Origin of the sequence: Bacillus sp. L75 (assembly GCF_003676355.1) — a bacterium.
GTDB lineage: Bacteria > Bacillota > Bacilli > Bacillales > Bacillaceae > Bacillus > Bacillus velezensis.
In genome coordinates this window covers 1-54,993 of the sequence record NZ_ML064914.1, presented here as the reverse complement: position 1 = coordinate 54,993, position 54,993 = coordinate 1, and the positions used below count along the sequence as shown (strand labels likewise).

The 54,993-nt window shown below is 44.6% G+C and carries 70 protein-coding genes and 2 other annotated features; of the genes, 1 reads left to right on the top strand and 69 read right to left on the bottom strand.

The window, feature by feature from the left end:
• The first annotated feature begins 102 nt into the window (after window positions 1-102).
• Window positions 103-576: a DinB family protein gene (locus D5S11_RS17080; RefSeq protein WP_007410415.1), complete on the top strand. Its 474-nt coding sequence runs from the start codon at window positions 103-105 to the stop codon at window positions 574-576.
• A gap of 13 nt (window positions 577-589) precedes the next feature.
• Here the strand turns inward: D5S11_RS17080 and D5S11_RS17075 are convergent, their stop codons facing one another.
• From D5S11_RS17075 to ctsR, 69 genes are all read right to left on the bottom strand, one after another.
• Complete coding sequence (locus D5S11_RS17075; protein ID WP_033575232.1) at window positions 590-1,357, bottom strand: class I SAM-dependent methyltransferase; 768 nt, start codon at window positions 1,355-1,357, stop codon at window positions 590-592.
• 137 nt (window positions 1,358-1,494) lie between these two features.
• On the bottom strand, window positions 1,495-1,887 hold the full coding sequence (gene rpsI, locus D5S11_RS17070; protein WP_003225846.1) for a 30S ribosomal protein S9: 393 nt from the start codon (window positions 1,885-1,887) through the stop codon (window positions 1,495-1,497).
• Between the two features lie 20 nt (window positions 1,888-1,907).
• Window positions 1,908-2,345, bottom strand: a complete 438-nt coding sequence (rplM, locus tag D5S11_RS17065; protein ID WP_003225844.1) for a 50S ribosomal protein L13 — start codon at window positions 2,343-2,345, stop codon at window positions 1,908-1,910.
• Window positions 2,346-2,504: 159 nt separating this feature from the next.
• Complete coding sequence (truA, locus tag D5S11_RS17060; protein WP_033575233.1) at window positions 2,505-3,248, bottom strand: tRNA pseudouridine(38-40) synthase TruA; 744 nt, start codon at window positions 3,246-3,248, stop codon at window positions 2,505-2,507.
• A gap of 12 nt (window positions 3,249-3,260) precedes the next feature.
• The gene (locus D5S11_RS17055) at window positions 3,261-4,058 is read right to left on the bottom strand and encodes an energy-coupling factor transporter transmembrane component T family protein (RefSeq protein ID WP_007410412.1); all 798 of its coding nucleotides are present in this window, start codon (window positions 4,056-4,058) and stop codon (window positions 3,261-3,263) included.
• Window positions 4,055-4,924 (bottom strand): energy-coupling factor ABC transporter ATP-binding protein, encoded by an 870-nt coding sequence (locus tag D5S11_RS17050; protein WP_014416754.1) that lies wholly within the window; start codon window positions 4,922-4,924, stop codon window positions 4,055-4,057. Before D5S11_RS17050 ends, D5S11_RS17055 begins: the two co-directional genes overlap by 4 nt.
• On the bottom strand, window positions 4,900-5,745 hold the full coding sequence (locus D5S11_RS17045) for an energy-coupling factor ABC transporter ATP-binding protein (protein ID WP_020955223.1): 846 nt from the start codon (window positions 5,743-5,745) through the stop codon (window positions 4,900-4,902). The genes D5S11_RS17050 and D5S11_RS17045 overlap by 25 nt, the downstream gene beginning before the upstream one ends.
• Window positions 5,746-5,876: 131 nt before the next feature.
• Window positions 5,877-6,239, bottom strand: coding sequence for a 50S ribosomal protein L17 (gene rplQ / locus D5S11_RS17040; RefSeq protein WP_003156550.1), 363 nt, complete (start codon window positions 6,237-6,239; stop codon window positions 5,877-5,879).
• Between the two features lie 77 nt (window positions 6,240-6,316).
• The gene (locus D5S11_RS17035) at window positions 6,317-7,261 is read right to left on the bottom strand and encodes a DNA-directed RNA polymerase subunit alpha (protein WP_003156549.1); all 945 of its coding nucleotides are present in this window, start codon (window positions 7,259-7,261) and stop codon (window positions 6,317-6,319) included.
• Window positions 7,262-7,437: 176 nt separating this feature from the next.
• Window positions 7,438-7,833 (bottom strand): 30S ribosomal protein S11, encoded by a 396-nt coding sequence (gene rpsK / locus D5S11_RS17030; protein WP_007410409.1) that lies wholly within the window; start codon window positions 7,831-7,833, stop codon window positions 7,438-7,440.
• A 20-nt stretch (window positions 7,834-7,853) separates the two neighbouring features.
• A complete protein-coding gene (gene rpsM, locus D5S11_RS17025; protein ID WP_003156545.1) occupies window positions 7,854-8,219 on the bottom strand; it encodes a 30S ribosomal protein S13 in 366 nt (121 codons plus the stop codon).
• A 22-nt stretch (window positions 8,220-8,241) separates the two neighbouring features.
• Entirely contained in the window at window positions 8,242-8,355 is a 114-nt protein-coding gene (rpmJ, locus tag D5S11_RS17020) for a 50S ribosomal protein L36 (protein ID WP_003156543.1), read from the bottom strand.
• 33 nt (window positions 8,356-8,388) lie between these two features.
• Window positions 8,389-8,607: a translation initiation factor IF-1 gene (infA, locus tag D5S11_RS17015; RefSeq protein WP_003156508.1), complete on the bottom strand. Its 219-nt coding sequence runs from the start codon at window positions 8,605-8,607 to the stop codon at window positions 8,389-8,391.
• A gap of 324 nt (window positions 8,608-8,931) precedes the next feature.
• Complete coding sequence (gene map / locus D5S11_RS17005; RefSeq protein ID WP_007410408.1) at window positions 8,932-9,678, bottom strand: type I methionyl aminopeptidase; 747 nt, start codon at window positions 9,676-9,678, stop codon at window positions 8,932-8,934.
• Window positions 9,675-10,328, bottom strand: coding sequence for an adenylate kinase (locus D5S11_RS17000; RefSeq protein WP_007410407.1), 654 nt, complete (start codon window positions 10,326-10,328; stop codon window positions 9,675-9,677). Before D5S11_RS17000 ends, map begins: the two co-directional genes overlap by 4 nt.
• 51 nt (window positions 10,329-10,379) lie before the next feature.
• Window positions 10,380-11,675: a preprotein translocase subunit SecY gene (gene secY / locus D5S11_RS16995; protein ID WP_007615246.1), complete on the bottom strand. Its 1,296-nt coding sequence runs from the start codon at window positions 11,673-11,675 to the stop codon at window positions 10,380-10,382.
• Between the two features lies 1 nt (window position 11,676).
• On the bottom strand, window positions 11,677-12,117 hold the full coding sequence (gene rplO, locus D5S11_RS16990) for a 50S ribosomal protein L15 (RefSeq protein ID WP_003156499.1): 441 nt from the start codon (window positions 12,115-12,117) through the stop codon (window positions 11,677-11,679).
• 30 nt (window positions 12,118-12,147) lie between these two features.
• Window positions 12,148-12,327, bottom strand: coding sequence for a 50S ribosomal protein L30 (gene rpmD, locus D5S11_RS16985; RefSeq protein WP_003156497.1), 180 nt, complete (start codon window positions 12,325-12,327; stop codon window positions 12,148-12,150).
• A gap of 13 nt (window positions 12,328-12,340) precedes the next feature.
• Window positions 12,341-12,841, bottom strand: a complete 501-nt coding sequence (gene rpsE / locus D5S11_RS16980; protein ID WP_003328273.1) for a 30S ribosomal protein S5 — start codon at window positions 12,839-12,841, stop codon at window positions 12,341-12,343.
• A gap of 24 nt (window positions 12,842-12,865) precedes the next feature.
• Window positions 12,866-13,228 carry a 50S ribosomal protein L18 gene (rplR, locus tag D5S11_RS16975; RefSeq protein WP_003156492.1) on the bottom strand — a complete coding sequence of 121 codons (363 nt, stop codon included), beginning with the start codon at window positions 13,226-13,228 and terminating at the stop codon, window positions 12,866-12,868.
• A gap of 34 nt (window positions 13,229-13,262) precedes the next feature.
• Complete coding sequence (gene rplF / locus D5S11_RS16970; protein ID WP_003156490.1) at window positions 13,263-13,802, bottom strand: 50S ribosomal protein L6; 540 nt, start codon at window positions 13,800-13,802, stop codon at window positions 13,263-13,265.
• A 30-nt stretch (window positions 13,803-13,832) separates the two neighbouring features.
• Window positions 13,833-14,231 carry a 30S ribosomal protein S8 gene (rpsH, locus tag D5S11_RS16965; protein WP_003156489.1) on the bottom strand — a complete coding sequence of 133 codons (399 nt, stop codon included), beginning with the start codon at window positions 14,229-14,231 and terminating at the stop codon, window positions 13,833-13,835.
• Between the two features lie 31 nt (window positions 14,232-14,262).
• On the bottom strand, window positions 14,263-14,448 hold the full coding sequence (gene rpsN, locus D5S11_RS16960) for a 30S ribosomal protein S14 (protein WP_003156488.1): 186 nt from the start codon (window positions 14,446-14,448) through the stop codon (window positions 14,263-14,265).
• Between the two features lie 22 nt (window positions 14,449-14,470).
• Entirely contained in the window at window positions 14,471-15,010 is a 540-nt protein-coding gene (gene rplE, locus D5S11_RS16955) for a 50S ribosomal protein L5 (RefSeq protein ID WP_003156487.1), read from the bottom strand.
• 26 nt (window positions 15,011-15,036) lie between these two features.
• Window positions 15,037-15,348, bottom strand: a complete 312-nt coding sequence (rplX, locus tag D5S11_RS16950) for a 50S ribosomal protein L24 (protein WP_003156486.1) — start codon at window positions 15,346-15,348, stop codon at window positions 15,037-15,039.
• A 36-nt stretch (window positions 15,349-15,384) separates the two neighbouring features.
• Window positions 15,385-15,753 (bottom strand): 50S ribosomal protein L14, encoded by a 369-nt coding sequence (rplN, locus tag D5S11_RS16945; RefSeq protein WP_007410404.1) that lies wholly within the window; start codon window positions 15,751-15,753, stop codon window positions 15,385-15,387.
• A 40-nt stretch (window positions 15,754-15,793) separates the two neighbouring features.
• Window positions 15,794-16,057: a 30S ribosomal protein S17 gene (rpsQ, locus tag D5S11_RS16940; protein ID WP_003156484.1), complete on the bottom strand. Its 264-nt coding sequence runs from the start codon at window positions 16,055-16,057 to the stop codon at window positions 15,794-15,796.
• A 22-nt stretch (window positions 16,058-16,079) separates the two neighbouring features.
• Window positions 16,080-16,280 carry a 50S ribosomal protein L29 gene (gene rpmC / locus D5S11_RS16935; protein WP_003156482.1) on the bottom strand — a complete coding sequence of 67 codons (201 nt, stop codon included), beginning with the start codon at window positions 16,278-16,280 and terminating at the stop codon, window positions 16,080-16,082.
• Window positions 16,270-16,704 (bottom strand): 50S ribosomal protein L16, encoded by a 435-nt coding sequence (gene rplP, locus D5S11_RS16930; protein ID WP_003156478.1) that lies wholly within the window; start codon window positions 16,702-16,704, stop codon window positions 16,270-16,272. Before rplP ends, rpmC begins: the two co-directional genes overlap by 11 nt.
• A 1-nt stretch (window position 16,705) precedes the next feature.
• Window positions 16,706-17,362, bottom strand: a complete 657-nt coding sequence (gene rpsC, locus D5S11_RS16925) for a 30S ribosomal protein S3 (RefSeq protein WP_003156476.1) — start codon at window positions 17,360-17,362, stop codon at window positions 16,706-16,708.
• A gap of 3 nt (window positions 17,363-17,365) precedes the next feature.
• The gene (gene rplV, locus D5S11_RS16920) at window positions 17,366-17,707 is read right to left on the bottom strand and encodes a 50S ribosomal protein L22 (protein ID WP_003156475.1); all 342 of its coding nucleotides are present in this window, start codon (window positions 17,705-17,707) and stop codon (window positions 17,366-17,368) included.
• Window positions 17,708-17,723: 16 nt separating this feature from the next.
• Window positions 17,724-18,002: a 30S ribosomal protein S19 gene (gene rpsS, locus D5S11_RS16915; protein WP_003156472.1), complete on the bottom strand. Its 279-nt coding sequence runs from the start codon at window positions 18,000-18,002 to the stop codon at window positions 17,724-17,726.
• A 57-nt stretch (window positions 18,003-18,059) separates the two neighbouring features.
• On the bottom strand, window positions 18,060-18,893 hold the full coding sequence (gene rplB / locus D5S11_RS16910) for a 50S ribosomal protein L2 (protein ID WP_003156470.1): 834 nt from the start codon (window positions 18,891-18,893) through the stop codon (window positions 18,060-18,062).
• A gap of 31 nt (window positions 18,894-18,924) precedes the next feature.
• Complete coding sequence (gene rplW, locus D5S11_RS16905) at window positions 18,925-19,212, bottom strand: 50S ribosomal protein L23 (RefSeq protein ID WP_003156467.1); 288 nt, start codon at window positions 19,210-19,212, stop codon at window positions 18,925-18,927.
• The gene (gene rplD / locus D5S11_RS16900; protein ID WP_007615239.1) at window positions 19,212-19,835 is read right to left on the bottom strand and encodes a 50S ribosomal protein L4; all 624 of its coding nucleotides are present in this window, start codon (window positions 19,833-19,835) and stop codon (window positions 19,212-19,214) included. The genes rplW and rplD overlap by 1 nt, the downstream gene beginning before the upstream one ends.
• A gap of 27 nt (window positions 19,836-19,862) precedes the next feature.
• Window positions 19,863-20,492 (bottom strand): 50S ribosomal protein L3, encoded by a 630-nt coding sequence (rplC, locus tag D5S11_RS16895; protein WP_007410402.1) that lies wholly within the window; start codon window positions 20,490-20,492, stop codon window positions 19,863-19,865.
• Window positions 20,493-20,531: 39 nt separating this feature from the next.
• Complete coding sequence (gene rpsJ / locus D5S11_RS16890; RefSeq protein ID WP_003156464.1) at window positions 20,532-20,840, bottom strand: 30S ribosomal protein S10; 309 nt, start codon at window positions 20,838-20,840, stop codon at window positions 20,532-20,534.
• Window positions 20,841-21,088: 248 nt separating this feature from the next.
• Window positions 21,089-22,054, bottom strand: coding sequence for an alpha/beta fold hydrolase (locus D5S11_RS16885; RefSeq protein ID WP_108725191.1), 966 nt, complete (start codon window positions 22,052-22,054; stop codon window positions 21,089-21,091).
• 103 nt (window positions 22,055-22,157) lie between these two features.
• Complete coding sequence (tuf, locus tag D5S11_RS16880; protein WP_007410400.1) at window positions 22,158-23,348, bottom strand: elongation factor Tu; 1,191 nt, start codon at window positions 23,346-23,348, stop codon at window positions 22,158-22,160.
• A 119-nt stretch (window positions 23,349-23,467) separates the two neighbouring features.
• On the bottom strand, window positions 23,468-25,546 hold the full coding sequence (gene fusA / locus D5S11_RS16875; protein ID WP_007410399.1) for an elongation factor G: 2,079 nt from the start codon (window positions 25,544-25,546) through the stop codon (window positions 23,468-23,470).
• Window positions 25,547-25,598: 52 nt separating this feature from the next.
• On the bottom strand, window positions 25,599-26,069 hold the full coding sequence (gene rpsG, locus D5S11_RS16870) for a 30S ribosomal protein S7 (RefSeq protein ID WP_003156447.1): 471 nt from the start codon (window positions 26,067-26,069) through the stop codon (window positions 25,599-25,601).
• Between the two features lie 39 nt (window positions 26,070-26,108).
• On the bottom strand, window positions 26,109-26,525 hold the full coding sequence (gene rpsL, locus D5S11_RS16865) for a 30S ribosomal protein S12 (protein WP_003156445.1): 417 nt from the start codon (window positions 26,523-26,525) through the stop codon (window positions 26,109-26,111).
• A gap of 115 nt (window positions 26,526-26,640) precedes the next feature.
• Window positions 26,641-26,889: a 50S ribosomal protein L7ae-like protein gene (locus D5S11_RS16860; RefSeq protein WP_003156443.1), complete on the bottom strand. Its 249-nt coding sequence runs from the start codon at window positions 26,887-26,889 to the stop codon at window positions 26,641-26,643.
• 168 nt (window positions 26,890-27,057) lie between these two features.
• A complete protein-coding gene (gene rpoC / locus D5S11_RS16855) occupies window positions 27,058-30,657 on the bottom strand; it encodes a DNA-directed RNA polymerase subunit beta' (RefSeq protein ID WP_007410398.1) in 3,600 nt (1,199 codons plus the stop codon).
• A 62-nt stretch (window positions 30,658-30,719) separates the two neighbouring features.
• The gene (gene rpoB / locus D5S11_RS16850) at window positions 30,720-34,301 is read right to left on the bottom strand and encodes a DNA-directed RNA polymerase subunit beta (protein ID WP_003156440.1); all 3,582 of its coding nucleotides are present in this window, start codon (window positions 34,299-34,301) and stop codon (window positions 30,720-30,722) included.
• A gap of 244 nt (window positions 34,302-34,545) precedes the next feature.
• Entirely contained in the window at window positions 34,546-35,151 is a 606-nt protein-coding gene (locus tag D5S11_RS16845; protein WP_007410397.1) for a class I SAM-dependent methyltransferase, read from the bottom strand.
• Between the two features lie 91 nt (window positions 35,152-35,242).
• Window positions 35,243-35,614: a 50S ribosomal protein L7/L12 gene (gene rplL, locus D5S11_RS16840; RefSeq protein ID WP_003156436.1), complete on the bottom strand. Its 372-nt coding sequence runs from the start codon at window positions 35,612-35,614 to the stop codon at window positions 35,243-35,245.
• A 41-nt stretch (window positions 35,615-35,655) separates the two neighbouring features.
• On the bottom strand, window positions 35,656-36,156 hold the full coding sequence (gene rplJ / locus D5S11_RS16835; protein ID WP_007410396.1) for a 50S ribosomal protein L10: 501 nt from the start codon (window positions 36,154-36,156) through the stop codon (window positions 35,656-35,658).
• Between the two features lie 63 nt (window positions 36,157-36,219).
• Window positions 36,220-36,362, bottom strand: a sequence feature (ribosomal protein L10 leader region).
• A gap of 48 nt (window positions 36,363-36,410) precedes the next feature.
• Window positions 36,411-37,109, bottom strand: coding sequence for a 50S ribosomal protein L1 (rplA, locus tag D5S11_RS16830; RefSeq protein ID WP_003156431.1), 699 nt, complete (start codon window positions 37,107-37,109; stop codon window positions 36,411-36,413).
• 94 nt (window positions 37,110-37,203) lie between these two features.
• Window positions 37,204-37,629 carry a 50S ribosomal protein L11 gene (gene rplK / locus D5S11_RS16825; protein ID WP_003156430.1) on the bottom strand — a complete coding sequence of 142 codons (426 nt, stop codon included), beginning with the start codon at window positions 37,627-37,629 and terminating at the stop codon, window positions 37,204-37,206.
• Window positions 37,630-37,796: 167 nt separating this feature from the next.
• The gene (gene nusG, locus D5S11_RS16820; protein WP_003156423.1) at window positions 37,797-38,330 is read right to left on the bottom strand and encodes a transcription termination/antitermination protein NusG; all 534 of its coding nucleotides are present in this window, start codon (window positions 38,328-38,330) and stop codon (window positions 37,797-37,799) included.
• A 167-nt stretch (window positions 38,331-38,497) separates the two neighbouring features.
• Window positions 38,498-38,677 carry a preprotein translocase subunit SecE gene (gene secE, locus D5S11_RS16815; RefSeq protein ID WP_003156422.1) on the bottom strand — a complete coding sequence of 60 codons (180 nt, stop codon included), beginning with the start codon at window positions 38,675-38,677 and terminating at the stop codon, window positions 38,498-38,500.
• A 32-nt stretch (window positions 38,678-38,709) separates the two neighbouring features.
• The gene (rpmG, locus tag D5S11_RS16810) at window positions 38,710-38,859 is read right to left on the bottom strand and encodes a 50S ribosomal protein L33 (RefSeq protein ID WP_003156421.1); all 150 of its coding nucleotides are present in this window, start codon (window positions 38,857-38,859) and stop codon (window positions 38,710-38,712) included.
• An 85-nt stretch (window positions 38,860-38,944) separates the two neighbouring features.
• A complete protein-coding gene (gene sigH / locus D5S11_RS16805; protein WP_003156415.1) occupies window positions 38,945-39,601 on the bottom strand; it encodes an RNA polymerase sporulation sigma factor SigH in 657 nt (218 codons plus the stop codon).
• Window positions 39,602-39,663: 62 nt separating this feature from the next.
• Window positions 39,664-40,176: a ribosome-dependent mRNA decay endonuclease Rae1/YacP gene (gene rae1 / locus D5S11_RS16800; RefSeq protein ID WP_003156414.1), complete on the bottom strand. Its 513-nt coding sequence runs from the start codon at window positions 40,174-40,176 to the stop codon at window positions 39,664-39,666.
• A gap of 6 nt (window positions 40,177-40,182) precedes the next feature.
• A complete protein-coding gene (gene rlmB / locus D5S11_RS16795; RefSeq protein WP_003156413.1) occupies window positions 40,183-40,932 on the bottom strand; it encodes a 23S rRNA (guanosine(2251)-2'-O)-methyltransferase RlmB in 750 nt (249 codons plus the stop codon).
• On the bottom strand, window positions 40,916-41,347 hold the full coding sequence (locus D5S11_RS16790; RefSeq protein WP_003156412.1) for a Mini-ribonuclease 3: 432 nt from the start codon (window positions 41,345-41,347) through the stop codon (window positions 40,916-40,918). Before D5S11_RS16790 ends, rlmB begins: the two co-directional genes overlap by 17 nt.
• 4 nt (window positions 41,348-41,351) lie before the next feature.
• Complete coding sequence (gene cysS, locus D5S11_RS16785) at window positions 41,352-42,752, bottom strand: cysteine--tRNA ligase (RefSeq protein WP_007410394.1); 1,401 nt, start codon at window positions 42,750-42,752, stop codon at window positions 41,352-41,354.
• Window positions 42,749-43,402 carry a serine O-acetyltransferase gene (gene cysE, locus D5S11_RS16780; protein ID WP_007410393.1) on the bottom strand — a complete coding sequence of 218 codons (654 nt, stop codon included), beginning with the start codon at window positions 43,400-43,402 and terminating at the stop codon, window positions 42,749-42,751. Before cysE ends, cysS begins: the two co-directional genes overlap by 4 nt.
• A 74-nt stretch (window positions 43,403-43,476) precedes the next feature.
• Window positions 43,477-43,710: a binding site (T-box leader), on the bottom strand.
• A 2-nt stretch (window positions 43,711-43,712) separates the two neighbouring features.
• A complete protein-coding gene (gene gltX, locus D5S11_RS16775; RefSeq protein ID WP_007410392.1) occupies window positions 43,713-45,164 on the bottom strand; it encodes a glutamate--tRNA ligase in 1,452 nt (483 codons plus the stop codon).
• Window positions 45,165-45,255: 91 nt separating this feature from the next.
• The gene (gene ispF / locus D5S11_RS16770) at window positions 45,256-45,732 is read right to left on the bottom strand and encodes a 2-C-methyl-D-erythritol 2,4-cyclodiphosphate synthase (protein ID WP_003156407.1); all 477 of its coding nucleotides are present in this window, start codon (window positions 45,730-45,732) and stop codon (window positions 45,256-45,258) included.
• The gene (gene ispD, locus D5S11_RS16765; RefSeq protein WP_106080454.1) at window positions 45,725-46,423 is read right to left on the bottom strand and encodes a 2-C-methyl-D-erythritol 4-phosphate cytidylyltransferase; all 699 of its coding nucleotides are present in this window, start codon (window positions 46,421-46,423) and stop codon (window positions 45,725-45,727) included. The genes ispF and ispD overlap by 8 nt, the downstream gene beginning before the upstream one ends.
• 12 nt (window positions 46,424-46,435) lie before the next feature.
• Complete coding sequence (locus D5S11_RS16760; protein ID WP_003156403.1) at window positions 46,436-47,536, bottom strand: PIN/TRAM domain-containing protein; 1,101 nt, start codon at window positions 47,534-47,536, stop codon at window positions 46,436-46,438.
• Between the two features lie 115 nt (window positions 47,537-47,651).
• On the bottom strand, window positions 47,652-48,734 hold the full coding sequence (gene disA / locus D5S11_RS16755) for a DNA integrity scanning diadenylate cyclase DisA (protein ID WP_007410390.1): 1,083 nt from the start codon (window positions 48,732-48,734) through the stop codon (window positions 47,652-47,654).
• A gap of 3 nt (window positions 48,735-48,737) precedes the next feature.
• Window positions 48,738-50,117, bottom strand: a complete 1,380-nt coding sequence (gene radA / locus D5S11_RS16750) for a DNA repair protein RadA (protein ID WP_014304212.1) — start codon at window positions 50,115-50,117, stop codon at window positions 48,738-48,740.
• A 93-nt stretch (window positions 50,118-50,210) separates the two neighbouring features.
• Window positions 50,211-52,643, bottom strand: coding sequence for an ATP-dependent protease ATP-binding subunit ClpC (gene clpC, locus D5S11_RS16745; RefSeq protein WP_007410388.1), 2,433 nt, complete (start codon window positions 52,641-52,643; stop codon window positions 50,211-50,213).
• Window positions 52,640-53,731, bottom strand: a complete 1,092-nt coding sequence (gene mcsB / locus D5S11_RS16740) for a protein-arginine kinase McsB (protein ID WP_003156398.1) — start codon at window positions 53,729-53,731, stop codon at window positions 52,640-52,642. Before mcsB ends, clpC begins: the two co-directional genes overlap by 4 nt.
• The gene (gene mcsA / locus D5S11_RS16735) at window positions 53,731-54,288 is read right to left on the bottom strand and encodes a protein-arginine kinase activator protein McsA (RefSeq protein ID WP_007410387.1); all 558 of its coding nucleotides are present in this window, start codon (window positions 54,286-54,288) and stop codon (window positions 53,731-53,733) included. Before mcsA ends, mcsB begins: the two co-directional genes overlap by 1 nt.
• Window positions 54,289-54,301: 13 nt before the next feature.
• Window positions 54,302-54,766 (bottom strand): transcriptional regulator CtsR, encoded by a 465-nt coding sequence (gene ctsR, locus D5S11_RS16730; RefSeq protein ID WP_003156396.1) that lies wholly within the window; start codon window positions 54,764-54,766, stop codon window positions 54,302-54,304.
• Window positions 54,767-54,993: the final 227 nt, after the last annotated feature.

Here is a 54,993-nt window from a genome sequence, read left to right as displayed (position 1 = left end):
TTTGAAAGGAAAAGGGAAAAAGCATGCTTTGTTGATAGTGGAAATCCTCCCAAATGAAGGAGTTTTATGTTAACTGGAAGAAGAAAGAGCTGAGGTGACGTGATGAAAAAGCTGTTTCAATACAATTGGACGGTGCGTGACGAGTGGTTTATGATATGTGAAAAGCTGAGCCGGGAGGAACTGACGAAAACCCGGACGGGCGGAATGGAGAGCATCTTGCGGACTTTATTTCATATCATTGATGTCGAGATCAGCTGGGCTCGTGCCATTTTAGGTAAAGATGATGTTTTACCTGCTGAGTCTGACTATACAAGCATTCAGGATCTCAGAAAGCTGTCTGAACAGTATCGGGAGGATGTCATTCATGCGGTCTCCCTCAAAGGACCGGATCTTGTTAAGCCGGACTGGATGGACCAAACCTTTCCTAAAGAAGATATTCTCCGCCACATCCTTGCGCATGAGATTCACCATATGGGACAACTGTCGGTTTGGGCCAGAGACATTGGAATAGAACCGGTTTCGGCTAATGTGATCAGCCGTCCGCAGGAAAAAGCCGCAAAAAAACAGCACCTCTGACGGGATGCCGTTTTTATATTTTAATGCTTCTTGTTACGGAGTATGTATTAATGTATTCATCCAGCACGAGGCCGCCTTTGTCCTCGTAAAAACCGGCAACCATGAAGCCTGCGTCAATCTGACCTTTAATTTGATCCTCCAGCGTATGGCCGAATTCAAGCGCTTCATGATTATCAATAAGTTCCTTTACCTTTTTCTTACTCAGATCTTTTTCATCCGAAAACGGAATGGAATACTTTACTTTTAGTACGCCTTCCTGCTCTAAATCCATATCAAATAAGAACACGACGGGATTTACAAAACCGGAGACTAAAGACCCGCCTTTTTTCAATACGCGATGAGCTTCTTTCCATACCGGAAGAACCGTATCAACAAAGCAATTCGATACCGGGTGCACGATAAAATCAAATGACTCATCATCAAAACAGCTCAGATCATTCATGCTGCCTTTGACAGTCCGAAGCGTAAGATCGTCCCGCCCGGCAACCATTCTGTCTTGCGCAAGCTGTTTTTCCGAATTGTCAAAGATGGTCACATCCGCTCCTGCAGCAGCAAGGACCGGCCCTTGCTGTCCTCCTCCTGAAGCGAGACAAAGAACCTTCAGACCGTCTATGGGCGGAAACCAATCAGCCGGCACATCTTTTCCGGGGGTCATTCTGATGCTCCAATTGCCTTTTTTCGCTTCACCAATCGTATGAGAATCAACCGCAACCGTCCATTCATTGCCTGTTTCGACTTTTTTATCCCATGCCTTGCTGTTATGTATGACTAACTTATTCATTATAACTGCGCTCCTTATTGGTAATGAATAGAGTATAACAAACAATTCTAGAAAAACATCGGATAACCTCTTGAATATGAGAAAAAAATACAAAAAAACCACAACCAAGAAGTTGTGGTTTTTGCCATCCAAAACGATTAACGTTTTGAGAACTGAGGTGCACGACGAGCGCCTTTAAGACCGTATTTTTTACGTTCTTTCATACGAGCGTCACGAGTCAGAAGACCAGCACGTTTAAGTGTTGCACGGTATTCTGGATCTGCTTCAAGCAAAGCACGAGCGATACCATGACGGATTGCTCCAGCTTGACCAGATAAGCCGCCTCCATGTACGTTTACTAAAACATCATAAGTACCAGCTGTTTCAGTTAAAGTTAATGGTTGTTTGATATCTTCGATTAGAGCTGGAGATGGAATGTGCTCGCTGATTTCACGATTATTAACGACGATACGACCTTCACCTGGAACTAAGCGCACACGCGCTACAGAACTTTTACGACGGCCAGTACCGTAATATTGAACCTGTGCCAAATTGGTAACCTCCTTTTTAATTAACCGCGAAGTTCGTAAACTTCAGGTTTTTGTGCTTCATGTGGATGCTCAGAACCACGGTATACGTTCAATTTCTTGAACATTTGACGACCTAGAGAACCTTTTGGAAGCATGCCTTTGATAGCAAGCTCAAGCATTTTCTCAGGGTAGTTTGTACGCATTTCAAGAGCAGTTCTTGATTTTAATCCGCCTGGATGTTGAGTGTGACGGTAGTAGATTTTGTCAGTTAACTTTTTACCAGTTAACTCGATTTTTTCAGCGTTGATGATGATCACATGATCTCCAGTATCAACGTGCGGTGTGTAAGTCGGTTTGTGTTTCCCGCGAAGGATAGATGCAACTTCTGTAGAAAGACGTCCTAAAGTCTTGCCAGCAGCATCAACAACTAACCACTTGCGTTCAATAGTACTTGCGTTAGCCATAGGTGTTGTACGCATTGAATTTCCCTCCTAAATGATCTGTCATTTTCAATAATCTTCGATTACGTTCTATTTCACAACACAATAAGTTCCGGGGCTTATCGTGGGGTTGAAATACATACCATATGATATCTTATAACTTTATGCAGACTCTGTCAAGAAAATGTTACACCTGGTTTAGTTGTCATAGCAAACGCTCCATAAATACAGCCCGTGCCCCGGTGCGGTGCGCCCCGCGGCTTCACGATCCTTCGCTTCGAGCATTGCTTTTACATCATCGGGAGAAAATTTTCCAGCTCCTGTATCCAATAACGTTCCGGCAATGATTCTGACCATATTATAGAGAAAACCGTTTCCGGTGATCCGCATCTGCAGGCCGTCTCCGGTCTCAGTCCAATCCAGCTCGTAAATTGTTCTGACTTTATCCTGAACCGCGGTATCAGCCGCGCAAAAGCTTGTGAAATCATGTGTCCCGACGAGGTGCCTTGAAGCTTCCCTCATTTTCTGCACATTAAGCGGATATGCAAAATGGTAAGCGTAATGTCGTTTAAATACGTCCGGGTGTTTCTCCGTATATACAAAGTAGCGATATTCCTTTTGGACCGCGCTAAATCGTGCATGGAACCCATCATCCGCAATCTCTGCTGTTTTGACGGCAATATCATCAGGCAGCAGGGCATTGAGCGCAAACGGCCATTTCTCAGCCGGGATGGACAGCGGCGTATCAAAATGAATGACCTGCCCGGCAGCATGAACATCGCTGTCCGTGCGGCCGGATGAGATGACAGGCACTCTGCCGTCCGTTTTATGGATGACGGCCAGCGCTTTTTCCAATTCACTTTGAACGGTCCGCTTTCCAGGCTGAACCTGATATCCGTTAAATAAATGCCCGTCATAAGCAATGGTACATTTCACTCTCATTCAGCAGCACCTCTAACTTCTTAAGAAAAACAATAACACGGCTAATACCATGATGAGCAGAATAGCTCCGGTATCCTTTCCGGTCCAGACGAGCTTTCTGTATTTCGTTCTCCCCTCACCGCCCTGGTAGCCTCTCGCCTCCATGGCGACCGCGAGCTCTTCCGCGCGTTTAAAGGCGCTGACAAACAGCGGGACAAGCAGCGGAACAACCGCTTTGATTCTGTCTTTCACCGGGCCGCTTGTAAAGTCCGCACCCCTCGCCATTTGCGCCTTCATGATTTTATCTGTCTCTTCCATCAATGTCGGGATAAATCGCAATGATATCGACATCATCAATGCGAGTTCGTGTACGGGCAGCTTCACCTTTTTAAAAGGATTCAGGAGCTGCTCCATTCCATCCGTTATTTCAATCGGCGTTGTTGTCAGCGTCAGCAGCGTCGTCATAAAGATAAGGTAAACGAAACGGAGGGAGATAAAAATACCCTGTATAAGTCCGCCCTCATACACTTTAAACCAGCCAAGCTGAAAAATGACAGATCCTTCATGCGTCATGAAAATGTGTAATAAAAAGGTAAACGCCACAATCCAGATAATCGGCTTAAGCCCCTTCAGCAAAAAGCTGAACGGCACGCGAGTCAAGGCGATCACCCCGAATGTAAACAAACCGAGCAAAGCATACGTCTGTACGTTGTTTGCCAAAAAGACGATACATACAAAAAGAAAAATGCTGACAAGTTTTGTTCGCGGGTCCAATCGGTGAATAAGCGATGATCCGGGAACATACTTTCCGATAATCATGCTGTCCATCATTGGTCCTTTTCCTCCTGAAAGAAAGCCTTAATTTCACTGGCGGCATCCTGCAGGGTCAGCATGGGTTTTTCATACTTGACTCCGAGAGCCTTCTCAAGCCGTCTCTGAAACTTCACCGATTCAGGAAGATCCAGTCCCATTTCGGCCATCTCTTCACCTTTTACAAACAAGTCACGCGGACTCCCCGTCGCTTTAATGGTTCCTTTGTGCATGACAATCATTTCGTCAGCATAGCGGGCGGCGTCCTCCATGCTGTGGGTGACGAGAACGGTAGTCAGGTTTCCCCGCTGATGAAGCGCATAGAACATGTCCATAATGTCCTGGCGCCCTCTCGGATCAAGACCGGCCGTCGGTTCATCCAAAACCAGCACTTCCGGCTCCATCGCGAGAACGCCGGCAATCGCCACTCTGCGCATCTGGCCGCCGCTGAGCTCAAATGGTGAACGATCCAAAATGTCTTCCGGAAGGCCCACAAGCCCCAGCATTTCTTTTGCTTTCCGTTCAGCGTCTTCTTTTTTTACACCAAAATTCATCGGTCCGAATGCGATGTCCTTCAGCACAGTCTCTTCAAACAGCTGATGTTCGGGAAATTGGAAAACGATTCCGACTTTTTTTCGCAAAGTCTTAAGGTCTTTATTCTTTTTACCGGCTGCCAGAATCGTGCTCCCGAGTTCAAGCTGTCCTTTAGTCGGTTTCAGCAAACCGTTTAAATGCTGCAGGAGCGTCGATTTGCCCGACCCTGTATGCCCGATGACGGCAACGTAGCTGCCCTCTTTTATCACGGCATTGATATCATACAGAGCCAGCCGTTCAAACGGTGTCTTCATTTGATAGCGGTGTTCTACATCTTTGATTTTAATGTCCACAGCTCATTCACCAGCCCTTCCTGAGTCAGATGGTTTTTCGTTAACGCCAGTCCGCTTTCTTTCAAAAGCAGGCTGAGCTGGAATGAGAAAGGCAAATCAAGACCGATGCGAACCAAGTCTTCGTTTAATTTAAAAATCTCTTCAGGCGTGCCCTCTGCATATTTCCTGCCGCCGTTCATCACAATGATCCTGTCCGCCCTTGCGGCTTCTTCCAGGTCATGTGTTATCGAAATGACGGTGGCCATGCCCTGATCTTTTAAGCGTCTGACAGTATCAAGGACTTCTTCTCTCCCAATCGGGTCAAGCATGGATGTCGCTTCATCCAAAATCATAATATCAGGACGCGCGGCAATAATCCCCGCGATCGCCACTCTTTGTTTTTGACCTCCGGAGAGATGGTGCGGCTCTTGATCAAGAAAATCCTGCATATTGACTTGTGTGACAGCCCAATCTACTCTCTCAATCATTTCTTCGCGCGGAACACCATTGTTTTCTAAACCAAAAGCCACATCATCGCGAACAGTCGTTCCGACAAATTGGTTATCGGGATTCTGAAAGACCATCCCTATTTTTTTTCGCACATCCCACACGGTATCCTCAGTCAGTTTGATGCCGCCGACTTCAATTTCTCCGGCCTCGGGCAAAATCAGCCCGTTCAGCGCTCTGGCCAAAGTCGACTTCCCTGAACCGTTGTGGCCTACGATAGCAAGCCATTCTCCTTCGTATACCTCCAGACTCACACCGTCCAGCGCCGGTCTTTCTGCATCTTTGCGGTAACGGAATAGAGTGTCTTTTACGGATATAAGCTGTTTTTGATCCACGGGCGCCTGACCTCCTCTCAGCTATAGCTCTGCTTTTCTGTCTCATGATAAAAAGTTCTGATATCTAAAAAAAGGGCATAGATCCAGTTAGAAACTGTCCCGCCCTTCTTTAGATACACAAAAATATGTGATTAAACCAATTCGATGATTGCCATTGGTGCACCGTCACCACGGCGAGGACCAAGCTTCATAATACGTGTGTATCCGCCTTGGCGCTCCTCGTAACGAGTTGCAATGTCAGAGAATAATTTTTGAAGTGCATCTTGGTTATTTTCTTCATTAGCAACCTCGTTGCGAATGTATGCAGCTGCTTGACGACGAGCATGCAAGTCACCGCGCTTACCAAGAGTGATCATCTTTTCAACAACAGAGCGAAGTTCTTTCGCACGTGTTTCAGTTGTTTCAATTCTTTCGTTGATGATCAAATCTGTTGTAAGATCACGAAGCATAGCTTTACGCTGTGAACTCGTACGTCCTAGTTTTCTGTATGACATGTGATGTCCCCTCCTTTAATGGAATGCTGTTTCTAAATAAAAAACACACGAAAATCCTAGTTCACATGGAAACTAGATCAATCGTCTTTGCGAAGGCCGAGTCCAAGTTCTTCTAGTTTCGCTTTCACTTCTTCAAGTGATTTGCGTCCCAGGTTGCGAACTTTCATCATATCTTCTTCCGTCTTGTTCGCAAGTTCTTGAACCGTGTTAATGCCCGCACGCTTCAAGCAGTTGTAAGAACGGACAGAAAGGTCAAGTTCCTCAATCGTCATTTCAAGAACTTTTTCTTTTTGATCCTCTTCTTTTTCAACCATGATTTCAGCATGCTGAGCTTCGTCAGTTAAACCAACGAATATATTAAGGTGTTCAGTTAAAATCTTTGAACCGAGAGCAATTGCTTCCTTCGGTCCAGTGCTTCCGTCAGTCCAAACATCAAGTGTAAGTTTGTCATAGTTTGCAACCTGGCCTACACGAGTGTTTTCTACCTGATAAGATAAACGAGAAACTGGCGTAAAGATTGAATCGATCGGAATCACGCCGATTGGCTGATCGTCTCTTTTGTTCGAATCAGCAGGTGTATACCCACGTCCTCTTTGTGCAGTAAGGCGAACTCGGAAACTCGCATTCTCACCAAGAGTCGCAATATGAAGATCCGGATTAAGGATTTCAACATCGCTGTCGTGTGTAATATCAGCTGCTGTGACAGTTCCTTCGCCCTGTACATCAATTTCAAGCGTCTTCTCTTCATCAGAGTAGATTTTCAATGCAAGCTTTTTAATGTGCAAGATTATCGTTGTAACATCTTCCACAACGCCTTCGATTGTCGAGAATTCGTGCAGTACACCATCTATCTGGATCGATGTTACAGCGGCACCAGGGAGTGAGGATAAGAGGATACGACGTAAGGAGTTACCCAGAGTTGTACCATATCCACGCTCAAGCGGCTCTACGACAAACTTACCAAATTTGGCATCGTCGCTGATTTCAACCGTTTCGATTTTTGGTTTTTCAATCTCGATCATTACTTAAAACCCTCCTTCAAAACGTCGAAACCTCGAATAGAATCATATGAGATTCCATCCGAAATTCCCCATTGTTTAGTCCCGTATGTGCTCAGGCAACGAGTCGGTGCATTCGTTTCATAAATAACTGTATCATAACCCATTATTGACAGGGACACAAAATCTATACAAACAAATTACACGCGGCGACGTTTTGGTGGACGGCATCCATTATGAGGAACAGGAGTTACGTCTCTGATAGCTGTAACTTCAAGTCCGGCAGCTTGTAAAGCACGGATTGCAGCTTCACGGCCAGAACCTGGTCCTTTAACAGTTACTTCAAGAGTTTTAAGTCCGTGTTCGATTGAACCTTTAGCAGCTGTTTCAGCAGCCATTTGCGCAGCAAAAGGAGTAGATTTACGAGAACCTCTGAATCCTAGAGCTCCGGCACTTGACCAAGAAAGAGCATTACCATGAGTATCAGTGATCGTAACGATCGTGTTGTTGAAAGTTGAACGAATATGAGCGATTCCTGACTCAATATTCTTTTTCACGCGACGTTTACGCGTGTTTTGTTTACGAGCAGCAGCCATTGTTTAGGTACCTCCCTTACTTATTTTTTCTTGTTAGCTACAGTACGACGCGGACCTTTACGAGTACGCGCATTGTTTTTAGAGTTTTGTCCGCGAACAGGCAAACCTCTGCGATGACGGATTCCGCGGTAGCTTCCGATTTCGATCAGACGCTTGATGTTAAGAGAAACTTCACGGCGAAGGTCACCTTCTACTTTCAGTTTGTCAATAACATCACGGATTTTACCAAGTTCTTCTTCAGTAAGATCACGCACACGAGTATCTTCAGAAACACCAGCCTCTTTCAAGACTTGCTGAGCCGTTGTGCGGCCAATTCCGAAGACATATGTTAAAGAAATAACAACACGTTTGTCACGTGGGATATCTACACCAGCAATACGAGCCATTCTCTGGGCACCTCCTTATTAATTATCCTTGTTTTTGTTTATGCTTTGGATTTTCACAGATCACCATTACTTTTCCTTTTCTGCGAATAACTTTACATTTCTCGCAGATTGGTTTAACTGATGGTCTCACTTTCATGTGTTTCCAACCTCCTTCAGTTTCCGGAGTGCTTTATTTGTAACGGTACGTAATCCTGCCACGAGTTAAGTCATATGGAGATAATTCTACCGTAACTTTGTCTCCAGGTAAAATGCGAATGAAGTGCATGCGGATTTTACCAGATACGTGAGCCAAAACCGTATGGCCATTTTCGAGTTCAACTTTGAACATCGCGTTTGGCAGTGTTTCGACAATCGTACCTTCCACTTCAATTACATCGTCTTTCGCCATTCAAGTGTTCTCCCTTCTTCAAATCAGTAACTTGCTCTCTGACAAATTTCAAAAGAGAAAATCTCAGTTATCCGTTTGTCACACGCCCTGTTTCGTTTATACTGTTCTGAACTTCCGGAGATACGCAATCATAAAGGGTGAATGATTGATATTCTATTTCTAAGGAGAATGAAATGTACGCTTTTCTCCGTCTGCTTTAGTACACGATGATGAATCTTCATTCCGGTGACAGCAGCTAGCCGGTTTTTCTTCCGACCAATTGTAAACCTACAATCTGCCCAGGTGCGGAATGAAAAACATGTGTCATGGAATTCATTTCATCATCTAGACTTTTGTCAGTATATCAAAACCCGTTTCCGTAATCGCAATCGTATGTTCAAAATGAGCACACTTTTTCCCATCTACCGTTACAACCGTCCAGTTATCAGCCAATGTTTTCACATATCGGCTGCCAGCGTTAACCATCGGTTCTATAGCGAGAACCATACCAGGCTTCAGCCTAGGTCCTTTGTTTGGCGGACCGTAATGAGGAATTTGCGGATCCTCATGCAAGTCTTGACCAACACCATGTCCGACATACTCCCTAACAACTGAAAACTGCTCATTTTCGACATACGTTTGTATTGCGTGGGAAATATTCGACAAACGTTCACCTGGTTTTGCTTCCTTCAAGCCTTTATATAAAGACTCCTCTGTCACTTCCAGCAGTCGTTTATCATCATCACTGATGTTTCCTACCGGATATGTCCAAGCAGAGTCACCATGATAACCATTTAATTTAGCACCGATATCAATGCTGATAATGTCACCGTCACGCAAAACCCTTTTACCGGGAATTCCGTGAACGAGTTCTTCATTAACTGATACACAGATGCTCCCGCGAAACCCATTATACCCCTTAAAAGATGGGATTGCACCCTGCTTCTCAATAAAACGTTCGGCAATTTGATCCAATTCTTTTGTCGAGATTCCTGGTTTAATGTGCTTTTTCATCTCTTCATGAGTCAAAGCCACGATTCGCCCTGCTTCCCGCATGATGCCAAGCTCACGAGGGGTCTTACAGATAATCATTTGCTCAATCCTCCAAGAAGCTCTTTCACATCTTTGTACACGTCGTTAATGTCCTGCTGGCCATTGACGTTGACAAGATACCCTTTCTCAGAATAAAAATCGAGTAAAGGCTGAGTCTGCTTCATGTTGACCTCAAGCCGTTTTGAGACGGTTTCCTCATTATCATCTGCCCGTTGATAAAGGTCTCCTCCGTCTTTATCACAAACACCCGGCGTTTTCGGCGGATTGAAAACCAAATGATAGGTTGTGCCGCAAACACTGCAAATTCTGCGTCCAGTCAAACGTTCCATTAAAGAGTCTTTGTCTACTTTAATGTTAATGACATAATCAATCGGCTTGCCGTATTCCTCAAGAATGTTTTCAAGAGCTTCAGCCTGAGCGACTGTTCGCGGAAATCCGTCCAGAAGAAAACCTCTTTCACAATCATCTTTGCCGAGTCTTTCTTTGACAATGCCGATTGTGACTTCGTCCGGTACGAGCTCGCCTTTATCAATATAAGACTTTGCTTCGAGTCCGAGTGGTGTTTCTTCTTTCATAGCAGCACGGAACATATCTCCCGTTGAGATATGAGGTATCCCATAATCCTCAACAATTCGTTCTCCCTGTGTGCCTTTACCGGCTCCAGGAAGTCCCATTAAGACTAAGTTCATTCGGATTTCCCCCGTCCTCTCTTATTTAGAGGAATGGTTAAAACCAGTCCTCTAATTTTTCATAAATCCTCGGTAATTACGTTTCACTAACTGGCTCTCCAGCTGCTTCATTGTCTCCAAGGCTACCCCGACGACAATTAACAATGATGTTCCGCCAATCTGTGCACTTTGAGGCAATCCAGCGAATTGAATGAAAAAGATAGGAAGAATGGAAATCACGGCTAAGAATATAGAACCCACAAACGTAAGTCGATACAAAATGCTCGTAATTCTATCTTGAGTCATTTTCCCTGGACGAACCCCCGGGATATAGCCACCCTGTTTTTTTAGGTTATCAGCCATTTGTTCAGGGTTTACCTGCACAAAAGCATAGAAGTACGTAAAGGCGATAATTAATGCGACATAAACCGCCATGCCCACCGGATGTGTATTGTCAAAGTTGGCTTGAATCCACTTTGTCACATTGTTTTCTCCGAAAAATGACGCGATAGTACGCGGCGTAATAAGAAACGCAACCGCAAAGATTACCGGAATAACCCCTGCCGGATTCACTTTAAGCGGAAGGTGAGTTGACTGGCCTCCGCCAACAGGTGAACGACCTTGCCCTTTTGCATATTGAATTGCGATTTTGCGTACGGCCTGCTGAATGAAAATAACACCAACAATAACGGCCAAAATCGCAATCACCAGTAAGGCGATTTTCACAATATGAATAAACAGCTGATCGCTGCTGCCGACAAATTGAGTCTCATAAATCTGCCCAACAGTTTTCGGAATACTAGCCACAATCCCCGCGAAGATGATGATCGAAATTCCGTTACCTACTCCATTGGAAGTAATTTGTTCTCCCAGCCACATTAAAAAAGCAGTTCCTCCAGTGAGTACTAAAGCAATAATCAGATATGTCGATATGCCGGATTTTTCAATCAGCATACCGTTTGCCAGGTTGTTAAACCCGTAAGACATACCTAATGCCTGGATAAAACCAAGCACAATCGTAAAATATCTCGTGAACTGAGCTAATTTACGGCGGCCGACTTCACCTTGCTTAGACCACTCGGTAAACTTCGGCACAACATCCATCTGAAGCAGCTGAATGATGATCGAAGCAGTGATGTAAGGCGTGATTCCCATCGCAAAAATGGAGAACTGATAAAGCGCACCGCCGCCAAATGTATTAAGGAGATCAAAAACCCCCATCGAACTTTGTGTCTGCAACGCCTGAGCATTTACATATGGCACAGGGATAAACGCACCTATGCGAAAGACGATAAGCATGAGTAATGTAAAAATGATTTTATTCCGAATATCACTCACACGCATAAAGTTGGAGATTGTCTTAAACAAGTTAGATCACCTCAGCTGTACCGCCAGCAGCTTCAACAGCTTCTTTCGCAGAAGCAGAGAATTTATTGGCTTTTACAGTTAATTTTTTCTCTAATTTACCGTTGCCAAGAATCTTTACTCCTGCATTAAGTTTGCTAATAACACCAGTCTCAAGAAGAAGTTCAGGAGTGACTTCCGTTCCTTCCGCAAAACCGTTCAATTTGTCTACGTTCACAATAGCGTATTCCTTACGGTTGATGTTTGTAAAACCACGCTTAGGAAGACGTTGGAATAAAGGCATTTGTCCCCCCTCGAATCCAGGGCGTACACCTCCGCCAGAACGAGCGTTTTGACCTTTGTGACCTTTACCAGCTGTTTTACCGTTACCAGAACCAATACCACGACCTACGCGATTGCGTACTTTACGTGAACCTTCTGAAGGCTTTAATTCATGAAGTTTCATTAGGACACCTCCTTAGCCTATAATTTATTTTTATTGTTCTTTAACAGAAACTAGATGAGATACTTTATTAATCATACCGCGGATCGCTGCGTTATCTTCATGAACGACAGTTTGGTTTGTTTTCTTTAAACCAAGTGTTCTTACAGTAACGCGCTGATCTTCCGGGCGACCGATTACACTGCGTTTGAGGGTAATTTCTAATTTAGCCATTAATGTTCCCTCCTTATCCTAACAGTTCTTCTACAGATTTTCCACGAAGCTTCGCAACGTCTTCGGCACGTTTAAGCTCACTTAAACCTTGAAGTGTTGCACGGATCATGTTGATCGGTGTGTTAGAACCTAAAGACTTAGAAAGGATATCAGCAACGCCAGCAAGCTCAAGTACCGCACGTACAGGGCCTCCAGCGATAACTCCAGTACCTTCAGAAGCAGGTTTCAACAAGATATTGCCTGCACCGAAACGTCCGATGATTTCGTGTGGAATCGTAGTTCCAACCATTGGTACTTCAATCAAATTCTTTTTCGCATCTTCAACAGCTTTGCGGATTGCTTCAGGTACTTCTTGTGCTTTACCAGTACCGAAACCTACATGACCGTTTTTGTCACCGACAACGACTAGAGCTGCGAAACGGAAACGACGACCACCTTTAACAACTTTCGCTACGCGGTTAACCGTAACTAAGCGTTCTTCTAACTCTAATTTGCTTGGGTCAATACGACGCATAATCATGTGTCCCTCCTTTTTTTATTAAAATTTCAGTCCGGCTTCACGAGCTGCATCGGCCAGAGCTTTTACACGTCCATGGTATAAGTATCCGCCGCGGTCAAATACTACGTCAGAAACACCTTTCTCAGAAGCGCGTTTCGCAACGAGTTCACCGACTTTAGCAGCAGCAGCGCTGTCACCAGTGCTTTCCACGTTCAAATCTTTATCGAGAGTAGAAGCACTAGCAAGTGTAACGCCATTTACATCATCGATGATTTGAGCATAAATGTGTTTGTTTGAACGGAACACATTCAGACGAGGTCTTTCAGCTGTGCCTGAAAGTTTAGCACGAACACGGGCATGTCTTTTTTGACGAGCAGCATTTTTGCTAGTTTTCGTAATCATCCTTAGGTCACTCCTTTCTTCACTTTAAGCGGTCTTACTTAGCAGATTTACCTTCTTTACGGCGAACAACTTCACCTTCGTAGCGGATTCCTTTACCTTTGTAAGGCTCTGGAGAACGTACAGCGCGAATGTTAGCAGCGATAGCTCCTACACGCTCTTTGTCTGTACCTTTTACAACTACTTTAGTTTGAGAAGGAACTTCGATTTCGATGCCCTCTTCAGGAACGATCTCAACAGGATGAGAGTATCCAACGTTTAAAACAAGTTTGTTTCCGGATTTAGCCGCACGATAACCGACACCGACTAATTCCAAACCTCTTTCAAATCCTTTAGATACGCCTTCAACCATGTTTCCAAGCAGACTGCGAGTCGTACCATGCAGCGCACGGTGCTCTTTGTGATCAGAAGGACGAGTAACTGTAAGCACGTTGTCCTCAATTTTGATTTCCATATCAGGATGGAAAGTACGAGTTAATTCTCCTTTTGGTCCTTTTACAGCTACAGTGTTGCCTTCGTTCAGCGTTACTGTAACTCCAGAAGGGATCTCAAGCAGTTTTTTACCTACACGAGACATACTAAAACACCTCCATTCTTGTTAAACTTCTTACCAAACGTATGCTAGAACTTCTCCACCAGCTTGTTTTGCACGGGCTTCTTTGTCCGTTAAAACACCTTGTGATGTAGAAATAATCGCGATTCCAAGACCGTTAAGTACGCGAGGTACTTCATTTGATTTAGCGTATACACGCAAACCTGGTTTGCTGATTCTTTTAAGACCAGTGATAACGCGCTCGTTGTTTTGTCCGTATTTCAAGAAAACGCGGATGATACCTTGTTTGCTGTCTTCTACGAACTCAACGTCACGAATGAAACCTTCACGCTTTAAAATGTCAGCAATTTCTCTTTTCAATTTAGAAGCAGGAATTTCAAGCTTCTCATGACGTACCATGTTTGCATTGCGAATACGAGTCAGCATATCTGCAATTGGATCTGTCATAACCATTATATAATTACCTCCTTCCCATTCTTGGGGATTACCAGCTGGCTTTTTTCACGCCAGGAATTTGTCCTTTATATGCAAGCTCACGGAAACAAATACGGCAAAGTTTAAATTTACGAATGACTGAGTGCGGACGTCCGCAGCGTTCACAGCGAGTGTACTCTTGCACTTTAAACTTTGGTGTACGTTGTTGTTTCGCAATCATTGACTTTTTAGCCACGATTTCGCCTCCCTTTCATTGATTATTTCTGGAACGGCATACCTACTTGAGTTAATAGCTCACGAGCCTCTTCGTCAGAGTTAGCAGTCGTTACGATAACGATGTCCATTCCGCGAACCTTTGTTACTTTATCGTAGTCAATTTCAGGGAAGATTAACTGTTCTTTGATACCAAGAGTGTAGTTTCCGCGACCGTCGAAAGATTTCTTAGAAATCCCGCGGAAGTCACGTACACGCGGTAAAGATACAGAAATAAGTTTATCAAGGAAATCATACATGCGCTCTCCGCGAAGAGTTACTTTCGCACCGATAGGCATTCCCTCACGAAGACGGAATCCAGCAATTGATTTCTTCGCACGAGTAACGACAGGTTTTTGACCTGCGATAAACGTTAATTCTTCAACAGCACTGTCGATTGCTTTTGCGTTTTGAACAGCATCACCGACACCCATGTTGATTACGATTTTTTCGATTTTTGGCACCTGCATAACAGAGTCGTAGTTGAACTTCGTCATTAAAGCAGGTGAAATTTCTTTATTGTACTTTTCTTTAAGGCGGTTCATGAGATAGACCTCCCTTCCTTTAAATACTATTTATCTAAGACTTGCCCAGATTTTTTTGCAACACGAACTTTTTTGCCATCTTCCACTTTGTATCCTACGCGAGTCACTTCACCTGTTTTAGGATCGAGCGGCATAACGTTTGATACATGAATTGGCGCCTCTTGATTAGAAATACCGCCTTGAGGGTTTGCTTGAGTTGGTTTAGAGTGCTTCTTCACCATGTTTACGCCCTCAACTAGAACGCGGTCCTTTTTAGGGAAAGCAGCAAGGATCGTACCTTGTTTGCCTTTATCTTTACCAGAGATAACCATTACTTTATCGCCTTTTTTCACATGCATCCTGATCGCACCTCCTTGAGTAAGGCATTTATTTCATTAGATAACTTCTGGAGCCAGAGAAACAATTTTCATGAAGTTGTTTTCACGTAATTCACGGGCAACCGGTCCGAAGATACGAGTTCCACGCGGGCTCTTGTCGTCACGGATGATAACACATGCATTCTCATCGAAGCTGATGTATGATCCGTCAGTTCTGCGTGCTCCGCTTTTTGTGCGAACGATAACAGCTCTTACGACTTCACCTTTTTTGACAACGCCTCCTGGTGTTGCTTGTTTAACCGTGCAAACAATTACATCACCAATGTTAGCCGTTTTACGTCCAGAACCGCCAAGAACTTTAATAGTAAGTACCTCACGCGCACCGGAGTTGTCAGCAACTTTTAAACGAGTCTCTTGTTGAATCATTATTTGTTACCTCCCTTCGGAAAAAGAATTCCGAACTTTATTAGATAATAACAGCTTCTTCGACAACTTCTACTAGACGAAAACGCTTAGTTGCAGATAATGGACGAGTTTCCATGATCTTTACGATGTCTCCGATTTTAGCTTGGTTATTTTCATCATGTGCTTTGAATTTCTTTGAGTATTTTACGCGTTTACCGTAAATAGGATCCTTTTTGTATGTTTCAACAACAACAGTGATGGTTTTATCCATTTTGTCAGAAACAACACGGCCTTGGTAAACTTTGCGTTGGTTACGTTCGCTCATGCTCACGACCTCCCCTCAGTGATTATTTGTTGGCAGCAATTTCTCTTTCACGAATCACAGTTTTCATGCGCGCGATAGCTTTGCGCACTTCACGAATGCGAGCAGTATTTTCAAGTTGTCCTGTCGCTAATTGAAAGCGAAGATTGAAAAGTTCTTCTTTAAGAGACTTTACTTTTTGTTCAATTTCAGCAGTGGTAAGGTCACGAATTTCATTAGCTTTCATTTGATTCACCACCAATTTCTTCACGTTTTACGAACTTCGTTTTAATTGGCAATTTGTGAGATGCAAGACGAAGAGCTTCACGAGCTACCTCTTCAGACACACCAGAAATTTCAAATAAAACTTTGCCCGGTTTTACAACAGCTACCCAGCCTTCAGGAGCCCCTTTACCGGAACCCATCCGTACCTCAAGCGGTTTAGCAGTGTAAGGTTTTGAAGGGAAAATTTTAATCCAAACTTTACCGCCACGTTTCATGTAACGAGTCATCGCAATACGTGCAGCTTCGATTTGGCGGTTTGTGATCCAAGAAGCTTCAAGAGCCTGGATACCGTACTCACCAAAATGTACTTCAGTACCGCCTTTAGCGCGACCGCGCATTTTTCCGCGATGCTCTCTGCGATATTTAACGCGTTTTGGTAATAACATATTATTTTCCTCCTTCCTCAGTTTTCTTCTTAGTAGGAAGAACCTCTCCACGATAGATCCAGACTTTTACACCAAGCTTACCGTAAGTTGTGTCAGCTTCAGATGTTGCATAGTCGATGTCAGCACGTAAAGTGTGCAATGGAACAGTTCCTTCACTGTAGTATTCAGAACGAGCAATGTCAGCTCCGCCAAGACGGCCGGAAACCATTGTTTTCACACCTTGTGCTCCAGCACGCATAGTGCGTTGGATTTGTTGTTTCTGCGCACGGCGGAAAGAAATACGGTTTTCTAGTTGACGAGCGATGTTGTCAGCTACAAGCTGAGCATCAAGATCTGCTCTTTTGATTTCAAGAATGTTAATGTGTACACGCTTGCCAGTAAGGCTGTTAAGGGCTTTACGAAGTGCTTCAACTTCAGATCCGCCTTTACCGATTACCATACCAGGCTTAGCAGTGTGGATCGTAATGTTAACGCGGTTTGCTGCGCGCTCGATTTCTACTTTAGAAACAGAAGCGTCAGAAAGGCGTTTGCTAATGAATTCACGAATTTTTAAATCTTCGTGCAGGAAGTCAGCGTAATCTTTACCAGCGTACCACTTAGATTCCCAATCACGAATGACTCCGATACGAAGACCGACTGGATTTACCTTTTGACCCACTACTTATCCCTCCTTCTTTTCTGATACAACGATTGTAATGTGGCTCGTACGTTTGTTGATTTGGCTCGCACGTCCCATAGCACGCGGGCGGAATCTTTTTAACGTTGGGCCTTCGTCAACAAATGCCTGAGAAATAACCAGATTGTTAGCGTCCATCTCGTAGTTGTGCTCAGCATTTGCGATAGCAGATTTTAAAACTTTTTCGATGATCGGAGAAGCAGCTCTCGGAGTTAAGTTCAGGATAGATACTGCTTCGCCTACTTGCTTACCTCGAATCAGGTCCATTACTAGACGTGCTTTACGAGGAGCAATACGGACTGTTCTTGCAACAGCTTTAGCTTGCATTTAAAAGCCTCCTCTCTTAGCGTCTTGTTTTTTTATCGTCACTGGCGTGGCCTTTGTAAGTACGAGTCGGTGCGAATTCGCCCAACTTGTGGCCTACCATGTCTTCAGAAATGAATACAGGCACGTGTTTACGTCCGTCATATACTGCGATAGTGTGACCGATAAATTGTGGGAAAATAGTTGAACGGCGAGACCAAGTTTTTACAACTTGTTTCTTGTCCGTTTCATTTAATTTCTCGATTTTTGTCATCAAGTGTCCATCGACAAATGGTCCTTTTTTCAAGCTGCGAGCCATTTTGGAACCTCCCTTCGTGATTGCACTACGGTCCGAAATGAACCGTAGACAACCCCGTTATTTATTTTTACGACGACGTACGATAAATTTATCAGATTTGTTCTTTTTCTTACGTGTCTTGAATCCAAGAGTCGGTTTGCCCCAAGGAGACATTGGTGATTTGCGTCCGATTGGCGCGCGACCTTCACCACCACCGTGCGGGTGATCGTTAGGGTTCATTACAGAACCGCGGACTGTAGGGCGGATGCCTTTCCAGCGAGAGCGTCCTGCTTTACCAACGTTGATAAGTTCGTGCTGCTCGTTACCTACTTGACCGATAGAAGCGCGGCAAGCAGAAAGGATCATGCGAACTTCACCAGAGTTAAGACGTACAAGAACGTATTTGCCTTCTTTACCAAGAACCTGAGCAGATGTACCAGCTGAACGTACAAGCTGTCCGCCTTTACCAGGTTTTAATTCAATGTTATGCACAACTGTACCAACAGGGATGTTGATAAGCGGAAGTGCGTTACCTACTTTGATGTCAGCTTCAGGGCCGGACATGATTTCAGTACCTACTTGAATTCCTTTTGGTGCAAGAATGTAACGTTTTTCTCCGTCTACATAGTTGATTAGTGCAATGTTAGCTGAACGGTTTGGATCGTACTCAACTGTAGCAACGCGTCCAGGTATACCATCTTTATCGCGTTTGAAGTCGATAACACGGTATTGGCGTTTGTGTCCGCCACCTTGGTGACGTACAGTCAATTTACCTTGGTTGTTACGTCCGCCTTTTTTGTGAAGGGGCGCAAGCAAGGATTTTTCCGGCTGGTCAGTCGTGATTTCAGCAAAATCTGAAGTTGTCATGCCACGACGTCCGTTAGAGGTCGGTTTATACTTTTTAATCGCCATTTTGAATTTCCCTCCTTCTTTTTACAGATAATTAAGCTTCAAAAATTTCGATTTCTTTGCTGTCTGCAGTAAGTTTTACGATCGCTTTTCTGCGACGGCTAGTCATACCAGTGTAGCGGCCGACACGTTTTGATTTCCCTTTGTAGTTCATGATGTTGACTTTGTCAACTTTCACTCCAAAGATACTTTCAACTGCATCTTTCACTTCTGTTTTATTAGCTCTTACATCAACTTCAAAAGTATATTTCTTTTCAGTCATTAAATCAGCAGAACGTTCAGTAATGACGGGGCGCTTAAGAACATCACGAGGATCTTTCATTATGCAAGCACCTCCTCTACTTTTTCAACCGCAGCTTTTGTAATCAGAAGCTTCTCGTGGTTGACAACGTCTAACACGTTGATTCCGTTAGCTTGAACAACTGTAACTCCAGGGATGTTGCGTGCAGAAAGAGATACTGCTTCGTTTGCATCCGCAGTTACGATTAAAGCTTTTTTCTCAACAGATAATCCTTTAAGGATAGCTGCCATTTCTTTTGTTTTAACCGTATCAAGAGTAAGATCTTCAAGAACAATAATGTTGTTGTCGTTCACTTTAGAAGACAATACTGATTTGATTGCCAAGCGGCGAACTTTTTTAGGTAATTTGTAAGAATAGCTGCGTGGTGTTGGGCCGAATACGACACCACCTCCGCGCCATTGCGGTGAACGGATTGAACCTTGACGGGCACGACCTGTACCTTTTTGACGCCATGGTTTGCGACCTCCGCCGCGTACTTCAGAACGATTTTTTACTTTGTGAGATCCTTGACGTAAGGAAGCTCTTTGCATAAGAATAGCGTCGAATACTACGCTCTCATTTGGCTCAATTCCAAATACAGACGCGTTTAATTCGATATCACCAGCAGTAGAACCGTTTTGGTTGTATAATGCTACTTTTGGCATGATCAATTTCCTCCTTTCCTAAGAGACTTATTTAGATTTAACAGCACTTTTAACAGTGATTAAAGTTTTTCTCGCACCAGGTACGTTACCTTTAATCAAAAGAAGATTGCGCTCAGCATCTACTTTTACGATTTCAAGGTTTTGGACAGTGATTTGATCTCCGCCCATGCGTCCAGGTAATAGTTTACCTTTGAATACACGGTTAGGATCTACAGGTCCCATTGAACCAGGACGACGGTGGTAGCGTGAACCGTGAGACATAGGTCCGCGAGATTGTCCGTGGCGCTTGATTGCACCTTGGAAACCTTTACCTTTAGATACTCCTGTTACATCTACGATTTCTCCTGCAGAGAAAATTTCAACCTTGACTTCCTGACCAATTTCATACGCATCCATATCCACGCCGCGTAATTCTTTAACGAAGCGCTTAGGAGCAGTTTCCGCTTTTGCAACGTGTCCTTTTTCCGGTTTGTTTGAAAGCTTTTCACGCTTATCGTCAAAACCAAGCTGGATCGCTTCATAGCCATCATTTTCAGCTGTTTTCTTTTGAAGAACAACGTTTGGAGCTGCTTCAATAACAGTTACCGGGATAAGATCACCGTTCTCTGCGAATACTTGCGTCATACCAATTTTTCTTCCTAAGATTCCTTTGGTCATTCGTCACACCTCCTATTAAGATCATTCTATATTTTAGAATTAAAGTTTGATTTCGATATCGACACCAGATGGTAAGTCTAATCGCATGAGAGCATCAACAGTTTGTGGTGTTGGGTTCACAATGTCGATTAAACGTTTATGTGTACGCATTTCAAATTGCTCACGAGAATCTTTGTATTTGTGCACCGCACGAAGGATTGTGTAAACTGATTTTTCAGTTGGCAACGGAATCGGACCAGATACGCTGGCACCAGAACGTTTTGCCGTTTCAACAATCTTCTCTGCAGATTGATCAAGGATTCTATGATCATATGCTTTTAAACGAATACGAATTTTTTGTTTTGCCATTATTTTCCCTCCTTTTCGCCTACATCACGTTAGACAGTTCTCCGTGAGAAAAACCTGATCACCTTGCCATGGCAAAGCGGCCGGGTGTGTCAGCAACCTCTCACTTCATCGCAGTCAAAGACCAACATACACTATTATACAGAAAATAGACGCATGTTGCAAGGTTTATTTAAAGAACCTTGTGGTTTTCACACTTTGATTATTATACAGGTGATACCATGATTAATCAAGGATATGCCTGTTTTCTTTCAGAGATGGAACGATGCGAACCGGCTGACAACTTCGGCAAAGCGATCCGGTTCCTCCAAGTGAGGCGAATGGGCTGAGTTCTCAAACCAATGCCATTCTTTATACGGCGCATCAACCTTCTGATAATATTCATAAGACGTCGTCCCCGGGACCGTCAAATCGTATCTCCCTGACATAAAACAGCACGGTATTATAATAGAAGAAACTGATTCTCCGGCATCAAAGAAAATGAGATCCTCCCACAGGTGTTTCAGGCTGAACATTTGCCCCCGCGCGGCTAAGAAGCTCCCCCTCACACCGTACGGTTCACCAAACAGCATTCGCCCCCCTGCTTTAAGAGCGCCGATCGGATGATGGGTAAAGCCCCCTCCCCTCATCTCGATACAAAGCAGAAATAACGATCGCTGCAGCTGTTTCTCCCATGGAGGCGCTCCGATAAAGCGCAGCGTCTTTTCCAGCAGGAAATGTTTGCGTTGCCTGCTCCATTCCATCATCAGCCGGTAAGCTTCCGTTTCTTCCTTTTGAATATTAACCACCTGACTGATACCGATATACGCATAATACAAATCAGGTCTCTCTTGAAGAACATGAAGCGCCAGAACTGAACCCCACGAATAACCGGCGATATATATTTTTTGCCTGCTGAATTGCTTGCATAAGCGTTCGGTCAAATGAATGGTATCGGCTGTCAGCTGATCCAAGGTCATAGATGAACCCGGAATTTCCTTTGAATAAGAGAGACCCGCCCCCCTCTGATCCCAGTTCACAACGGTGAAATGCTTTTCCAGCTTATTCTGGTATTTTCTCGCATAGCCGATTTGAGGAGTGCCGGGACCGCCGTGCAAAAACAAAAGCAGCGGATTACTCCTGTCATCACCATTAATCATAATGGTTTGTTCACTGCCATTAATCAGCAATTGCTGAAGCATTGAAATACGATTGGTTTTCTTGAAGTTATCGTTCATCGGTCTGCTCCTAAAATTTGTATACGTTCTATTATACATGGAATCAGCGGGGAAACAAAAAAACGAGGCCCCATAAGGGACCCCGCATTAATGAACGAGTCGATTACTCAGTGATTGTAGAAACAACGCCTGAACCAACTGTACGTCCGCCTTCACGAATAGAGAAACGAGTTCCTTCTTCGATAGCGATTGTAGAGATAAGTTCAACGATCATTTCAGTGTTATCTCCAGGCATAACCATTTCTACGCCTTCTGGAAGATTGATGATACCAGTTACGTCAGTTGTACGGAAGTAGAACTGAGGACGGTAGTTAGAGAAGAATGGAGTATGACGTCCACCCTCTTCTTTAGAAAGAACGTAAACTTCAGCTTTGAATTTGCTATGTGGAGTGATTGTACCTGGTTTAGCAAGTACTTGTCCACGTTGGATGTCTTCACGAGCTACACCGCGAAGAAGCGCACCGATGTTGTCTCCAGCTTCAGCATAGTCAAGAAGCTTACGGAACATTTCAACACCTGTAACAGTTGTTTTGCTGTTTTCTTCTTGAAGACCGATGATTTCAACTTCGTCACCGACTTTAACTTGTCCGCGTTCTACACGGCCAGTAGCAACTGTACCACGACCAGTGATTGAGAATACGTCCTCAACTGGCATCATGAATGGTTTGTCAGTGTCGCGTTCTGGAGTTGGGATGTACTCGTCAACTGCAGCCATAAGTTCAAGAATTTTTTCTTCGTACTCAGCGTCACCTTCAAGAGCTTTAAGAGCAGAACCTTTAACAACTGGTACATCATCACCAGGGAAGTCGTATTCGCTAAGAAGATCGCGAACTTCCATTTCAACAAGCTCAAGAAGCTCTTCGTCGTCTACCATGTCGCATTTGTTAAGGAATACTACGATGTATGGTACACCAACGTTTTTAGAAAGAAGGATGTGCTCACGAGTTTGTGGCATTGGGCCATCAGCAGCAGATACTACAAGGATAGCTCCGTCCATTTGCGCAGCACCAGTGATCATGTTTTTAACATAGTCAGCGTGTCCTGGGCAGTCAACGTGTGCATAGTGACGAGTGTCAGTTTCGTACTCAACGTGTGCAGTAGAGATTGTGATACCGCGCTCACGTTCTTCTGGAGCACCATCAATTTGATCGTACGCCATAGCTGTACCTTTACCAGATTTCTTATGAAGTACTGTTGAGATAGCAGCAGTTAATGTTGTTTTACCATGGTCAACGTGTCCAATTGTACCGATATTGGCATGTGATTTGGAACGGTCGAATTTTTCTTTAGCCATTCTAAAATCCTCCTTAAGAGCTTTTAATTAGTAATGTATAGAGTGATAGAAAGTGAAAGCAAGCTTTCACTTCCTCATCTTACAATAGTAGTTATACTTGAGTTAAGTGGCAAAATCAATTATTCGCCTTTATTTTTTTTGATAATTTCTTCAGCGATGCTCTTCGGCACTTCTTCGTAGTGATCCATGAACATTGTGAACGTACCGCGTCCTTGCGTGTTAGAACGAAGGGCAGTAGCGTAACCGAACATTTCAGCAAGAGGTACCATCGCACGCACAACTTGAGCGTTACCGCGAGCTTCCATACCTTCTACGCGTCCGCGACGAGAAGTAACATCACCCATGATGTCTCCCATGTATTCTTCAGGAATAACAACTTCAACTTTCATGATTGGTTCAAGAAGAACTGGGTTACATTTGCTGACTGCATTTTTCAATGCCATAGAAGCAGCGACTTTAAACGCCATTTCGTTTGAGTCAACATCATGGTAAGATCCATCAAAAAGTTTCGCCTTGATGTCGATTAGCGGGAATCCGGCTAGGACACCATTTTCAAGAGAGTCTTCAAGACCTGCTTGTACGGCTGGGATGTATTCACGAGGAACAACACCACCGACGATTGCGTTTTCGAATTCAAAGCCAGCGCCTTCTTCGTTCGGTTCAAATTCGATCCAAACATGACCGAACTGACCGCGTCCGCCTGATTGACGTACGAATTTACCTTCAACTTTTGCACCGGTACGGAATGTCTCACGGTACGCAACTTGAGGAGCACCAACGTTAGCTTCAACTTTGAACTCACGCTTCATACGATCAACAATGATATCAAGGTGAAGCTCACCCATACCAGAGATGATTGTTTGACCTGTTTCAGGGTTTGTTTGTGTACGGAATGTAGGATCTTCTTCAGCAAGTTTCGCTAAAGCGATACCCATTTTATCTTGGTCAGCTTTTGATTTAGGCTCAATCGCTACGTCGATAACAGGCTCTGGGAATTCCATTGATTCAAGGATTACAAGATCCTTCTCATCACATAGAGTATCTCCAGTAGAAGTATCTTTTAGACCTACAGCAGCTGCGATGTCTCCAGCGTAAACAGTAGAGATCTCTTCACGGCTGTTAGCGTGCATTTGAAGGATACGTCCTACGCGCTCACGCTTGCCTTTTGTAGAGTTCTTTACATATGAACCGGAATCAAGTGTACCGGAATATACGCGGAAGAATGTCAGCTTACCGACATAAGGGTCAGTCATAACTTTAAATGCAAGTGCAGAGAATGGCTCTTCATCAGAAGAATGACGAACGATCTCTTCATCTGTGTCAGGACGTACACCTTTGATTGCAGCAACATCAGTTGGCGCAGGAAGGTAGTCAAGAACAGCATCAAGTACAAGCTGAACACCTTTGTTTTTGAAAGCAGATCCAACAAGTACAGGGTAGAATTCAACATTCAGTGTACCTTTACGGATAGCAGCTTTCAGTTCAGGGATAGTGATTTCTTCACCTTCAAGGTACTTTTCCATAAGCTCTTCATCAAGCTCAGCTACAGCTTCAATCAGGCTGCTGCGAAGCTCTTCAGCTTGCTCTTTGTACTCTTCAGGGATTTCTTTCGCATCTGAACGAGTTCCAAGGTCATCTTCATAGAAATACGCAACGTTTTCTACTAAGTCGATGATACCTTCGAAGTTGTCTTCAGCGCCGATCGGCAATTGAATTGCGTGAGCGTTAGCTTGAAGACGGTCTCTTAAAGTGCCTACAGAGTAAAGGAAGTCTGCGCCGATTTTGTCCATTTTGTTGACAAATACAACGCGCGGCACTCCGTAAGTTGTTGCTTGGCGCCATACTGTTTCTGTCTGAGGCTCAACACCTGATTGAGCATCAAGTACGGCAACCGCACCATCAAGTACACGGAGTGAACGTTCAACTTCAACTGTGAAGTCTACGTGTCCCGGTGTATCGATGATGTTTACACGGTAACCTTTCCACTGTGCAGTCGTTGCTGCAGAAGTGATTGTGATACCGCGTTCTTGTTCCTGCTCCATCCAGTCCATTTGCGAAGCACCTTCGTGAGTTTCGCCAATTTTGTGGATACGGCCTGTGTAGAACAAGATCCGTTCTGTAGTAGTCGTTTTACCGGCATCGATGTGAGCCATGATCCCGATATTACGAGTTTTTTCTAAGGAGAACTCTCTTGCCATTGGGTAATTTCTCCTTCCTTATTAGGGAATTATTATTTTGATTATATGAATCCTACCAGCGGTAGTGAGCAAATGCTTTGTTCGCTTCTGCCATCTTGTGAGTGTCTTCACGTTTCTTAACGGCAGCACCAGTGTTGTTAGCTGCATCAAGAATTTCGTTAGCCAGGCGCTCTTCCATTGTTTTTTCTCCGCGAAGACGCGCATAGTTAACCAACCAGCGAAGACCAAGAGTTGTACGGCGTTCAGGACGAACTTCTACAGGCACTTGGTAGTTAGCTCCACCTACACGGCGTGCTTTTACTTCAAGTACAGGCATGATGTTTTTCAATGCTTGTTCGAAAACCTCCATTGCATCATTGCCAGTGCGTTCTTTAATGATATCGAATGACTTGTATAGGATTGTTTGAGATTTACCTTTTTTACCGTCGATCATCATTTTGTTGATCAGGCGGGATACCAGCTTAGAGTTGTAAAGCGGATCAGGTAAAACATCTCTTTTTGCTACAGGACCTTTACGTGGCATCTGAATATCCTCCCTTCATAGTTTTAATGATTTATTTGATTACTTTGCTTTAGGACGTTTCGTACCGTATTTAGAACGGCCTTGCGCACGGTTTTCAACTCCGGCAGTATCAAGCGCGCCACGAACGATGTGGTAGCGTACCCCCGGTAAGTCTTTTACACGTCCGCCGCGGATCAGTACAACGCTGTGCTCTTGCAGGTTGTGACCGATACCAGGAATGTAGGCAGTAACCTCGATTCCGTTAGTCAAACGAACACGAGCATATTTACGAAGTGCTGAGTTCGGTTTTTTCGGTGTCATTGTACCCACACGAGTACATACCCCGCGTTTTTGTGGAGAAGATACGTTAGTGTGCTCTTTTTTAAAGCTGTTGTATCCTTTGTTTAGTGCAGGTGACTTAGAGTTTTCAACTTTGCTCACGCGTCCCTTGCGAATTAGCTGATTAATTGTAGGCATGTTGTGTTCCTCCCTTCATTACGTTTTATAACCCACATACCCAGGTGGTTCATCATTAGGCAAAAAACAATGTCTTTACACAAGATTGATATCTTATATAAAAACAAAAAGTACGCTATAACATAATGGCAACAGCTGCTGCTCCCACTTCAATTCCGCAGGCTTTGCCGAGCTTTTTCATGGAATCCACCATACAGACAGCGGTATTTTGGTTCTTTGCAAGCTGGATAACGCCAGCTGTAAGAACTGAATCCGCGTCTTTTGCCACGACGACTTCCTTCACTGAACCTCGTTTTAGAGCTTTCACTGTTTGCTTCGTACCAATAATAATTGATTTGGCCTGTGATACTTTATCATAAGACATAAACATATCCTCCAAAGTAACAGGTTTTATTTCGAGCACCTTGGTTATATTATCACTCTGCGGGACGGATGTCAACAACGTATGACATTTTTTAGTGCAGTCCACCGCCAGAATAATTGTAATACTGAGGAAAAGCTGTCGAAACAGCCTTTCCTGCAGCAGTTTCTATTATTCAGCCGGAACCATATCTTCCGAAGGCTGAACGTTTGAAACAGGTTTTACTTTTCTGTAATTCATCATACCGGTACCGGCCGGAACCAGCTTACCGATGATAACATTCTCTTTCAGGCCGAGAAGTTCATCGCGCTTGCCTTTAATCGCAGCATCTGTAAGAACGCGTGTTGTTTCTTGGAATGATGCGGCAGACAAGAATGAATCCGTCTCGAGTGAAGCTTTTGTGATACCGAGAAGGACAGGACGGCCTGTAGCAGGTCGATTGCCTTCAAGCAGCACTTTTTTGTTCGCTTCTGTGAATTGGTGAATATCTAGCAATGTGCCAGGGAGAACATCAGTATCTCCGGCATCGATCACACGGACTTTGCGAAGCATCTGGCGAACCATTACTTCTACGTGTTTATCGCCGATTTCAACCCCCTGCATACGGTAAACCTTCTGAACCTCATGCAGAAGATATTCCTGAACCGTTGTCAGGTCAGTGACTTTAAGAAGTTCTTTCGGATCGATAGAACCTTCTGTCAGCACTTGACCGCGGGTAATCTGATCACCCTCAGCCACTTTCAGGCGTGAGTTGTAAGGTGCCGTGTATGAACGTGTCTCAACAGCGCCCTGAACAACAATCTCCTGCTGTTTGTCGCGGACTTCATTGATTTCGGCAATTGTACCGTCAATCTCAGAAATCGTCGCTTGACCTTTCGGATTACGCGCTTCGAAAAGCTCTTGGATACGCGGAAGACCTTGTGTGATATCGTCTCCGGCAACCCCGCCTGTGTGGAACGTACGCATCGTTAACTGTGTTCCAGGCTCACCGATAGATTGAGCGGCGATAATACCTACTGCTTCGCCGACTTCAACATCAGTTCCGGTTGCAAGGTTACGTCCGTAGCATCGTTTACACACACCATGAGGAGTGTTACATGTGAACGCAGAACGGATCCACACTTCTTCGATTCCGGCTTCAACGATTTCCAGCGCTTTATCTTCATCGATCAATTCATTTTCGTTAATGAGCACAGCACCCGTTTCAGGATGTTTGATCTGTTTTCTGGCGAAACGTCCGATCAGACGCTCTTCCAGACGCTCGATGATTTCCGTGCCTTCTTTGAGCGGTTTTGCAAGAATACCGCGGTCTGTTCCGCAATCTGTTTCACGAATGATAACATCCTGCGCAACATCAACAAGACGGCGTGTAAGGTAACCTGAGTCAGCTGTTTTCAGGGCGGTATCGGCAAGACCTTTACGCGCACCGTGAGTGGAGATAAAGTACTCCAATACTGTCAGACCTTCACGGAAACTTGATTTAATCGGCAATTCAATGATTCGTCCAGCCGGGTTGGCCATCAGACCGCGCATACCCGCAAGCTGTGTAAAGTTAGATGCGTTACCACGGGCTCCTGAGTCACTCATCATGTAGATCGGATTGACTTCGTCTAATGATTTCATCAGTTTGCCTTGGATAACATCTTTCGCTGAACTCCAAATTGAAATGACTCTTTCATAACGTTCTTCTTCGGTGATTAAACCGCGTCTGAACTGTTTCAGGACATTATCAACTTTGCTTTGTGCTTCTTCAAGGATTTCCTGTTTGTCATCGAGAACGACGATATCAGAAACCCCTACTGTGATGCCGGCTTTCGTTGAATATCTGAAACCGAGGTTTTTCATGCGGTCAAGCATTTTAGACGTTTCCGTGATATGGAATCGTTTAAAGATTTCCGCGATGATTTTACCGAGAATGCCTTTTTTAAACGGTGCGTTGATCGGCTGCTCAGCAATCACAGCTTTTACGTCAGCACCTTTATCTAAGAAGAAACGGTCAGGTGTCTTCTCTTCAATGTTGCTCTTCGTTGGTTCATTCATGTAAGGGAATGATTCCGGAAGAATTTCATTGAAGACGAGCTTACCGACAGTTGTAATTAACAATTTTGAACGCTGTTCTTCAGTAAATGTCACATTCTTAAGGGAGTTCGCTGCAACAGCAACTCTCGTATGAAGGTGAACATAACCGTTTTGATAAGCAAGAAGCGCTTCGTCCGTATTTTTGAAAACCATACCCTCGCCGACTGCTCCAGCGCGCTCAAGCGTCAGGTAGTAGTTTCCTAATACCATATCCTGAGACGGCGTAACAACCGGTTTACCATCTTTAGGGTTCAAGATGTTTTGGGCCGCAAGCATCAGAATGCGCGCCTCAGCTTGAGCCTCAGCTGATAAAGGTACGTGAACCGCCATTTGGTCACCGTCAAAGTCAGCGTTATAAGCTGTACATACTAACGGGTGAAGACGGATGGCGCGTCCTTCAACAAGCGTCGGTTCGAAAGCCTGGATACCTAATCTGTGAAGAGTAGGGGCACGGTTCAGTAAGACCGGATGCTCCTTAATGACAGATTCAAGTACATCCCATACTTCAGGCTGCACGCGTTCGATTTTGCGTTTTGCGCTCTTGATATTGTGAGCAAGGCCTTTTTCAACAAGCTCTTTCATGACGAAAGGCTTGAAGAGCTCAAGCGCCATTTCCTTCGGCAAACCGCACTGATACATTTTCAGATGCGGACCTACGACGATAACGGAACGGCCTGAGTAGTCTACACGTTTACCGAGAAGGTTCTGACGGAAACGCCCTTGTTTCCCTTTCAGCATGTGAGAAAGAGATTTAAGCGGACGGTTACCCGGTCCGGTAACCGGACGGCCGCGGCGTCCGTTGTCAATCAGAGCATCGACTGCTTCCTGAAGCATACGTTTTTCGTTCTGAACGATGATGCTTGGCGCGCCGAGGTCTAACAGACGTTTTAAACGGTTATTACGGTTGATGACACGACGGTAAAGGTCGTTCAGGTCAGACGTTGCGAAACGTCCGCCGTCAAGCTGAACCATCGGTCTTAATTCAGGCGGAATAACCGGAAGCACGTCGAGGATCATCCAAGACGGCTTGTTTCCTGAATTACGGAAGGCTTCAAGCACTTCAAGGCGTTTGATCGCACGTGTACGGCGCTGTCCTTGAGAAGTCTTCAGCTCTTCTTTTAACATATCAACTTCTTTGACAAGGTCGATGTCCTGCAGAAGTTTATTAATGGCTTCCGCACCCATAGAGGCTTGGAATTTGTTTCCGTACTTATCCAGATACGCACGGTATTCCTTTTCAGATAAAAGCTGTTTCTTTTCGAGCGGTGTATTGGCCGGGTCAGTTACGACGTAAGAAGCAAAGTAAATAACTTCTTCCAGCGCACGCGGTGACATATCCAATACAAGACCCATACGGCTCGGAATACCTTTGAAATACCAAATGTGAGAAACCGGGGCAGCCAGTTCAATATGCCCCATTCTCTCACGACGGACTTTAGCCCGCGTTACTTCAACTCCGCAACGGTCACAAACTACGCCTTTATAACGAACCCGCTTGTACTTGCCGCAATGACATTCCCAGTCCTTAGTCGGTCCGAAAATGCGTTCGCAGAACAGGCCGTCCTTTTCAGGTTTCAATGTACGATAGTTTATCGTTTCAGGCTTTTTCACTTCACCAAAAGACCATGAACGGATTTTATCCGGTGAAGCAAGACCGATGTTCATATACTCAAAATTGTTCACATCTAGCAAGGGGCCTACCTCCCTTTTTATCTTCGGATTAACCGATGTCACTTGCCTTTATCAATCAGAGACTACTCTTTCGTTACTGCGTCACGTTCAACGTCTGGAGATGCTGTTTCTTCCGGCGCTTCATCACCTGATAATGCAAGGCCGTCAGCTTGTTTCGCATCTTCCTCGTCTTCTAGATCTCTCATTTCTATTTCTTCTTCATCGCCTGAAAGGATTTTCACGTCCATACCTAAGCTTTGAAGCTCTTTGATCAATACTTTGAATGATTCCGGAACACCAGGCTCTGGAACATTGTCGCCTTTGACGATGGCTTCATATGTTTTCACACGTCCGACCACGTCATCGGACTTCACAGTCAGGATTTCTTGAAGCGTGTAAGCTGCGCCGTAAGCTTCAAGCGCCCAAACCTCCATCTCACCGAAACGCTGTCCGCCGAATTGGGCTTTACCGCCGAGAGGCTGCTGCGTAACAAGTGAGTAAGGACCTGTAGAACGGGCATGAAGTTTATCATCAACCATGTGTGCCAGTTTGATCATGTACATGATTCCGACAGATACACGGTTGTCAAACGGTTCTCCCGTACGGCCGTCATAAAGAACTGTTTTAGCGTCTCTTGACATGCCTGCTTCTTCAAGTGTTTCCCACACATCTTCTTCACGCGCGCCGTCAAATACAGGTGACGCGATGTGAATGCCGAGGTAGCGGGCAGCCATACCCATGTGAAGTTCTAATACCTGACCGATATTCATACGTGATGGTACACCCAGCGGGTTAAGCATGATATCGATCGGCGTGCCGTCAGGAAGGTAAGGCATATCTTCTTCAGGAAGAATCTTCGAGATAACCCCTTTGTTTCCGTGACGTCCGGCCATTTTATCACCTTCAGAAATCTTACGTTTCTGAACGATATATACGCGTACAAGCTGGTTCACTCCCGGAGGAAGTTCGTCGCCGTCTTCACGGTTGAAGACTTTTACGTCGTGGATAATTCCGCCGCCGCCGTGAGGCACACGGAGAGAAGTATCACGGACTTCACGCGCTTTTTCTCCAAAGATCGCATGCAGAAGGCGTTCTTCAGCCGTAAGCTCAGTTACACCTTTAGGCGTTACTTTACCTACGAGAAGGTCTCCGTCGTTGACTTCCGCACCGATACGGATAATTCCGCGGTCATCAAGATTGCGAAGCGCGTCTTCCCCTACGTTTGGAATATCGCGGGTGATCTCTTCCGGCCCAAGCTTTGTATCACGTGCTTCTGATTCATATTCTTCAATGTGAATAGATGTGTATACATCATCTTTCACAAGGCGTTCACTCATGATGATGGCATCCTCATAGTTGTAACCATCCCATGTCATGAAGCCGACCATTACGTTGCGGCCGAGAGCAAGTTCACCAAGCTCCATTGAAGGTCCGTCAGCAAGGATTTCTCCTTTGACTACTTCATCGCCGACACTGACGATCGGACGCTGGTTGTAGCACGTACCTTGGTTGGAGCGGACAAATTTCAGCAAGCTGTACTTATCCAGGTTGCCTTTTACTTTTTGGCCGTCAATTTCTTCATAGCGGCGCACCCATACGTTTTTCGCTTCCACCCGTTCTACGATACCAGGGTGTTTACAAATAACGGCTGCACCGGAGTCTTTACCGGATACGTATTCCATACCCGTTCCGACGATCGGAGCTTCCGGCTGCATCAAAGGCACAGCCTGACGCTGCATGTTCGCTCCCATGAGGGCGCGGTTCGAGTCATCGTTTTCCAAGAACGGAATACATGCTGTCGCAGCAGATACAACCTGTTTAGGAGATACGTCCATGTAATCCACGCGGTTGCGGGCTACAACGGTGTTTTCCCCTCTGAAACGCGCTACGATGCTGTCATCCAAGAAAGAACCGTCATCGCTCAGCTTAGCATTCGCTTGGGCTACGACATAGTTATCCTCTTCATCAGCAGTCAGGTAGTCGATTCTAGGCGTTACTTTTCCTGTTTCAGGATCAACGCGGCGGTATGGCGTCTCAATGAAACCAAAGCGGTTTACTTTCGCAAATGATGACAATGAGTTGATCAAACCGATGTTCGGGCCCTCAGGCGTTTCAATCGGACACATACGGCCATAGTGAGAGTAGTGAACGTCACGTACTTCCATACCTGCGCGCTCACGTGTCAAACCGCCCGGTCCGAGAGCTGACAGACGGCGTTTGTGTGTCAATTCAGCAAGCGGGTTCGTCTGATCCATGAATTGAGAAAGCTGTGAGCTTCCGAAGAACTCTTTAATAGACGCAATAACAGGTCTGATGTTAATCAGCTGCTGCGGCGTAATTGTATTCGTGTCTTGAATAGACATTCTTTCACGTACGACACGTTCCATCCGGCTTAAACCGATACGGAATTGGTTTTGCAGGAGCTCACCTACAGAACGCAGACGGCGGTTTCCGAGATGGTCGATATCATCAGTGTCGCCCACTCCGTGCAGGAGGTTGAAGAAGTAGCTGATAGAAGAAATAATATCAGCAGGCGTAATGTTTTTAATCGCCTCTTCGATGTAAGCATTGCCGATCACATTGATCGTCTGCTCTCCTTCTGCATCGGTAGGAGCATAGATTTTAATGGATTGAAGCATCACTTCATCCTCGACAACGCCGCCGTTAGGATAAAGTTTTCTGAAGCCGATTCCATTTTCTAAGTATGGCAGTACTTTATCAAGTGTTCTTCTGTCAAGAATCTGCCCTTTTTCAGCGAGAATTTCACCGGTTTCCGGATCCACCAGTGTTTCTGCAAGGCGCTGGTTAAACAGGCGGTTCTTGATATGAAGCTTTTTATTAATTTTATAGCGTCCTACATTCGCAAGGTCGTATCGCTTCGGATCGAAGAAACGGGAATCCAGCAAGCTTTTTGCGTTTTCTACTGTAGGCGGCTCTCCGGGACGAAGGCGCTCATAGATTTCAAGAAGCGCTTTGTCACTGTTTTCAGTGTTGTCCTTATCCAGTGTATTGCGGAGATATTCATTCTCACCAATGAGATCGAGAATCTCTTGGTCGGAACCGAAGCCGAGAGCACGCAAAAGAACCGTAACCGGCAACTTACGTGTGCGATCAATGCGGACATACACAACATCTTTCGCATCAGTTTCGTATTCTAACCATGCGCCACGGTTTGGAATGACAGTCGCGGTAAAACCTTTTTTACCGTTCTTGTCTACTTTACCACTGAAATATACACTTGGAGACCGAACAAGCTGAGATACGATAACACGTTCTGCACCGTTGATGATAAAAGTACCGGTATCTGTCATAATAGGGAAATCACCCATGAAGACATCCTGGTCTTTTACCTCTCCAGTTTCTTTGTTAATTAAACGAACCTTCACTCTCAGCGGAGCTGAGTAAGTCACATCACGTTCTTTTGACTCTTCAACGGGATACTTAGGATCTCCTAAACTGTAGTCAATGAACTCTAGAGAGAGGTTACCAGTGAAATCCTCAATTGGTGATATGTCTTGAAACATCTCTCTAAGACCCTCATCAAGAAACCACTGATAAGAAGAGGTTTGAATTTCAATGAGATTTGGTAATTCTAACACTTCGCTAATGCGAGCATAGCTTCTGCGCTGGCGGTGTCGTCCATACTGAACTAGTTGACCTGTCAACTGATTCACCCCTCAAATCATGCGTATTATATGTGTAATAAGCATCTCTTACGATAAAGAAATACTTTTACAAGACAAAAGAAAAAAGGGTTTCTAATTAAGAAAACCACATCCAAAAACAAATACCGATTTTATTAGCATTTCCATGTTTGTATAATTTATACATGCACTATGATTATTTCAGCATATCATGCAAAATATATACATTGGCATTTTACAATATTAACATAGCTGAAAATTCAAGTCAAACTTTTTTTGCTTTTATGATATAATAGCCTTTCTTTTTTTGAACCACAGAAACTTCGTCAAAAAGCTCCTTCAGTTTTTCAATGGCAGAAGGCCCGCCCTGTTTTTTCTGTATAACGATCCACAATTCACCTGAAGCCCTTAAATGCTCAGCGCTTTTTTCAAAAATGGCATGGACAACTTTTTTTCCGGCGCGGATTGGGGGGTTTGTAATAATAGAAGCAAATGTTTGAGCAGAATCAATATTTGAAAATAAATCACTCTGATAAATCCGAACGTTTTTTATTCCGTTTTTTTCTGCATTTTCATTTGACAGCTCTACGGCTCTTTCATTCACGTCAATCATGTGCACGGTCCGGTCTGTAAATTCACCGGCGAGTGACAGACCGATCGGGCCGTAACCGCAGCCTGCATCCAGGAAGTCACCATCGATCTCCGGCTCTTCAAACGCTTCAATTAAGACACGCGAACCGAAATCAACTTCCTTTTTCGAGAAAACGCCGCTGTCACTTGTGAATGTATAAGATCTGTTCCGCAGTGTAAATGACCATGTCTGTTTATCGCTTTTAACTGAAGGTTTTTCTGAATAATAGTGATCACTCATTATTAGAACCTCCTTTTATAATGGCACTTAAAGAAAAGCAAAGAAAAAGCCCGCCTCATAAAAGCGAGCTTCCCCTACAGGCAAGTGAAGATTACTTAACTTCTACAGAAGCGCCAACTTCTTCAAGTTTAGCTTTAAGCTCTTCAGCTTCTTCTTTCGCAATACCTTCTTTAAGTGGTTTTGGAGTGTTGTCAACAAGTTCTTTAGCTTCTTTCAAGCCAAGACCAGTGATTTCACGAACAACTTTGATAACTTTGATTTTCTGAGAACCTGCACCAGCAAGGATAAGGTCGAATTCGCTTTGCTCTTCAGCAGCGCCGCCAGCAGCAGCTCCGCCAGCTACAGCTACAGGAGCAGCAGCAGTTACGCCAAATTCTTCTTCGATTGCTTTTACTAGGTCGTTCAATTCAAGTACAGTTGCTTCTTTAACGGAAGCAATGATTTCTTCGATATTTAAAGCCATTTGAAATTCCTCCATTTGTTTTATTTTAGGGTAAAATCAGATTAAGCGCCTTGTTCTTCCTTTTGGTCTGCAACTGCTTTAGCTGCAAGTGCAAGGTTGCGAACTGGAGCTTGAAGTACGCTAAGCAACATAGAAAGTAAGCCATCGCGTGAAGGAAGTTCAGCAAGAGCTTTCACTTCTTCAACAGAAGATACTTTTCCTTCGATAACGCCCGCTTTGATTTCCAGAGCTTCGTGATTTTTCGCGAACTCGTTAAGAACTTTTGCCGGAGCGATAACATCTTCAGTACTGAATGCGATCGCATTCGGTCCAGTTAAGACATCATTCAAACCATCAAGTTCAGCTTGTTCAACCGCACGGCGAGTCATTGTGTTTTTGTACACTTTGAACTCTACGTTAGCTTCGCGAAGCTGTTTACGGAGTTCAGTTACTTCAGAAACGTTAAGTCCGCGGTAGTCAACGATGATCGTTGATTTGCTTTCTTTCAGTTTAGAAGCAATCTCTTCAACAACAACTTTTTTTGTATCAATTGCGCTGCTCATGGTTACACCTCCTGTAGATTTTGTGTAACACTTATACCGCTAGGTGATCACGACTGTGACGACGATTTCATATAAAAAGCCTCCATGTGGACATGGAGGCTGTATATACAAGCATACGTAACGTAATAGCTGTGATATATATACACCTCGGCAGGATATTAAGCCTCAACGGCCCCTGCTGTCTACGGTATAAATGACATATTATATTTTACAACATTTTGAATCATATCAGAATGCTGATCTAAAGTCAAATATTATTTTACGTTGAAAGTAGAAGCGTCTACTTTGACACCAGGGCCCATAGTAGAAGTAACGGCAACGTTTTTCACGTAAACACCTTTAGCCGCAGCCGGTTTTGCTTTCAGGATTGTATCATACATTGTTGTGAAGTTCTCAACAAGTTTTTCATCCTCGAAAGAAACTTTTCCGATCGGAACATGGATGTTACCAGCTTTGTCAACGCGGTATTCTACTTTACCAGCTTTGATTTCGCCGATTGCTTTTTCCACTTCGAATGTAACAGTTCCTGTTTTAGGGTTTGGCATAAGACCTTTTGGTCCAAGCACACGACCGATTTTACCGACTTCACCCATCATGTCAGGAGTCGCAACGATTACATCGAATTCGAACCAGCCTTGCTGGATTTTCGCGATGTAATCAGAATCGCCAACGTAGTCTGCACCGGCAGCTTCAGCTTCTTTTGCTTTTTCGCCTTTAGCGAATACAAGCACGCGCTGAGTTTTACCAGTTCCGTTAGGAAGTACAACTGCACCGCGGATTTGCTGATCGTTTTTACGAGGGTCAACCCCTAAACGAAAAGCAACTTCAACTGTAGCGTCGAATTTAGCTGTGTTTGTTTTTTTAGTAAGCGCCACTGCTTCAGCGACATCATAAGCTTTCGCACGGTCTACAAGCTTCGCAGCTTCAACGTACTTTTTACCTTTTTTAGCCATTTTAAAATTTCCTCCTTATGTGGTTATAGCGGAATAACCTCCCACGAATAAGGGTTGCGAACTTGTGAAAACTCGCAACCCGACAAGAAACAAATTAATCCTCGATAACGATACCCATACTGCGGGCAGTACCTTCAACCATGCGCATTGCCGCTTCAACGTCTGCTGCGTTTAAGTCAGGCATTTTCGTTTCAGCGATTTCGCGAACCTTATCGCGCTTAACGGTTGCCACTTTATTACGGTTTGGTTCACCAGAACCAGACTCAATTCCAGCTGCTTTTTTAAGCAATACTGCAGCAGGCGGAGTTTTTGTAATAAATGTAAATGAACGGTCTTCGTAAACCGAAATTTCAACAGGAATGATTAAACCAGCTTGGTCAGCTGTACGAGCGTTAAACTCCTTACAGAATCCCATGATATTTACACCGGCTTGACCTAGTGCAGGTCCAACTGGCGGCGCTGGGTTAGCTTTTCCAGCAGGAATTTGCAATTTTACAACTTTTACTACTTTTTTAGCCACGAGACACACCTCCTTAAGTCCGTGATGTGGTAATAGGGTAAACCCTCCCACTCAAGGTTTCATTCTTTATATGAATGACGAAATATCAAGCTAGCTGCCTTGGATTAGTCCAAGACGTACCTTTGCTATATTATCATTAATATATAGCAATTTCAAGTTTTTTCACATTACAATTTGTCGATCTGGGTAAATTCCAGTTCAACCGGCGTTTCACGGCCGAACATGTTAACGAATACTTTCACTTTGCTCTTATCATAATCAATCTCTTCAATTGATCCTGTAAAGTTGGCGAAAGGTCCGTCTATGACTTTGACTGTCTCATTCAATTCAAAATCAATGTCGGTTTTCCGCTCATCCATGCCCATGCGTTTTAAGATGGTTTCCGCTTCGCCAGGAAGAAGCGGAGTCGGCTTTGAGCCTGAACCGGCTGATCCGACGAATCCGGTAACGCCCGGCGTGTTGCGGACCACATACCAGGAATCATCAGTCATGACGATTTCAACAAGCACATAACCCGGGAACACTTTCTTTTTGACTACTTTTTTCTTGCCGTTCTTAATATCAGTCTCTTCTTCTTCAGGGACGACAACGCGGAAAATTTTATCCTGCATTCCCATTGATTCCACACGTTTTTCAAGGTTCGCTTTTACTTTGTTTTCATAACCGGAATACGTATGAACAACATACCAATTCTTTTCCATTCTATCAGGACTCTGCAGTCCTTCCCTCCCCGCATTTAAAAATGAAGTGTAAAACAAAAAATAGGCTCAGGGCCTATGAATCCTTTTTTCAACAACACAATAAAAAACCCGCTGAACGGGTTTTGGCAAACGATATTATGATCTATTATAGCACGTATTGCTGATCATTATTCAACTATTAAACGAATTAATTGAGAAATTCCTGTATCAAGGAGGGCAAAAAAGATAACAAAAAAGATAACCGTTGAAATCACCGTGATCGTATAGCGCGTTAACTCTTTGCCTTTAGGCCAGCTAACCTTTTTCATTTCTTTCCCAACATCTTTAAAGAAACTCATCATGCGCATGTAAAAGACCTCCACAATTTAAAAAGCGAACACTATTTTGTTTCTAAATGAGCTGTATGTGAATTGCAAGTGCTGCAGTACTTCTTAACTTCTAACCGCTCAGCCGCTGATGCAGAGCTTTTCATTGTCGTATAATTACGATTTCCGCATGTTTTGCATGCCAGCGTAATCTTTTTTCTCATGTCGTTACACCTTTTCCTAAACATTCATTTATCTTAATAAAATAGCACAGTCAGAAAAATTCTGTCAATATGACACAGAAACCTGCTACAGGCTGATCTCTCTTATTTCTAAATACTTTTCAAGCTTGCGCTTCACGCGCTGCAGGGCATTATCGATTGATTTTACGTGTCGGTTTAAGTCATCTGAAATCTCTTGGTAACTTCTTCCGTCCAAGTACAAAACAAGCACCTTTCTCTCCAGATCGCTCAGCAGTTCTCCCATTTTCATTTCGATATCATCAAATTCTTCCTGATTAATAATCATCTCTTCAGGATTTAACGTTTTAGCGCCTGAAATGACATCAAGCAGTGTTCTGTCAGATTCTTCATCAAAAATAGGTTTGTCTAAAGAAACATAGGAATTTAAAGGAATGTGTTTCTGACGGGTAGCTGTCTTTATTGCGGTAATAATCTGGCGGGTAATGCATAATTCTGCAAAAGCTTTAAATGAAGTAAGCTTGTCCTCTCTAAAGTCTCGGATAGACTTATATAAGCCTATCATCCCTTCCTGTACAATATCTTCTCTGTCGGCCCCTATTAAAAAATAAGACCTTGCTTTCGCCCGTACAAAATTACGGTACTTCGTAATCAAGTAATCTAACGCATCACTATCCCCAACATGAACCTTTTCAATGACCTGCTCGTCCTCCAACTGGCAAAATTGCACTTTGTTGAACTTTCCCTTGCTGTTCTGTAGATTCACTGCGATCCCCCCGGCGCACGTAGATAGAAATATTATACATTAATGGGCGAAAAAGCGTCAACCTAATCCAGACCGCCTCGGCGCCACTTTTCAAACGTTTTCAAAACCTCTTCGGACAGCTCGATTTTACCCGGTGGTTTTTCAGAAGTGATCTTTGAAACCCGCCTTTGAATCCGGCGTTCTATCGTATCCACTTCCCTCAGGAGCTCCCGGGCGGATTTACGGAGAGCCCCTTGTCCGAAAATCGCCCACTGCTCCGTATAATCGGAGGTTGCGACATGAATCTGTGTCGCAATATTATTCAGCGCCTGGGCAAGCTTCTCGATCCGCTCATCCGCCGTTTCATTCTCCCGTGTGAAAATCACTTCGACTCTGTGATTCGTTTGTTTTTTCTCTATGCCTTTTACCAGGTGTGCGTCAAACACCACAATGACTCTGATTCCCGTGTAGGACTGATATTCCGCCATCTTCTGGATCAGTACATCTCTCGCTTCTTCAAAACTGTTCGCTTTTAAATCCTTTAGCTGCGGCCAAGCTCCAATCATGTTGTATCCGTCTACTAACAGGATGTCCATCTGTCTTCATTCCCCTAAAGGATTGCGCTTCCGGTAGACTTCATACATGAGAAGGCCGGCCGCTACCGACGCATTCAGAGAAGTGACTTTTCCGGCCATCGGAAGCTTAATGAGAAAATCACATTTCTCTTTCACAAGCCGGCCCATTCCTCTGCCTTCGCTTCCGATAACGAGCGCCAAAGGCATCTTGCCGTCCATAGAGCGGTAGTCTTCCCGGGCGGATGCATCCGTTCCGACGACCCAAATCCCCCGCTCCTTCATTTCATCAAGTGTCCGGGCAAGGTTGGTCACCTTCACGACGGGAATGTGTTCAATCGCACCGGTCGAAGCTTTTGCGACCGTCGAAGTCAGTCCGACCGCTCTGCGTTTCGGAATCACGATGCCGTGTGCACCGACAGCGTCAGCCGTTCTCATGATGGAACCGAGATTATGAGGGTCTTCCAGCTCGTCCAGTATGAGAAAGAAAGGCTGTTCGTTTCTCTCTTCCGCTCTTTTATATAATTCGTCTAATTGTGCATATTCATATGCCGCCACCTGGGCGACAACACCCTGATGCTGCCCCTCCACCATCTGATCGAGTTTTTTCCTCGGTACAAATTGAATGGTGACGCCGCGCTTTTTAGCAAGCTCCATAACTTGCTGCGCCTGTCCTTTTACTGTGTTTTCCGCCATCCATAACTTATACAGCTTGCGATCTGACTTTAACGTCTCAATCACAGCGTTTTTTCCTATGACGTAATCATGTTGCTGACTCATTTGTTTTCCTCCCTGACGTCCCGACTTGTATAGCCTCAGCAATCAGCTGATTCAGTCTTTCTTCTCTTTTCTCAAGAAAAAGGTATCCGAGTAAAGCCTCAAAAGCTGTACTATGGCGGTACGTCTGTACATCTGTGTTTTTAGGCGTCGTCCCTGATTTCGCGTTTCTGCCTCTTCTCAGCACGGCTTCCTCTTCCTCCGTGAAAAAGGATTCGTCCTGAAGGCGGAACAATATGTCTGCCTGTGATTTTGCCGATACAATCCGGCTCGCCTTCTTATGAAGGTCATTCGGTTTCGTAAAGCCCTGCTTAAGCAGGTGATGCCGGACGTATATTTCAAAAATGGCATCACCCATATAAGCAAGCGCAAGACCGTTTAACTGCTTTGAATCTTTGATTTGTTCAAATTGAAGCATCCGCTTACTCTCCCCGCTTCCAGCGAGTTCCCTGGGCCGTATCTTCAAGAATGATATTCATGCTTTTCAGCTGATCGCGAATCTGGTCTGACAAAGCAAAATCGCGATTGCGGCGGGCTTCATTTCTCTTCTCAATCAACTCTTCAATCTCTTCGTCGACAAGCTCTTCTTCGCCGAGCGTAAGTCCGAGAACAGATCCGATTCTGTCAAACATGCTGATAAAGGCTTTAATGACGTGATCCGCCGTATTGTCTTCCTGCATGTAGTAATTGGCGAGCTTCGCCAGATCAAACCAAACGGAAATCGCATTCGCCGTATTAAAATCATCATCCATTGCTTCTTCAAACGCAGTGCGGTGCTCTTCGATTTTAGCAAGCCATTCCTCATCATTGTCAGTCAGATTCGTGCTGCTAATCAAACGATGGTTTAAATTACTGTAGGCCGTCTTCAGGCGGTTAAACGCGTTTTTTGTTTTCTCAAGCAGCTCTTCCGAATAGTTGATCGGGTGGCGGTAATGAACGGACAGCATGAAAAATCTCAAAAGCTGCGGGTCATATTGCTTAATGATATCGTGCACCAAAACAAAGTTGCCGAGCGATTTTGACATTTTCTCATTATCGATATTGATATATCCGTTGTGAAGCCAGTATTTTGCGAATGTCTTGCCTGTTAATGCTTCAGATTGGGCGATTTCGTTTTCATGGTGCGGGAATGTCAGGTCCTGACCGCCGGCATGAATATCGATTTCGTCACCCAAATACTTTTTCACCATTGCGGAGCATTCAATATGCCAGCCCGGGCGGCCTTTTCCCCAAGGGCTATCCCATGAAATTTCTCCGTCCTTAGCAGCTTTCCAAAGAGCAAAGTCCAGCGCATCCTCTTTCTTCTCGCCGACACGGATACGCGCGCCTGATCTGAGTTCATCAATTGATTGCTGAGATAGCTTGCCGTACCCTTCGAAGGCCCTTGTTTTGAAATAGACGTCGCCTTCTGATTCATAAGCGTAGCCTTTTTTAATCAGTTCGCTGACAAATTCAATAATGGCACCCATGTTTTCCATGACCCGGGGGTGAAGATCCGCTTTCCGGCATCCGAGGGCGCCCACATCTTCAAAATACGCTTTAATGAACCGTTCAGAAACGGTCGGGACGTCCTCGCCGAGCTCGTTGGCCGCCTTAATCAGTTTGTCGTCAACATCGGTGAAATTCGATACGTATTGAACATCGTATCCTTTATACTCTAAATAGTTGCGTACTGTATCATACACAATCGCCGGACGGGCGTTGCCGATATGAATATAGTTGTATACAGTCGGTCCGCACACGTACATTTTTACTTTGCCTTCCTCAAGAGGAACGAATGTTTCTTTTTTCCGTGTCAATGTATTATAAAGTGTAATGGTCATTTTTGGTTGATCCTTTCTTTTTTATCTTCCAGTTCAGCCTGCAGTTCAAAAATCTGCTGCTCCAATGCTCTTAACCGGTCAGCAACCGGATCGGGCAAGTCTTGGTGATTGAGATCGCGTTTGATTTTTCTTCCGTTCTGAATGACGACTTTCCCCGGTATGCCGACAACGGTTGAAAAGTCGGGAACATCACGAAGCACAACGGAGCCGGCCCCTACTTTAGAACCCTGCCCGACCGTAATAGAGCCGAGCACCTTCGCTCCGGTTGCAATTAAAGCATCATCTTTTATGGTCGGATGCCGCTTCCCCTTTTCTTTTCCCGTTCCCCCGAGAGTGACACCTTGGAATACCGTCACGTTATTGCCGATTTCACATGTTTCCCCTATGACGACCCCCATACCGTGGTCAATGAAAAACCTTCTCCCGATGGTCGCGCCGGGATGGATTTCAATTCCGGTAAAGAAACGGGCAATCTGTGATATCAGGCGCGCCAGGAAGAAAAATCTCCGTTTATATAAAGCATGTGCAATCCGATGCGCCCATATAGCATGTAAACCAGAATAAGTTAAAACAACTTCGAAATAGCTTCTTGCTGCCGGATCTTGATCGAACACTGTATCTATGTCTTCTTTTAGCATTTTAAAAAACACATGCTTCCCCCCATTCTCTCCCCGCTCCAGTCTGTTTTTCCGCCTATAAAAAAAGCGTCTCTGCATGTAAACATGACAGAGACGCTTTTACCGCGCGGTTCCACTCTGTTTGAAAAACAAGTCACTGTTTTCCCAACTTAAAAGCCGGTAACGGCGGCGGCCGCCTTTAAATACTGATTTCCGCAGAAATGTTCTTCAAAGGTCTTAAGGGCGCACTTCTAAAACATGACGCATGAATCTCTCTCAGCCGATGAAGATTCTTTCTGTAATGGTCATTGTTTTATACTCTTCCCTGTCAACAATCGTATATTTAAATGCTTTTCAGGCGTCTGACGGCTGTTTCTCTGCCGATCAGCTCAATGGCCTGCGGAAGCTCAGGACCGTGTGTCTGACCGGTAACCGCTACGCGAATCGGCATGAACAGCTTTTTGCCTTTATGACCTGTTTCTTTCTGAACAGCTTTGATTGAGGCTTTGATCAGCTCAGGCGTAAATTCTTCAAGCTCTTCAAGCTTCGCAGCAAATACGCTGAGCACTTCAGGCACCTGTTCCTCTTCCAGAACGGCTTTTGCCTCTTGATTATACTCGATCTCATCTTTAAAGAACAAATCAGTCAGCTCGACAATTTCAGCGCCGTAGCTCAATTGCTCATGGTAAAGAGAAATTAATTTACGAACCCATTCCTGCTCCTCGGCAGAAAGCTCAGTGCCGACTTTTCCTGCTTTTTGCAGGTGCGGCAGGGTCAGCTCAACCACTTGATCAAGATCCAGCGCTTTGACGTATTGGTTGTTGACCCATTTCAGTTTATGCATATCAAACAGAGCCGGTGACTTAGACAAACGATTTACATCAAAAATTTCAATGAATTGTTCTCTTGTGAAAAGCTCTTCTTCACCGACGGGAGACCAGCCGAGAAGTCCGATAAAGTTAAACAGCGCTTCAGGCAGGTAACCCAGCTCATCATACTGCTCAATAAACTGGATAATTGATTCATCACGTTTACTTAATTTTTTGCGGCTTTCGTTTACGATAAGCGTCATATGTCCGAAGACAGGAACATCCCAGCCGAATGCCTGGAAAATCATGATCTGTTTCGGTGTATTTGAAATGTGATCCTCACCGCGGAGCACGTGCGTCATTTTCATTAAGTAATCGTCAATCGCGACGGCAAAGTTATACGTCGGTGTTCCGTCTTTTTTGACGATGACAAAGTCGCCGATGCCGTCTGATTCAAAAGAAATCTCGCCTTTTACGATATCGTTAAATGCGATGATTTTCCCTTCCGGCACGCGGAAACGGATGCTCGGCTGTCTGCCTTCGGCTAAAAACTGCTCCTGCTCTTCCTGAGTCAGGTTTCTGTGTTTGCCGGAATAGCGCGGCATTTCCCCGCGGGCGATTTGCTCTTCACGTTCTTTCTCAAGTTCTTCTTCCGTACAGAAACATTTATAAGCAAGCCCTTTTTCAAGAAGCTCTTCATAGTACTTTTTGTAAATGTCGTTACGCTCAGACTGGCGGTACGGGCCGTATTCTCCGCCGATATCCACACTTTCATCCCAGTCCATGCCGAGCCATTTCAAATAGTTGAGCTGGCTTTGCTCTCCGCCTTCAATATTTCGCTTTTTGTCCGTATCCTCAATCCGGATAATAAACTTTCCGCCTTGGCTGCGGGCAAATAAATAGTTAAAAAGCGCCGTTCTGGCGTTACCGATATGCAAATGTCCGGTCGGACTCGGTGCATAACGAACGCGTACTTCATTTCCCATGTTCAAATACTTCCTTTCATCTCGTCTGTAGCCTCTAGCCGAATATATGTATCTATTCTACCACCAAATAGACCGGGCATCAAAACAATGATCAGGCTTTTTGGATCAGAACGGTCGCCTGAGCGGCAATTCCTTCGGCTCTTCCGGTAAACCCGAGCTTTTCTGTTGTCGTCGCTTTTACGTTTACTTGAGAGACGTCCGCCTCAAGGCCTTCCGCTATCCGTTTTCTCATAGCATCAATATGCGGCGCCATTTTCGGCTTTTGCGCAATAATCGTGCAGTCTATATTTCCGAGTACGTACCCTTTTTCTTTTACAATGTTCCAGACATGCTGAAGCAGCTTAAAAGAGTCCGCATCCTTGAATTCCGGATCAGTATCCGGGAAATGCTTGCCGATATCTCCTTCACCTGCCGCTCCGAGACACGCGTCTGCGACTGTATGCAGCAATACATCAGCATCTGAATGTCCGAGCAGCCCCTTTTCATAAGGAATTTCAATTCCGCCGATGATGAGAGGACGGCCTTCCGTTAATTGATGCACATCAAATCCTTGTCCGATTCTAAACATTATGATTCCCACTTTCCGCTTTCATGATTGCTTCCGCAAATATCAGGTCATCCGGCGTTGTCAGCTTAATATTGGTATAGCTGCCTTCAACGATACTCACCTGATATCCATCAAGACGCTCGACGAGGCTGGCGTCATCCGTCCCTAAGAAGCCTTTGTTTTCCGCTTCCATATGCGCCGTCTTCAATAAAGAAAGACGAAAAGCCTGCGGCGTTTGAACGGCCCACAAGCTTGAACGATCAAAGGTCTCCGCAACCCGGGAGCCTTCCGCCCGTTTTATCGTGTCTTTCACAGGAACAGCCAGGACAGCCGCTCCCGCCTCCTCTGCTGTTTCAACGAGCTTATCGATATGCTGATGTGTGACAAACGGGCGCGCTCCGTCATGAACAAGGACGACCGAGTCCTTATCAATCACTTTCAGTCCTTCGTATACACTGTGCTGACGCTCCGCACCTCCGGTAACAAGCTCAATTTCCGTCTGAATCGGAAATTGGGCCAGCAGCTGGCGAAAATCTTCCCGTTCACTCTCGTTTATCACCAGGATTATTTTCTGACAGGGTGCGTGGCTTTCAAAAACCCGCAGTGTGTGTATAATAACAGGCGCACCTTTTAAGCTGATGAACAGCTTATTTTTCCCGGCCTTCATCCGTTTTCCTTGTCCGGCAGCCGGAATAACGACAACATATTCCATATAAACTCCCTCTTAAAGAGCTTTCTCAAGCAGCTTGGGCTTGGCAAAAATCATTCGTCCCGCCGCTGTCTGCAGTACGCTGGTTACGAGCACATCAATATGTTTCCCTATATAATTGCGGCCTTCTTCCACAACAATCATCGTCCCGTCATCCAAGTAAGCCACACCTTGATTATGCTCTTTCCCGTCCTTAATCACCTGCACATTCATCTCTTCGCCCGGAAGCACAACCGGCTTCACCGCGTTTGCAAGGTCATTAATATTCAGTACCGCAACCTTCTGAAGCTCGCATACTTTATTTAAATTAAAATCATTCGTCACAACGACGCCGGATGTCAGCTTCGCAAGTTTGACAAGCTTGCTGTCAACCTCCTGAATGTCCTCGAAGTCGCCTTCATAAATTTCAACCGTAATATCCAGTTCCTTTTGAATGCGATTCAAGATATCCAGTCCGCGGCGTCCTCTGTTACGTTTTAAAACATCTGAAGAATCAGCGATATGCTGTAATTCCTCCAGCACAAATTGAGGAATGACAATGACGCCTTCTAAAAAGCCCGTCTGACAAATATCTGCAATTCTCCCATCAATAATAACACTTGTATCCAAGATTTTCAGCCTTTTATCCTGTTCCTCCTGCTCCTCATCAGCACTTCCCTTTTTCTTCTGCATTCTTGCAGAAATGGAGAAAAGACTGATCAGTTCATCCTTTTTCTTAAATCCGACTTGGAAGCCCAGGTAACCGAGAAAGAAAGCCAGAAAGACCGGAATGATCGTGCTGAATATACGGTACGGAATATTGTCCAGCGGAATCACGTTTACAATGAGATATGCGATGATAAGTCCAAAAACCAATCCGAGACTCCCGAATAACAGATCCGGCACCGGAGCTCTCAGCAAAGAATCTTCAATCCATTTTACCCAATTAATCACATATTCTGTCGTCCATATACTGATGAGAAAAAAGATAATAGCACCAATTGCAGCAGACGTATATGCGTTTGTTATTAAAGGTATGTCCTGTATATTTGACAGCACAAACAATTCAGGTATTAAAAAGATACCGACAACGCCGCCCACAATAATGAAGAACGCCTGAACTATTCGTTTTAACATACCTCCACCTCCTTTTAAGTAGCATTTTTTCAGCAGACTGGGTCAGAGCCTACAAATTCAGAATAAACAAAAACTAACAATAATATACCCGGATTCCGACAGGTTTAAGCGATTCTTAAAGCTGTCTATCTATATAGTGTTTTTCCTGAAGGCGTTTTAAGCCTTTTTTGATTTTTTTGGCGCGCACTTCGCCGATACCCTCAACATCATCAAGCTCTTCTACAGTGGCTTCCGTTATGCTTGGCAAAAATCCGAACGCCTCAACCACATTTTCAACAATCGGCATCGGCAGACGCGGAATTTTGTTCAGCAGCCTGTATCCTCTCGGGAGCACATAATCATCAAGATTGGTAGAAGCCGGATATCCAAGCAGCTTAAACAGAATGGAATCATCAAGCAGATCATAGCTGGACATATCCTGAAGCTCTTTTAACAGCACGAACGGATCTTTGATTTTTTCTTTGACATAGTCTTTGATGAAAAGTGCCGCCTCTTCTTCCATGTCCGTAATCAGTTCAATCACCTGCAGACGGATTAAGTGGCCTTCCGTTCCGAGTTCTTTAATATACATATTGATTTCATTTTTTATTCGGAGCACCATTTCATATCGATGCATGACGGACAGCACGTCACTGAATGTCACAAGCTCCTCAAACTCTAATGCGTTTAAAGCCGTAATCGTTTTGTCTAAAATGGTTTTATACTTCTCAAGCGTTTGAATGGCCTGATTTGCCTTTGTTAAAATAAATCCTATGTCCTTTAGTGTGTACTTCATGCTGTCCTGATATAACGTAATGACATTTCTGCGCTCTGAAATGGCGATGACGAGACAGCCGGTCTGCTTCGCCACCCGTTCCGCCGTACGGTGCCTCATTCCCGTTTCTGAAGAAGAAATGGTCGCTTCCGGCATAAGCTGCGTATTCGCATAAAGAATTTTCTGGCCGGAATCACTTAAAATAATGGCACCGTCCATTTTGGCCAGCTCGTATAAGTGAGCGGGCGCAAATGATGTATTAATATGAAAACCGCCATCCACGACTTGCTTTACCTTATCATTGTATCCGACAACAATCAGGCCGCCTGTATTTGCCCGAAGTACATTCTCTATCCCGGCTCTGAGCGGGGTGCCCGGTGCAACGAACTGCAGAATTGCAGACAGGTCAAGCTCTTGTTTCGCCCCTTTTTTCTCTTTTTCCATCTATTATGATCCTCCTAATGAAGTACGAAGCGCTTCTGCAACATTTGCTACTCCGACAACCTCAATCCCTTTTGGTATTGTCCATCCGTCTGCATTCGCCTCAGGTATAATCATGCGCTTGAAGCCGAGTTTTGCCGCTTCCTTTACGCGCTGTTCGATTCTTGACACCCTGCGGACTTCTCCTGTCAGACCCACTTCACCGATAAAGCAATCTGCGGGATTCGGCGGTGTATCTCTGAAGCTTGAGGCAATGCTGACGGCTACTGCCAAATCAATCGCCGGTTCATCCAGTTTGACCCCGCCGGCGACCTTTAAATACGCATCTTGATTTTGAAGCAAAAGACCCACCCGCTTCTCAAGCACAGCCATAATTAACGATACCCTGTTGTGGTCAATGCCTGTAGCCATGCGGCGCGGGTTTCCAAAACTGGTCGGTGAAATGAGCGCCTGGATTTCAACCAGAATCGGTCTCGTTCCTTCCATTGACGCAACGATACTCGAACCCGATGCCCCGGCAGAACGCTCTTCCAAGAAAATTTCAGAAGGGTTCAGCACTTCCGTAAGCCCCTCTTCCCGCATTTCAAAGATGCCCATTTCATTTGTGGAGCCGAAACGGTTTTTTACGGCCCGCAAAATACGGAATGTATGGTGCCGCTCTCCTTCAAAGTATAGAACGGTATCGACCATGTGCTCAAGCAATCTCGGCCCCGCGATCGATCCTTCTTTTGTGACGTGCCCGACGATAAAAATAGGTATGCCGTTTGTTTTCGCAATTTTCATCAATTCGGCCGTACACTCTCTTACTTGTGATACACTGCCGGGAGCTGAGGTGATATCACTTTGGTAAACGGTCTGAATGGAGTCTACGACAACAAATGCGGGTTTCATCTCTTGTATAGCAGACGAAATATACTCCATATCGGTTTCAGATAAAACATGTAACATTTGGCTGTTGATTCCAAGTCTGTCGGCGCGCAGCTTCGTTTGCTTCACGGATTCTTCCCCTGAAATGTAAAGCACGCTGCCGGCCGTATCAGCTAATTGTGCGGATACTTGGAGAAGGAGCGTTGATTTTCCGATCCCGGGATCGCCGCCGATTAATACTAACGAGCCTTTCACAACGCCGCCGCCAAGCACTCTGTTGAATTCTTCGAGCTTTGTTTGAACGCGGGGTTCTTCCGATGTTTCAATTGATGTAATGGGTGATGGTTTTTGGACGGTTTGAACGGAGTGGGAGAAAGCCGCCCGCCGATTCGCCGGCGCTTTTTTTATGGTTTCTTCCACCATTGTATTCCAAGCCCCGCAGCCCGGGCACTTTCCCATCCATTTTGCGGATTCATAACCGCATGAGTGGCAGATGAATTTTGTTTTTGATTTAGCCATATATGTTGTAAGACCTCTTCCTTATCGAATATTTCTCTATATAACAAAGTGAGGCATACACTTGCTTACGTATGCCTCATGTTTGTCACTATATTAGTTCGTTTTAGCAGTTGTTTTTACGACAAATTCGCCGTCCTCAACATCAAGAACAATGTGCTGGCCTTTATCAATATTGCCTCTGAGGAGTTCTTCTGATAACCGGTCCTCCACATGCTTTTGAATCGCTCTTCTTAACGGACGTGCGCCGTATTCCAAATCGACGCCCTCTTCTGCCACTTTTGCTTTTGCAGCATCCGTCAGCTCGATAGAGAGATCTTGTTCTTTCAGACGTTTTGTTAACTGATCAGACATAAGCGACACGATGTCTGTAAGATGTTTTTTCTCAAGGGAGTGGAAGACGATAATTTCGTCAATCCGGTTGATAAACTCAGGTCTGAAGGCACGCTTCAGCTCTCCCATTACTTTGTCTTTCATGTCTTTATGGTTTTGTGATTCATCCTGCACATTGAAGCCCACATATTTGTTGCGTTTCAGCTCGCTCGCTCCGACGTTTGACGTCATAATCAGGATCGTGTTGCGGAAATCCACAGTGCGTCCTTTTGAATCAGTCAAGCGTCCGTCTTCAAGCACTTGCAGGAGTATGTTAAACACATCAGGGTGCGCTTTTTCAATTTCATCAAGCAGTACGACAGAGTAAGGTTTTCTTCTCACTTTTTCTGTCAGCTGGCCGCCTTCATCATAGCCGACATATCCCGGAGGAGAACCGACAAGACGTGAAGTTGAGTGTTTCTCCATGTATTCGGACATATCCACTCTGATCATCGCTTCCTCATCACCGAAAATGGATTCCGCCAGCGCTCTTGCCAGCTCTGTCTTCCCAACGCCTGTAGGGCCTAGGAAGATGAATGAACCAATCGGGCGTTTCGGGTCCTTCAGACCGGCTCTTGCACGTCTGACGGCCTTTGCAACGGCTACAACAGCTTCATCCTGGCCGATGACGCGGGAGTGCAGAATGCTTTCCATATTGAGAAGCTTATCTGTTTCCGTTTGGGCAATTTTAGATACAGGCACCCCGGTCCAGCTGGATACAACCATCGCGATATCCTCTACAGAAACTTCGGAGTTCTCCTGGCCTTGTTTTTCTTTCCAGGTTTTTTTCGTGTCTTCCACCTGTTCTCTCAGGCGCTGCTCCGTATCACGAAGGGAAGCCGCTTTTTCAAACTCCTGGCTCTGAACGGCAGCGTCTTTTTCCTTGCGAACTTCATCGAGTTTCTGCTCAAGCTCTTTTAAGTTCGGAGGCGTTGTGAACGAACGGAGACGCACTTTTGAACCGGCTTCATCAATTAAATCGATCGCTTTATCCGGAAGGAAGCGGTCAGAAATATAACGGTCGGACAATTTTACCGCCGCTTCAATCGCTTCATCGGTAATGGATACGCGGTGATGCGCTTCATAGCGGTCACGAAGCCCTTTTAAAATTTGAATGCTTTCATCGGCTGAGGGCTGATCCACCTGAATCGGCTGGAAACGGCGCTCGAGAGCGGCGTCTTTTTCGATATATTTACGGTATTCATCAAGCGTTGTCGCACCGATGCATTGAAGCTCTCCGCGGGCCAGTGAAGGTTTTAAGATATTCGACGCGTCAATCGCACCTTCTGCTCCCCCCGCTCCGATCAGTGTATGCAGTTCGTCAATGAATAAAATAATATTGCCGGCCTGACGTATTTCATCCATTACTTTTTTCAAGCGGTCTTCAAATTCTCCGCGGTATTTCGTACCGGCTACAACCGTACCCATGTCTAATGTCATTACGCGTTTATCACGTAAAATTTCCGGCACTTCATTATTGATGATCTGCTGTGCGAGGCCTTCAGCAATCGCAGTTTTACCTACACCCGGTTCTCCGATAAGAACGGGGTTATTCTTCGTTCTGCGGCTTAATACCTCAATAACACGCTGAATTTCTTTGCTTCGGCCGATAACCGGATCAAGACTGTCTTCCTTCGCAATCGCAGTTAAATCACGCGCCAGACTGTCCAGCGTCGGCGTGTTTGCATTGCTGTTCGTACCGGATGCAGAAGATCCCGTCTCATTGCTTCCCAGAAGCTGCAACACTTGCTGTCTCGCCTTATTCAAGCTGACACCGAGATTATTCAGAACTCTCGCCGCTACGCCTTCTCCTTCACGAATCAGTCCGAGAAGTATGTGTTCTGTTCCCACATAAGAATGTCCTAGCTTTCTGGCTTCATCCATGCTGAGCTCAATGACTTTTTTTGCTCTTGGCGTATAATGAATCGTTTGAGACATTTCCTGTCCCCGTCCGATTAAGCTCTCCACTTCTTTCTGAATTTTATCCGAACCGAGTCCGAGTGCTTGGAGTGCTTTAGCCGCAATCCCTTCTCCTTCACGAACCAGACCTAATAAGATATGTTCAGTTCCAATATTGTTATGGCCTAAGCGCAGTGCTTCTTCCTGTGCCAGTGCCAATACCTTTTGAGCTCGCTCTGTAAACCTTCCAAACATCATATCGAATCATCCTCCTGTCTATTTGCACTCATTTCTAAATGCAGCCTTTCCCTGATAAGAGCCGCTCTTCTCGCGTCTCTTTCGTTCGGCCGTAATGCACCGCCCGAATATTGCTGGAGAAAACCCGGCTGTGTCAAAATCATCAGTTCATTAAGTATATTGCTTGATAGCCCTTTAATGATCCCCAGGTCTATCCCCAGCCGAACGTCAGAAAGGCATTTCGCCGTTTCCTTTGATTCAATCATACGGCAGTTGGATAAAACACCGTAAGACCTGAATACCCGGTCCTCCAATTCAATTTTCGAGGTTTGGTAAAGCGCTTCTCGGGCTGAACGTTCCTGCTCAATCAGCTGGGCAGCCACACTGTTTAAATCATCTACAATGTCCTGTTCTGATTTTCCGAGTGTGATTTGATTTGAAATTTGAAAGATATTTCCTAATGCTTCGCTGCCTTCACCGTAAATTCCTCTAACAACTAAACCTAATTGGTTAATTGCCGGTATAATTCGATTCATTTGCCTAGTTAATACAAGGCCCGGCAAATGCATCATGACTGAAGCCCTTAGTCCCGTCCCTACATTTGTAGGACAGCTTGTTAAGTACCCTCTCTTCTCTCCAAAGGCGTAATCCACTTTCTCCTCAATCCAGTCATCAACCTGGTTTGCCGCTTTTATGGCATTGAGAAGCTGGAAGCCGGGGAAGAGGCATTGAATTCTGATATGATCTTCTTCATTTAACATAATGCTGACTTCTTCATTTTCAGAAAGCAGACAGCCGCCAAAAGGGGATTCCGTTAAATTCGGGCTGATCAGATGTTTCTCCATCAGCACCCGTTTTTCCAAAGGCTGAGCTTCACTCATTCTGATTAAATGAAATTGACCGATATCAGGCAGTTCTTTTCCTGAAAAGTGATCTTCGAATTGCTGAATGATGGATGAGGCTTCTTCATTCGTATACCGGGCGGGAAACTTTATATTTTCAAAGTTTCGGGCCAACCGTATACGGCTGCTGAGTACAATGTCACTTTCAGGTCCCTTTTGCTTCATCCAATTGCTTAGTGCGTCCTGAATAAAATGCTTGAGCGACATTACCCTTGTTCCCCCTCACTGTCTTTACTTTTTAACTTCTGCTCTAACGATCGGATCTGATCCCTGACCTCCGCTGCTCTTTCAAACTCTTCGTGGTGTATTAAAGATTCAAGTTCTTTTTTTAACATTTCCATTTGCCGTCTTACATGCAGGTTTCCGCCTATTCGTTTTGGAATTTTCCCGGCATGCACCGTATTCCCGCTGTGAACTTTTCGCAAGATCGGCGTAATTTGGCTGTAGAACGTATCGTAACATTCCGCACAGCCGAAACGCCCTGTTTTTCTCAGCTGCTGAAACGTCATACCGCATTTCTTACAAGCTGTCCCTTGCTCTGAATAGCCGAACATTTGAGAACCGGTGTTTTGAAATGAAGACTCCATATTCAGCAGCCCTGATAATAAATTATGGATCGAGAACCCTTGGTTTCCACTTATACTGTATGAATCGCTATTTTCTTTTGCACATTGTTCACAAATATGAACTTCTTGTTTTTCTCCATTAACAACTTTCGTAAAGTGAAAAGTGGCCGGTCTCTCATTGCATTCTTGACAAATCAATCTTTTCACCCGCTTACTTTAGTTTTAAAGATGTGAGCATTGCTTTCATCATTCTGGCTCTTAGTTCATCCCGTTCGGGCAAATCAATATATAGAACTGAACGATCCATTACACTCACCATCATTTTAGCTTCTCTTTCCGATATAACTCCGTCCTCTAACAGTCTGAGAATAATGTCATCAGAGGCTGCCTGGGACAAGTGGGTATGAATCTGCGAAATAATATTATTGATGAGGACGACTTCGTTATTCATTTTAATTTTGATAATACGAATATACCCGCCGCCTCCCCGTTTACTTTCAACAATATATCCTCTTTCACTTGTAAATCTGGTGTTGATGACATAATTTATTTGGGAAGGAACACATTGAAATTTATCAGCGATTTCACTGCGTTTGATCTCTAAAATTTCTTTGCCATTTTGATCTAATACTTGTTTCAAGTACTGTTCAATGATGTCAGAAATATTATGTCCCACTCAACCCCCTCCTTCATTGACTTTGACTATATTTGACTTTAACCTTACTATAAGGTGTTTCGCAAAATTTTTCAACTGTATCGCTCTATCTCTATTATTTCCACTTTGCACAAGCATAAAACCTGCTTTTGCAAAAAGGCATATCGTTACGTTTCTCATATTATATAATGTATGCAGAAAAACACAAAAAAGGCAGCTCATAATGAGCTGCCTTTACCGTAATGATA

Bases quoted from the DNA above. Each gene is read 5' to 3' on its own strand.
- D5S11_RS17080 (WP_007410415.1), top strand. From the start codon at position 103: ATGAAAAAGCTGTTTCAATACAATTGGACGGTGCGTGACGAGTGGTTT.
- D5S11_RS17075 (WP_033575232.1), bottom strand. From the start codon at position 1,357: ATGAATAAGTTAGTCATACATAACAGCAAGGCATGGGATAAAAAAGTC.
- rplM (WP_003225844.1), bottom strand. From the start codon at position 2,345: ATGCGTACAACACCTATGGCTAACGCAAGTACTATTGAACGCAAGTGG.
- truA (WP_033575233.1), bottom strand. From the start codon at position 3,248: ATGAGAGTGAAATGTACCATTGCTTATGACGGGCATTTATTTAACGGA.
- D5S11_RS17055 (WP_007410412.1), bottom strand. From the start codon at position 4,058: ATGATGGACAGCATGATTATCGGAAAGTATGTTCCCGGATCATCGCTT.
- rplQ (WP_003156550.1), bottom strand. From the start codon at position 6,239: ATGTCATACAGAAAACTAGGACGTACGAGTTCACAGCGTAAAGCTATG.
- D5S11_RS17035 (WP_003156549.1), bottom strand. From the start codon at position 7,261: ATGATCGAGATTGAAAAACCAAAAATCGAAACGGTTGAAATCAGCGAC.
- rpsK (WP_007410409.1), bottom strand. From the start codon at position 7,833: ATGGCTGCTGCTCGTAAACAAAACACGCGTAAACGTCGCGTGAAAAAG.
- rpsM (WP_003156545.1), bottom strand. From the start codon at position 8,219: ATGGCTCGTATTGCTGGTGTAGATATCCCACGTGACAAACGTGTTGTT.
- rpmJ (WP_003156543.1), bottom strand. From the start codon at position 8,355: ATGAAAGTGAGACCATCAGTTAAACCAATCTGCGAGAAATGTAAAGTT.
- infA (WP_003156508.1), bottom strand. From the start codon at position 8,607: ATGGCGAAAGACGATGTAATTGAAGTGGAAGGTACGATTGTCGAAACA.
- map (WP_007410408.1), bottom strand. From the start codon at position 9,678: ATGATTATCTGTAAGACCCCTCGTGAGCTTGGCATCATGCGGGAAGCA.
- D5S11_RS17000 (WP_007410407.1), bottom strand. From the start codon at position 10,328: ATGAACTTAGTCTTAATGGGACTTCCTGGAGCCGGTAAAGGCACACAG.
- rplO (WP_003156499.1), bottom strand. From the start codon at position 12,117: ATGAAACTTCATGAATTAAAGCCTTCAGAAGGTTCACGTAAAGTACGC.
- rpmD (WP_003156497.1), bottom strand. From the start codon at position 12,327: ATGGCTAAATTAGAAATTACCCTCAAACGCAGTGTAATCGGTCGCCCG.
- rpsE (WP_003328273.1), bottom strand. From the start codon at position 12,841: ATGCGTCGTATTGACCCAAGCAAATTAGAGTTAGAAGAACGCTTAGTT.
- rplR (WP_003156492.1), bottom strand. From the start codon at position 13,228: ATGATTACGAAAACTAGCAAAAATGCTGCTCGTCAAAAAAGACATGCC.
- rplF (WP_003156490.1), bottom strand. From the start codon at position 13,802: ATGTCTCGTGTAGGTAAAAAACTGCTTGAGATCCCTTCTGGAGTTACA.
- rpsH (WP_003156489.1), bottom strand. From the start codon at position 14,231: ATGGTTATGACAGATCCAATTGCAGATATGCTGACTCGTATTCGCAAT.
- rplE (WP_003156487.1), bottom strand. From the start codon at position 15,010: ATGAACCGCCTTAAAGAAAAGTACAATAAAGAAATTTCACCTGCTTTA.
- rplX (WP_003156486.1), bottom strand. From the start codon at position 15,348: ATGCATGTGAAAAAAGGCGATAAAGTAATGGTTATCTCTGGTAAAGAT.
- rplN (WP_007410404.1), bottom strand. From the start codon at position 15,753: ATGATTCAACAAGAGACTCGTTTAAAAGTTGCTGACAACTCCGGTGCG.
- rpsQ (WP_003156484.1), bottom strand. From the start codon at position 16,057: ATGAGCGAACGTAACCAACGCAAAGTTTACCAAGGCCGTGTTGTTTCT.
- rpmC (WP_003156482.1), bottom strand. From the start codon at position 16,280: ATGAAAGCTAATGAAATTCGTGACCTTACCACTGCTGAAATTGAACAA.
- rplP (WP_003156478.1), bottom strand. From the start codon at position 16,704: ATGTTATTACCAAAACGCGTTAAATATCGCAGAGAGCATCGCGGAAAA.
- rplV (WP_003156475.1), bottom strand. From the start codon at position 17,707: ATGCAAGCTAAAGCTGTTGCAAGAACAGTCCGTATTGCTCCTCGTAAA.
- rpsS (WP_003156472.1), bottom strand. From the start codon at position 18,002: ATGGCTCGCAGCTTGAAAAAAGGACCATTTGTCGATGGACACTTGATG.
- rplB (WP_003156470.1), bottom strand. From the start codon at position 18,893: ATGGCGATTAAAAAGTATAAACCGACCTCTAACGGACGTCGTGGCATG.
- rplW (WP_003156467.1), bottom strand. From the start codon at position 19,212: ATGAAAGATCCTCGTGATGTTCTTAAGCGCCCCGTCATTACTGAACGT.
- rplD (WP_007615239.1), bottom strand. From the start codon at position 19,835: ATGCCAAAAGTAGCATTATACAACCAAAACGGTTCTACTGCTGGTGAT.
- rplC (WP_007410402.1), bottom strand. From the start codon at position 20,492: ATGACCAAAGGAATCTTAGGAAGAAAAATTGGTATGACGCAAGTATTC.
- rpsJ (WP_003156464.1), bottom strand. From the start codon at position 20,840: ATGGCAAAACAAAAAATTCGTATTCGTTTAAAAGCATATGATCATAGA.
- D5S11_RS16885 (WP_108725191.1), bottom strand. From the start codon at position 22,054: ATGAACGATAACTTCAAGAAAACCAATCGTATTTCAATGCTTCAGCAA.
- tuf (WP_007410400.1), bottom strand. From the start codon at position 23,348: ATGGCTAAAGAAAAATTCGACCGTTCCAAATCACATGCCAATATCGGT.
- fusA (WP_007410399.1), bottom strand. From the start codon at position 25,546: ATGGCAAGAGAGTTCTCCTTAGAAAAAACTCGTAATATCGGGATCATG.
- rpsG (WP_003156447.1), bottom strand. From the start codon at position 26,069: ATGCCACGTAAAGGTCCTGTAGCAAAAAGAGATGTTTTACCTGATCCG.
- rpsL (WP_003156445.1), bottom strand. From the start codon at position 26,525: ATGCCTACAATTAATCAGCTAATTCGCAAGGGACGCGTGAGCAAAGTT.
- D5S11_RS16860 (WP_003156443.1), bottom strand. From the start codon at position 26,889: ATGTCTTATGATAAAGTATCACAGGCCAAATCAATTATTATTGGTACG.
- D5S11_RS16845 (WP_007410397.1), bottom strand. From the start codon at position 35,151: ATGAGTGATCACTATTATTCAGAAAAACCTTCAGTTAAAAGCGATAAA.
- rplL (WP_003156436.1), bottom strand. From the start codon at position 35,614: ATGGCTTTAAATATCGAAGAAATCATTGCTTCCGTTAAAGAAGCAACT.
- rplJ (WP_007410396.1), bottom strand. From the start codon at position 36,156: ATGAGCAGCGCAATTGATACAAAAAAAGTTGTTGTTGAAGAGATTGCT.
- rplA (WP_003156431.1), bottom strand. From the start codon at position 37,109: ATGGCTAAAAAAGGTAAAAAGTACGTTGAAGCTGCGAAGCTTGTAGAC.
- nusG (WP_003156423.1), bottom strand. From the start codon at position 38,330: ATGGAAAAGAATTGGTATGTTGTTCATACGTATTCCGGTTATGAAAAC.
- secE (WP_003156422.1), bottom strand. From the start codon at position 38,677: ATGCGCATGATGAGTTTCTTTAAAGATGTTGGGAAAGAAATGAAAAAG.
- rpmG (WP_003156421.1), bottom strand. From the start codon at position 38,859: ATGAGAAAAAAGATTACGCTGGCATGCAAAACATGCGGAAATCGTAAT.
- rae1 (WP_003156414.1), bottom strand. From the start codon at position 40,176: ATGGACATCCTGTTAGTAGACGGATACAACATGATTGGAGCTTGGCCG.
- rlmB (WP_003156413.1), bottom strand. From the start codon at position 40,932: ATGAGTCAGCAACATGATTACGTCATAGGAAAAAACGCTGTGATTGAG.
- D5S11_RS16790 (WP_003156412.1), bottom strand. From the start codon at position 41,347: ATGCTTCAATTTGAACAAATCAAAGATTCAAAGCAGTTAAACGGTCTT.
- cysS (WP_007410394.1), bottom strand. From the start codon at position 42,752: ATGACCATTACACTTTATAATACATTGACACGGAAAAAAGAAACATTC.
- gltX (WP_007410392.1), bottom strand. From the start codon at position 45,164: ATGGGAAATGAAGTACGCGTTCGTTATGCACCGAGTCCGACCGGACAT.
- ispF (WP_003156407.1), bottom strand. From the start codon at position 45,732: ATGTTTAGAATCGGACAAGGATTTGATGTGCATCAATTAACGGAAGGC.
- ispD (WP_106080454.1), bottom strand. From the start codon at position 46,423: ATGGAATATGTTGTCGTTATTCCGGCTGCCGGACAAGGAAAACGGATG.
- D5S11_RS16760 (WP_003156403.1), bottom strand. From the start codon at position 47,536: ATGTTAAAACGAATAGTTCAGGCGTTCTTCATTATTGTGGGCGGCGTT.
- disA (WP_007410390.1), bottom strand. From the start codon at position 48,734: ATGGAAAAAGAGAAAAAAGGGGCGAAACAAGAGCTTGACCTGTCTGCA.
- radA (WP_014304212.1), bottom strand. From the start codon at position 50,117: ATGGCTAAATCAAAAACAAAATTCATCTGCCACTCATGCGGTTATGAA.
- clpC (WP_007410388.1), bottom strand. From the start codon at position 52,643: ATGATGTTTGGAAGGTTTACAGAGCGAGCTCAAAAGGTATTGGCACTG.
- mcsB (WP_003156398.1), bottom strand. From the start codon at position 53,731: ATGTCGCTCAAGCATTTTATTCAGGACGCACTAAGCAATTGGATGAAG.